This is a genomic window from Aeromonas sp. QDB14 (genome assembly GCF_027707845.1).
Lineage (GTDB): Bacteria > Pseudomonadota > Gammaproteobacteria > Enterobacterales > Aeromonadaceae > Aeromonas > Aeromonas caviae.
Genome location: NZ_JAPCJD010000027.1, coordinates 1 through 57,671, shown reverse-complemented (window position 1 = coordinate 57,671; position 57,671 = coordinate 1). Strand labels below are relative to the sequence as shown.

Annotated in this window: 46 protein-coding genes and 1 pseudogene; 23 read left to right on the top strand and 24 right to left on the bottom strand. The window is 63.2% G+C overall.

Annotation, left to right across the window (positions count from 1 at the left end; all coding sequences use genetic code 11):
- Positions 1-255 precede the first annotated feature (255 nt).
- The gene (locus tag PG887_RS11050; RefSeq protein ID WP_010673628.1) at positions 256-405 is read left to right on the top strand and encodes a hypothetical protein; all 150 of its coding nucleotides are present in this window, start codon (positions 256-258) and stop codon (positions 403-405) included.
- Here PG887_RS11050 and PG887_RS11045 read toward each other — a convergent pair.
- Positions 402-1,619 carry an alpha/beta hydrolase gene (locus PG887_RS11045; RefSeq protein WP_270821695.1) on the bottom strand — a complete coding sequence of 406 codons (1,218 nt, stop codon included), beginning with the start codon at positions 1,617-1,619 and terminating at the stop codon, positions 402-404. The two genes, PG887_RS11050 and PG887_RS11045, sit on opposite strands and share 4 nt — an antisense overlap.
- 410 nt (positions 1,620-2,029) lie before the next feature.
- Here PG887_RS11045 and icd point away from each other — a divergent pair, with 410 nt between their 5' ends.
- A complete protein-coding gene (gene icd, locus PG887_RS11040) occupies positions 2,030-3,283 on the top strand; it encodes an NADP-dependent isocitrate dehydrogenase (protein WP_010673630.1) in 1,254 nt (417 codons plus the stop codon).
- A gap of 66 nt (positions 3,284-3,349) precedes the next feature.
- On the opposite strand, the gene PG887_RS11035 is transcribed toward icd, so the two are convergent.
- Together PG887_RS11035 and dsdA are read right to left on the bottom strand one after the other, a co-directional pair.
- Positions 3,350-3,526: a hypothetical protein gene (locus PG887_RS11035; protein ID WP_270821693.1), complete on the bottom strand. Its 177-nt coding sequence runs from the start codon at positions 3,524-3,526 to the stop codon at positions 3,350-3,352.
- A gap of 339 nt (positions 3,527-3,865) precedes the next feature.
- Positions 3,866-5,197, bottom strand: a pseudogene (dsdA, locus tag PG887_RS11030) (D-serine ammonia-lyase).
- 215 nt (positions 5,198-5,412) lie between these two features.
- Between dsdA and dsdC the strand changes: the two are divergent.
- Positions 5,413-6,357 (top strand): DNA-binding transcriptional regulator DsdC, encoded by a 945-nt coding sequence (dsdC, locus tag PG887_RS11025; RefSeq protein WP_113736083.1) that lies wholly within the window; start codon positions 5,413-5,415, stop codon positions 6,355-6,357.
- 349 nt (positions 6,358-6,706) lie between these two features.
- The gene (locus tag PG887_RS11020) at positions 6,707-7,114 is read left to right on the top strand and encodes an H-NS family histone-like protein (RefSeq protein ID WP_010673634.1); all 408 of its coding nucleotides are present in this window, start codon (positions 6,707-6,709) and stop codon (positions 7,112-7,114) included.
- Between the two features lie 470 nt (positions 7,115-7,584).
- Here PG887_RS11020 and PG887_RS11015 read toward each other — a convergent pair whose 3' ends face one another.
- The 7 genes from PG887_RS11015 to recN form a co-directional block, all read right to left on the bottom strand.
- Positions 7,585-8,691, bottom strand: coding sequence for a 3-deoxy-7-phosphoheptulonate synthase (locus tag PG887_RS11015; RefSeq protein WP_045524002.1), 1,107 nt, complete (start codon positions 8,689-8,691; stop codon positions 7,585-7,587).
- Positions 8,692-8,942: 251 nt separating this feature from the next.
- Positions 8,943-9,749, bottom strand: coding sequence for a siderophore-interacting protein (locus tag PG887_RS11010; RefSeq protein ID WP_270821691.1), 807 nt, complete (start codon positions 9,747-9,749; stop codon positions 8,943-8,945).
- Positions 9,750-9,881: 132 nt separating this feature from the next.
- Positions 9,882-11,255 carry an efflux transporter outer membrane subunit gene (locus tag PG887_RS11005; RefSeq protein ID WP_201933486.1) on the bottom strand — a complete coding sequence of 458 codons (1,374 nt, stop codon included), beginning with the start codon at positions 11,253-11,255 and terminating at the stop codon, positions 9,882-9,884.
- On the bottom strand, positions 11,252-13,276 hold the full coding sequence (locus PG887_RS11000; protein WP_270821690.1) for a MacB family efflux pump subunit: 2,025 nt from the start codon (positions 13,274-13,276) through the stop codon (positions 11,252-11,254). The genes PG887_RS11005 and PG887_RS11000 overlap by 4 nt, the downstream gene beginning before the upstream one ends.
- A complete protein-coding gene (locus PG887_RS10995; protein WP_270821688.1) occupies positions 13,273-14,436 on the bottom strand; it encodes an efflux RND transporter periplasmic adaptor subunit in 1,164 nt (387 codons plus the stop codon). Before PG887_RS10995 ends, PG887_RS11000 begins: the two co-directional genes overlap by 4 nt.
- Positions 14,437-14,629: 193 nt before the next feature.
- Positions 14,630-15,070, bottom strand: coding sequence for a universal stress protein (locus PG887_RS10990; RefSeq protein ID WP_049636816.1), 441 nt, complete (start codon positions 15,068-15,070; stop codon positions 14,630-14,632).
- 467 nt (positions 15,071-15,537) lie between these two features.
- Complete coding sequence (gene recN / locus PG887_RS10985) at positions 15,538-17,202, bottom strand: DNA repair protein RecN (protein WP_041213253.1); 1,665 nt, start codon at positions 17,200-17,202, stop codon at positions 15,538-15,540.
- A gap of 306 nt (positions 17,203-17,508) precedes the next feature.
- On the opposite strand from recN, the gene PG887_RS10980 reads away from it, so the two are divergent.
- Both PG887_RS10980 and PG887_RS10975 read left to right on the top strand, forming a co-directional pair.
- Positions 17,509-18,081: a hypothetical protein gene (locus tag PG887_RS10980; RefSeq protein ID WP_270821686.1), complete on the top strand. Its 573-nt coding sequence runs from the start codon at positions 17,509-17,511 to the stop codon at positions 18,079-18,081.
- Positions 18,009-18,665 (top strand): GGDEF domain-containing protein, encoded by a 657-nt coding sequence (locus tag PG887_RS10975; RefSeq protein ID WP_270821685.1) that lies wholly within the window; start codon positions 18,009-18,011, stop codon positions 18,663-18,665. Before PG887_RS10980 ends, PG887_RS10975 begins: the two co-directional genes overlap by 73 nt.
- Before the next feature lie 24 nt (positions 18,666-18,689).
- On the opposite strand, the gene nadK is transcribed toward PG887_RS10975, so the two are convergent.
- On the bottom strand, positions 18,690-19,574 hold the full coding sequence (gene nadK / locus PG887_RS10970) for an NAD(+) kinase (protein ID WP_010673644.1): 885 nt from the start codon (positions 19,572-19,574) through the stop codon (positions 18,690-18,692).
- A 263-nt stretch (positions 19,575-19,837) separates the two neighbouring features.
- Here nadK and grpE point away from each other — a divergent pair, with 263 nt between their 5' ends.
- From grpE to PG887_RS10930, 8 genes are all read left to right on the top strand, one after another.
- Positions 19,838-20,413, top strand: coding sequence for a nucleotide exchange factor GrpE (gene grpE, locus PG887_RS10965; protein WP_029314044.1), 576 nt, complete (start codon positions 19,838-19,840; stop codon positions 20,411-20,413).
- A gap of 283 nt (positions 20,414-20,696) precedes the next feature.
- Positions 20,697-22,625: a molecular chaperone DnaK gene (gene dnaK, locus PG887_RS10960; RefSeq protein WP_010673646.1), complete on the top strand. Its 1,929-nt coding sequence runs from the start codon at positions 20,697-20,699 to the stop codon at positions 22,623-22,625.
- A gap of 254 nt (positions 22,626-22,879) precedes the next feature.
- Positions 22,880-24,016 (top strand): molecular chaperone DnaJ, encoded by a 1,137-nt coding sequence (gene dnaJ, locus PG887_RS10955; protein WP_039039235.1) that lies wholly within the window; start codon positions 22,880-22,882, stop codon positions 24,014-24,016.
- 266 nt (positions 24,017-24,282) lie between these two features.
- Positions 24,283-25,773, top strand: a complete 1,491-nt coding sequence (locus PG887_RS10950; protein WP_081999358.1) for a carbohydrate porin — start codon at positions 24,283-24,285, stop codon at positions 25,771-25,773.
- Positions 25,774-25,884: 111 nt separating this feature from the next.
- Entirely contained in the window at positions 25,885-26,844 is a 960-nt protein-coding gene (locus tag PG887_RS10945; protein WP_270821699.1) for an aminoimidazole riboside kinase, read from the top strand.
- An 83-nt stretch (positions 26,845-26,927) separates the two neighbouring features.
- Complete coding sequence (locus PG887_RS10940; protein WP_053288278.1) at positions 26,928-28,292, top strand: sucrose-specific PTS transporter subunit IIBC; 1,365 nt, start codon at positions 26,928-26,930, stop codon at positions 28,290-28,292.
- Positions 28,292-29,707, top strand: coding sequence for a glycoside hydrolase family 32 protein (locus PG887_RS10935; protein ID WP_270821681.1), 1,416 nt, complete (start codon positions 28,292-28,294; stop codon positions 29,705-29,707). The genes PG887_RS10940 and PG887_RS10935 overlap by 1 nt, the downstream gene beginning before the upstream one ends.
- Before the next feature lie 27 nt (positions 29,708-29,734).
- A complete protein-coding gene (locus PG887_RS10930) occupies positions 29,735-30,745 on the top strand; it encodes a substrate-binding domain-containing protein (RefSeq protein WP_041213247.1) in 1,011 nt (336 codons plus the stop codon).
- A 78-nt stretch (positions 30,746-30,823) separates the two neighbouring features.
- On the opposite strand, the gene PG887_RS10925 is transcribed toward PG887_RS10930, so the two are convergent.
- From PG887_RS10925 to PG887_RS10910, 4 genes are all read right to left on the bottom strand, one after another.
- Positions 30,824-31,552, bottom strand: coding sequence for an MgtC/SapB family protein (locus PG887_RS10925; protein ID WP_052814657.1), 729 nt, complete (start codon positions 31,550-31,552; stop codon positions 30,824-30,826).
- A 180-nt stretch (positions 31,553-31,732) separates the two neighbouring features.
- Positions 31,733-32,107, bottom strand: a complete 375-nt coding sequence (locus PG887_RS10920) for a hypothetical protein (RefSeq protein ID WP_270821680.1) — start codon at positions 32,105-32,107, stop codon at positions 31,733-31,735.
- 371 nt (positions 32,108-32,478) lie between these two features.
- Positions 32,479-33,747, bottom strand: a complete 1,269-nt coding sequence (locus PG887_RS10915) for an NAD(P)/FAD-dependent oxidoreductase (protein ID WP_143237825.1) — start codon at positions 33,745-33,747, stop codon at positions 32,479-32,481.
- 52 nt (positions 33,748-33,799) lie between these two features.
- Positions 33,800-33,985: a YgaP family membrane protein gene (locus tag PG887_RS10910; protein WP_052814676.1), complete on the bottom strand. Its 186-nt coding sequence runs from the start codon at positions 33,983-33,985 to the stop codon at positions 33,800-33,802.
- An 85-nt stretch (positions 33,986-34,070) separates the two neighbouring features.
- Here PG887_RS10910 and PG887_RS10905 point away from each other — a divergent pair, with 85 nt between their 5' ends.
- The 5 genes from PG887_RS10905 to PG887_RS10885 are packed head-to-tail and all read left to right on the top strand — an operon-like array spanning position 34,071 to position 39,489.
- Positions 34,071-34,385 carry an ArsR/SmtB family transcription factor gene (locus tag PG887_RS10905; protein WP_039039225.1) on the top strand — a complete coding sequence of 105 codons (315 nt, stop codon included), beginning with the start codon at positions 34,071-34,073 and terminating at the stop codon, positions 34,383-34,385.
- Entirely contained in the window at positions 34,382-34,795 is a 414-nt protein-coding gene (locus PG887_RS10900) for a YeeE/YedE family protein (protein WP_042881673.1), read from the top strand. Before PG887_RS10905 ends, PG887_RS10900 begins: the two co-directional genes overlap by 4 nt.
- Before the next feature lie 13 nt (positions 34,796-34,808).
- Positions 34,809-35,255 (top strand): YeeE/YedE family protein, encoded by a 447-nt coding sequence (locus tag PG887_RS10895; RefSeq protein WP_270821678.1) that lies wholly within the window; start codon positions 34,809-34,811, stop codon positions 35,253-35,255.
- Between the two features lie 39 nt (positions 35,256-35,294).
- A complete protein-coding gene (locus PG887_RS10890) occupies positions 35,295-36,314 on the top strand; it encodes an efflux RND transporter periplasmic adaptor subunit (protein WP_270821698.1) in 1,020 nt (339 codons plus the stop codon).
- Complete coding sequence (locus PG887_RS10885; RefSeq protein ID WP_270821677.1) at positions 36,307-39,489, top strand: efflux RND transporter permease subunit; 3,183 nt, start codon at positions 36,307-36,309, stop codon at positions 39,487-39,489. The genes PG887_RS10890 and PG887_RS10885 overlap by 8 nt, the downstream gene beginning before the upstream one ends.
- Positions 39,490-39,522: 33 nt before the next feature.
- Here the strand turns inward: PG887_RS10885 and PG887_RS10880 are convergent, their stop codons facing one another.
- Positions 39,523-41,910 (bottom strand): diguanylate cyclase domain-containing protein, encoded by a 2,388-nt coding sequence (locus tag PG887_RS10880; RefSeq protein WP_270821696.1) that lies wholly within the window; start codon positions 41,908-41,910, stop codon positions 39,523-39,525.
- A 468-nt stretch (positions 41,911-42,378) separates the two neighbouring features.
- Between PG887_RS10880 and PG887_RS10875 the strand changes: the two genes are divergently transcribed.
- Both PG887_RS10875 and PG887_RS10870 read left to right on the top strand, forming a co-directional pair.
- A complete protein-coding gene (locus PG887_RS10875; protein WP_201901342.1) occupies positions 42,379-43,392 on the top strand; it encodes a lipoate--protein ligase in 1,014 nt (337 codons plus the stop codon).
- 176 nt (positions 43,393-43,568) lie between these two features.
- Positions 43,569-45,263, top strand: coding sequence for a pyridoxal phosphate-dependent decarboxylase family protein (locus tag PG887_RS10870; RefSeq protein ID WP_216986823.1), 1,695 nt, complete (start codon positions 43,569-43,571; stop codon positions 45,261-45,263).
- Positions 45,264-45,337: 74 nt separating this feature from the next.
- Here PG887_RS10870 and PG887_RS10865 read toward each other — a convergent pair whose 3' ends face one another.
- The 7 genes from PG887_RS10865 to PG887_RS10835 all read right to left on the bottom strand — a co-directional run bounded on the left by PG887_RS10865 (position 45,338) and on the right by PG887_RS10835 (position 55,025).
- Positions 45,338-45,715: a copper-binding protein gene (locus PG887_RS10865; protein ID WP_214002654.1), complete on the bottom strand. Its 378-nt coding sequence runs from the start codon at positions 45,713-45,715 to the stop codon at positions 45,338-45,340.
- A gap of 46 nt (positions 45,716-45,761) precedes the next feature.
- Positions 45,762-48,884, bottom strand: coding sequence for an efflux RND transporter permease subunit (locus PG887_RS10860; protein ID WP_270821674.1), 3,123 nt, complete (start codon positions 48,882-48,884; stop codon positions 45,762-45,764).
- On the bottom strand, positions 48,881-50,398 hold the full coding sequence (locus PG887_RS10855; RefSeq protein WP_270821672.1) for an efflux RND transporter periplasmic adaptor subunit: 1,518 nt from the start codon (positions 50,396-50,398) through the stop codon (positions 48,881-48,883). The genes PG887_RS10860 and PG887_RS10855 overlap by 4 nt, the downstream gene beginning before the upstream one ends.
- A 283-nt stretch (positions 50,399-50,681) precedes the next feature.
- Positions 50,682-51,170, bottom strand: coding sequence for a hypothetical protein (locus PG887_RS10850; RefSeq protein WP_202041555.1), 489 nt, complete (start codon positions 51,168-51,170; stop codon positions 50,682-50,684).
- Between the two features lie 183 nt (positions 51,171-51,353).
- On the bottom strand, positions 51,354-52,160 hold the full coding sequence (gene xthA, locus PG887_RS10845; protein WP_010673667.1) for an exodeoxyribonuclease III: 807 nt from the start codon (positions 52,158-52,160) through the stop codon (positions 51,354-51,356).
- 197 nt (positions 52,161-52,357) lie between these two features.
- On the bottom strand, positions 52,358-53,320 hold the full coding sequence (locus PG887_RS10840) for an ion channel (protein WP_202041554.1): 963 nt from the start codon (positions 53,318-53,320) through the stop codon (positions 52,358-52,360).
- Positions 53,321-53,378: 58 nt separating this feature from the next.
- Positions 53,379-55,025: a response regulator gene (locus PG887_RS10835; RefSeq protein WP_010673669.1), complete on the bottom strand. Its 1,647-nt coding sequence runs from the start codon at positions 55,023-55,025 to the stop codon at positions 53,379-53,381.
- A 270-nt stretch (positions 55,026-55,295) separates the two neighbouring features.
- On the opposite strand from PG887_RS10835, the gene PG887_RS10830 reads away from it, so the two are divergent.
- Positions 55,296-55,721, top strand: coding sequence for an Hsp20/alpha crystallin family protein (locus tag PG887_RS10830; protein WP_113736095.1), 426 nt, complete (start codon positions 55,296-55,298; stop codon positions 55,719-55,721).
- Between the two features lie 43 nt (positions 55,722-55,764).
- Here the strand turns inward: PG887_RS10830 and PG887_RS10825 are convergent, their stop codons facing one another.
- The gene (locus PG887_RS10825) at positions 55,765-56,808 is read right to left on the bottom strand and encodes an FAD:protein FMN transferase (RefSeq protein WP_270821668.1); all 1,044 of its coding nucleotides are present in this window, start codon (positions 56,806-56,808) and stop codon (positions 55,765-55,767) included.
- Positions 56,809-57,107: 299 nt separating this feature from the next.
- Here PG887_RS10825 and azu point away from each other — a divergent pair, with 299 nt between their 5' ends.
- Positions 57,108-57,548 (top strand): azurin, encoded by a 441-nt coding sequence (azu, locus tag PG887_RS10820; RefSeq protein ID WP_043155526.1) that lies wholly within the window; start codon positions 57,108-57,110, stop codon positions 57,546-57,548.
- Positions 57,549-57,671: the final 123 nt, after the last annotated feature.

The following is a 57,671-nucleotide window of genomic DNA, read 5'->3' as shown; positions in this document are numbered from 1 at the left end:
AAGGGCGTCATTGAGCGAGTGATAAATATCAAGATATTGATATCAATGGTAAAAATAGTGTTTTTATCAGGCGTTTTCAGGGTGGATAATGGGGTTTCATAAGGAGCTTTAACCCATTTTCTAGATTGGTTTTTGCATAATCAATCGTTTATTTTGTTGGACAATTGGGGAAAACCTGGTGTCCAATCGGGTGAGCAGGTTGGCCAAACAGTGCCGTCAGCCAGTGTGTAACCCGAGATGTAAGGAGACATCCTGATGGAAAAACTTGACCAAAAAATCGATACCATGCGCCAGGAATTCGAGTCCCAGGGGCAAAAACAGGCCCAGGACAGATGGCAGGCCAGGGTCGATGAACTGCAACGGGAGCGCAGCGAAGCGCCCCAGCCGGAAGCGGCAGAACACTAGCCCCTGGCGGCCTTGTAGCCACCAAGTGAGCGCATAATGAAAAACCACCGCCCTGTTCGGGGCGGTGGTTTTTTTTGCGCAGTGGCTAGAGGCGATAGAGGTTCTGGGCCGCATCGAACAGCTCCGCGCTCTCGCCGGTGCCGCCGTTGAAGAAACAGCTCCGCGCTCTCGCCGGTGCCGCCGTTGAAGACGGTGTGGAAGAAGCGCAGCACCTTCTCGTTGGCGAGGGCATCCCCTTCAAAGTAGGCGTGAGAGTCCCCCACATGGGGCTGATTGGTCACGTCCACGTAGGTGGCCGTTCTGGCATCCAGCCGCCGGGTGTAGTGGCCGAGCCTCGCCTTTTGCTGCTCCCCCATCTTCATGCGCGATGCCATCAGGGCACCATCGCGCTCATTGATGGTGATGTAGAGGCGGTTGCGACACTGGATGCGATCGACCCACTGGGCGTGAAGCTCGTTGTTGGTGTCGGCGGCGGCCATGATGATGTTGTCGAACAGCAGCTGGTTGGCGTGGTAGGTGGTGCTGCCCAGCAGGTGCTTGAACAGGTAGTTGCCCATGCTGTGCAGCAGCAGGTTGATGGTGAAGGGGCAGCGCTTGTTCACCTCCTTGGCAAAGTAGCGATCCCAGGCCTCGCCGTTGTCGGCGAACTTCTTCTGGGCTTTCTCTTCCAGTTGCGTCACATACTGGCCGTTGAACTCGTCGAGCAGCCCCTTCATCTTCTCCAGCACCCGGTCAAGGGTCCCGAACGAGGCTAGGTCATCGCGCTTGTCGCTCTTGTAGCTCAGCACGCCCCGGGCGCCGCCGCCATTGGCGGGCCAGCTGAAGCAGAGCACCTCGACGCCGTACCGGGCCTCGAGCCCCGCGGCCCGTTCCAGCACATCGTCAAGATCGTTGTTGAAGCCGTGTACGAACAGCAGCAGGTGTTTGCCGGTCTTGAGCTTCTGCTTGGCCGTGCTGCCGGTCCCGGCGCAGCGCTCCAGCAGCTTGCGCGCCACATAGGCGCTGGCCGGGTGGGGGAGGTCGGGGTCAAGGCCGACGCTGGCGGCCATCTCGGCGGTGATCTGATCCGGCAGCAGGTCCAGCTGCCACTGCTTGCCCTGACGCCGGGCCTCGGCGAGGCGCAGTTCGTTGGGGCCCTCTGCGGGTTTTTCGCCAAAGATCTCGCTGGGGGTCTTGCCCTGCTCGTTGACCATCCGGTTGGTGACGATAAACATGGTGTTCTCCTTGTTGTCGTGCTCTCTTCATGATCGGCCACGCCCCGGGCGCCCCGAGCACTGGCAAAGAGCCTAGTCCGGATCCGGCAGCCTGTCCCCCGGCGCTCCTTGCCTCGCCAAAGGGGTTACGACGATGTAAAGGCGAACGGGATTTGGGGGAATGGCGCCTTTGGGGCGGCGAGGGCAGGGAGACGCTGTCATCACTAGAGGAAGAGGCCTGGATGGACGGGGCCTGCGCCTCGTCAGGACCAGAGGGCGGCGAGGGAGGAGGGGATCCTCAGGCGCACTGTGATCCACTCCCCGACTATGGTCTGACATGCACGCCCGCTATTTGATTATGCAAATGGATGGGCTTAAGATGGCCGCGCGCAACGATCAGATTGATAACAAACGGAAGTTAGGAGATGCCGATGGAAAGCAAAGTAGTTATCCCGACCCAGGGCCAGAAAATCACAGTCGATGCCAGCGGCAAGCTGCAGGTTCCCCACAACCCCATCATTCCGTTTATCGAAGGGGATGGTATCGGTGTGGACGTGACCCCGGCCATGTTGAATGTGGTGAATGCTGCGGTCGAGAAAGCCTACAAAGGCGAGCGCAAGATCGCCTGGATGGAGATCTATACCGGCGAGAAGTCGACTCATGTCTATGGCGAAGGTGCCTGGCTGCCGGCCGAAACCCTGGATTTCATTCGTGAATACTGCGTGGCCATCAAGGGCCCGCTGACCACCCCGGTCGGCGGCGGTATTCGCTCCCTCAACGTGGCCCTGCGCCAGGAGCTGGACCTCTACGTCTGCCTGCGCCCGGTCCGTTACTACGAAGGGACCCCGAGCCCGGTCAAGCACCCCGAGCTGACCGACATGGTGATCTTCCGCGAGAACGCCGAAGACATCTACGCCGGCATCGAGTGGAAGGCAGACAGCGATGAAGCCAAGAAGGTGATCGCTTTCCTGCAAAACGAGATGGGCGTGAAGAAAATTCGCTTCCCCGAGTCCTGCGGCATCGGCATCAAGCCCATGTCCAAGGCCGGTACCGAGCGTCTGGTCCGTGCCGCCATCGAGTACGCCATCGACAACGATCGCGACTCCGTGACCCTGGTGCACAAGGGCAACATCATGAAGTTCACCGAGGGTGCCTTCAAGGATTGGGGCTATGCCCTGGCCCAGAAAGAGTACGATGCCCAGCTCATCGACGGCGGCCCCTGGTGCTCCTTCAAGAACCCGAAAACCGGCAAGACCATCGTGGTCAAGGACGTCATCGCCGATGCCTTCCTGCAACAGATCCTGCTGCGTCCGGCCGAGTATGACGTCATTGCCTGTATGAACCTCAACGGCGACTACATCTCCGACGCGCTGGCGGCCCAGGTCGGCGGCATCGGCATCGCCCCGGGCGCCAACATCGGCGATGGCGTCGCCCTGTTCGAAGCCACCCACGGCACCGCGCCGAAATATGCCGGTCAGGACAAGGTCAACCCGGGCTCCCTCATCCTCTCTGCCGAGATGATGCTGCGCCACCTGGGCTGGACCGAGGCGGCTGACCTCATCGTCAAGGGGATGGAAGCGGCCATCGCCAACAAGACCGTCACCTATGACTTCGAGCGTCTGATGGAAGGGGCCACCCTGCGTTCCTGCTCCCAGTTCGCCCAGGACATGATCGACCAGATGTGATCCGGGTCGTTGAAATGCAAAACCGGCGCCATGAGCGCCGGTTTTTTTATGGAGGAGAGCAGGTCGTCAGGTGGTTTTTTCCACGTGCTGCTCGTAGATCTGCTGCCATTTGCTGGTCTCGGCCTCATTTCCACGGGCCTGCCAGAATTCGCAGATGGAGCTGGCGAGCTCGGATGCCATGGCGTGGTCTCCGTCACGGCGGCTCATCAGATATTGTCCCAACCAGCTTTGATATTGTTTCATCGCCCGATCTCCTTATCTAAGGTGCCCAGAGGGGAGTGCTCCTGGCGTCAAGGTCGCGCAGGAGCGATTCGAACTGGGCACATGTTGTGCTGCGCCCGGCAGGTGTTGGTCGCCGGATCCGGTGGTTATCTCACCGGAAAAAGGGGACAACGGGGCGCAGATGTCAAAAAACGGTCTCTATCGTATCACAAAATAACCAGTCAGTGGGGCTGGATGACAAATCAGGCTGTCCAGCAGTCTGGCCGTCTGTGTCATGGTGGCGAGGACTGAGGTGCCATCTTGCTGATCTCGCAGCAGAAAAACCCGCCAGGTCGGCGGGTCATGGGGGCGAAAAAAAGATCAGATCCGGGCGCAGGCCAGGTATTTTTCCATCTCCTCGGCGGGCACCATGCCGCCGCCGGTGGCCCACACCAGGTGGGTGGCCCCGGCCATCTTGGCAGCATCCAGTCCCTGCCCACTCTGCCACTCAAGGTTGGTGGCCACTCGCTAGGGGCCTGCCATGCCCGCCAGTGCCGAGGGCTCGAGCCGGATCTCTTCATCCCGGGCCAGGAGCCCCAGCAGGTCGTACATCTCCTGATCGCTCAGGGTGTAGAAGCCCGCAAGCAGGCGTTCCATGGCACGGCCGACAAAACCGGAGGCGCGTCCCACCGCGAGGCCGTCGGCGGCGGTGAGGTTGTCGATGCCAAGGTCTTGCACCGCAATGGCATCGTGCAACCCGGTGTGGACCCCGAGCAGCATGCAGGGGGAGTGGGTAGGTTCGGCGAAGAAGCAGTGCACGTTGTCCCCAAACGCCAGCTTGAGACCAAAGGCCACCCCGCCGGGGCCACCGCCGACGCCGCAGGGTAGGTAGACGAAGAGCGGATGGTCGGCGTCCACCCTGATGCCCATCTCGTCGAACTGCTTTTTCACCCGCTCGCCTGCCACCGCATAGCCGAGGAACAGGGTGCGGGAGTGCTCGTCATCGATGAAGAAGCAGGCGGGATCACGTTCGGCCTCCTTGCGTCCCTGCTCCACCGCCACCCCGTAATCCTCGGCGTATTCCACGACGATGGCGCCATGTTGGCGCAACTTTTTCTTCTTCCACTCCCGCGCATCGGCGGACATGTGGACGGTGACGCGAAAGCCGAGGCGGGCGCTCATGATGCCGATGGAGAGGCCGAGGTTGCCGGTCGACCCCACCGCGATGCTGTATTGGCTGAAGAAGTGGCGGAACTCGTCCGAGAACAACGTGCGATAGTCATCCGTCTCGCGCAGCAGCCCAGCCTGGATGGCCAGGTGTTCGGCATGGGCCAGCACCTCGTGGATGCCGCCGCGCGCCTTGATGGAGCCGGAGATGGGCAGATGGCTGTCTTCTTTGAGCAGCAACCTGCCGGTGAGTTCGACGCCGTAGCGCGCATTGAGGGTCCCCTGCAGGGTCGGGATGGCGGCGATCCCGGACTCGATGATGCCGTGGCTGGCGCGGGTTTCGGGGAAGGCCTCGCACAGGTAGGGGGCGAAGCGGGCGAGCCGGGCGGAGGCGGCGGCCACATCGTGCCGGGTGAGCCCCACATGGGGCAATCCTTCCGCGAGGGAGGTGGCCCCCGGATTGAACCAGGTCACAGGGGTGAGGGCGATCAGCGGTTCGAGCAGGGGAAAGCGGGCGATGAGCCCGGCAATGTCGGTGTGTGTCATGAAAGCCTCGCGGGGTGGTGACGGAATCATCCCATTGAACGGCGCCAGCGTTGCCGTGACAAATGATAAAACGCGTGACTTGGGTGAGCCCAGTTGATGCAAATGGCCATTTACCCTGCTGTGTCTTCGAATATGGGTGACTTGAGTCTTCCTGGTGAATGCAAACCTCGCCCTTCTGGTATCATCCGCCAGATAAAAGAGAGGGAGGCCCAACCATGCAACGCGATGAGCACCCGGGGGTGAGGAGCAAGCTGCTCAGCAGTCATCAGCTCGCCAGGCTCCACACCTTCGAGGCGGCGGCCCGCCACGGCTCCTTTGCGCTCGCCGCCGACGAGCTCTCCTTGAGCCCAAGCGCGGTGAGCCACCGCATCTCGGCCCTGGAAGAGGCGCTCGGGTTTTTGCTGTTCCAGCGCTTTCACCGCAAGGTAGCCTTGACCACGGAGGGGCAGCGCATCTTCTGGGCGCTCACCTCCTCCCTGGAGTTCATCAATCAGGAGGTGCTGGAGATCAGAGAGCAGGCGCTGTCGGGATCCCTGACGCTGCACTCGCGCCCCTCCATCGCCCAGTGCTGGCTGGTGCCAAGGCTCGCCGATTTTTCCCGCCTGCATCCTCACATCGAGCTCAACCTGCTGACGGGCAACGAGCATATAAACCTGCACGGCTACGGCATCGACTTGACCCTCAACTTCGATGCCAGAACCCCGACGGGCCTGGCCATTCACCCCCTGATGGATGAATTCATGGTGCCGGTGTGCAGCCCTCAATACGCCAGCGACCACGGTCTGATGGGGGAGGTGGGGAATCTGCAGCAGTGCCGCCTGCTCCATGACAGGCAGGCCTGGGGCCTGGACACCGACAGCGACGAGTGGCGCACCTGGGGGAGCCACTGGCATCTCTCCCTGGAGGCTTGCGCGTCGCACATGGGATTTGATCGGGCGGATCTGGCGATCCTTGCCGCCACCCACCACGCCGGTGTCGCCATGGGGCGCAGGCAACTGGCAAGCCAGGCGCTGGCGAGCGGAGCGCTGGTGATGCCCTTCCCGGATATGGCGGTGCGCTGCGAGCCGCGTTATTACCTGGCGACCCTCCCTCATCGCCAGTGTCCCAAGATCCAGGCATTCATCCGCTGGATACAGGATCAGGCGCAAGGGGCATCCTGACACGGGACTTGGTTTATTGTCTGCGAAGGTCATGGCCATGAGCGCACTATTTGTACAATAAGGGCCAGCACTGCTGCTAAATGACTTGGCGCAGAGCGACGCGGGTAAGAGATAACAGCGTGAGCAACGGATGAGGTGAGCCTGAGATTAACCGGGGAAAATAGGAAATAAAGTCTGTGAGAGTATTCCCAATAAGTATCAGGCAGGGAATTAACCACGGTGAATAATGTCCATATGGTGTCAGCGCTTTGCCGGATGGTATAAAAACATTATGTTGTTATCCAATGGGCATGCTATTCTCAAATCGTGTTATCCCTGTGACATACAAAAATAATTCTGTGAGGAAGTAATGAACGAGTTTCTGAAGGTTCTGCTGAACATTCGCAGCTTGCGCGCTGCCATTCGTGAACTGCCGTTTGAGCAACTGCAAGAAGCGAAAGAAAAGTTTGACCTGGTATATAACGAGCGTGCCGAGTCCGTTGAACAGGAACGTGCCGAACAGGAAGAGCGTCAGCGCAAACTGAATGAATTCACCGAAATGCTGCAACAGGCTGGTATCGATCCCCGTGAGCTGATCGGCAGCGTGGCGGCTCCGGCTGCGGCGGGCACCACCAAGAGCAAGCGTGCTCCCCGTCCTGCGAAATACAAGTACCAGGAAGACGGTCAGGAGAAGACCTGGACCGGTCAGGGTCGTATGCCCAAGGCCATCGCCGAGCAAGTTGCGCTGGGCAAGGATCTGAACGATTTCCTGATCTGATCGCCGGATCCGGATCTCGATAATGCCGCCTGCAGGGCGGCATTGTTATTTTCAGGGTTCAGAGGATGTCGCAGTAAAACCCAATTGCGCAGGTTACCCCGGTTAATTGGAGAGCCTCGTCTGGAATAGCCATAACCATCATGTGCCCAATAAAGTTGGCGCATCATCTTCCACGCCACCTCGCCACTTATACGCACTGAGGACTCATACAGCCCGTGTTTCTTCGTCCCTTGTGAGAAACGATCATGGATACCTGCTGTGACAGAATGAAATAGCGGCGGTGGATCCTCATCTGTATGCCTGAGCGGCCCGTCTCTTTTTCATGCTGATGCATGACGCCCACCGCCTATTAATTTATCCCCTCTATTTATGGTCTGTTTGACACCGCTCTTCTGCGATATATCCGCACGATGCCGGACAATGTGCGGATGAGGCAGACACGGATTGGTGGCAAACAAATAAACCGAATGCTAGATGACGGGTTGTCCGAGTTCAGACTGAACGGCGTGTGTGTATTTTCTCCGGGTGCGGCGACGGGCCTGGACCGCCTCTGCCAGCATGGCAAGCAGGTGTTCACTCTCTTCCCAGCAGAGGCAGGCATCGGTCACTGACAGACCGTATTGCAGTTCACCCAGAGGAGCCGGTTTCTGGTTTCCTCCCAGCAAGAAGCTCTCGACCATGACGGCGGCGACGGCTTGGCTCCCTTCGCTCAGCTGGCGACAGAGCTCTTTGGCGACCTTCAGCTGGTTCGTGTGCAGCTTCTGGCTGTTGCCATGGCTGCAATCCACCATCAGGCGAGGGGGGAGTCCCTGGCGGGTGAGGCGGTCTGCTGCCTCCGCCACATCGCTCTGGTGGTAGTTGGGCAGGGTGCCGCCACGCAGAATGATATGGCCGTCGGGATTGCCTTCGCTCTTGATCACTACCATGCCGCCCTGGCTGCCGGGGGCGGTGAAGAGATGGGAGGCGGTACTGGCCTGGATGGCATCGATGGCGACCCGGATATTGCCGTCCGTACCGTTCTTGAATCCCACGGGGCAGGGCAGTGCGGAGGCCAATTGCCGGTGGACCTGAGACTCCGTGGTGCGTGCCCCGATGGCGCCCCAGCTGACGAGATCGGCGAGATAGAGAAAGCTGGTGGTGTCGAGGAATTCGGTGGCGGTGGCGAGCCCCAGTCCATTGATGTCGAGCAGCACCTGGCGTGCCAGATGCAATCCCCGATTGATGTCGTTGCTGCCGTCCAGGTGCGGATCGAAGACCAGCCCCTTCCAGCCCACCGTGGTGCGCGGCTTTTCAAAATAGGCTCGCATGACTATCTGAAGGCTGTCTTCATAGGCGGTGGCGAGTCGTGCCAGCCGTCCGGCATAGTCCAGGGCCGCGACGGGATCATGGATGGAGCAGGGGCCAATCACGACCAGCAGGCGATCGTCTTCACCTGCCAGGATCCGGCGTGCCTGATGGCGCTGGTTGTCGATGTGCCGGGCCATGTCGGCCGGACAGGGGTGCTGCGCCAGCAGCTCGGCAGGGGTGGGTAGCGCCTCTATGGCGAAGGCGCGCATGACCGAATTCAAAACTGCCATCTGGAGTTACCTTGCTGTGCATGTGTGCGATGGGGAACCCGTATGCGGCATCCTGTTGGGAGCAGACAGATTCACGGCTCATCGCAGTTGTTGAGAATGATTGTCATTATCTTGGTGTTTGTCTCAAATGCAAGTGCAATGAAATCGCCAGGCGAAGATGGGGGGAGAAAGAACGATGGCGGGGGAACCGCAGCAAAAGCAGGCCGCTTCCCCGAGGGAAGAAGCCCGCCAGTCACAAGATAAAGAGGGGATCAGCTGTCCATCACGGCGTGCCTGTCCTGATGGTAGGCGTCTTCATCCTTGCCGCTGCGCCAGTAGGGGACTGCGTAGACCCGCTGGCGCTCGGCATCCAGGGCGCGTCTGACGTGGCGGCGCAGCGGCATGACCAGGCTCTCTTCCCCGCCAAACCAGAAATAGCTCCCCTCGGCGACCATGGGCTGGGCGGTGAAATGCGCCACCAAGGTCGCGGCCTGCTCCGGATTGCCCACGAACCAGCGCAGGTCGACGCCGGCCGGCAGCGACAGATCCTGCACGTCGTCCTGATGGGGGACCAGCAGGGCGATATGGCCGAGGGCATGGGCCGGCATCACCTCCACCATGGCGCTGATGGCGGGCAGGGCGGTGAGATCCCCCGCCATGTAATAGTGCTCGGCCATTTGCAGCATGGGGTCGGGACCGCCCGGGCCCGAGATGGCGAGCTTGTCACCCGGTTTGGCGTGCAGGGCGAAACGACTGGCGGGGCCGGCCTCGCCGTGCAGGGCGAAGTCGATGTCGAGCTCCAGCGCCTCCCGGCGAAATGCGCGTATGGTGAAGGTGCGAATGACGGGTTTCTGGGCGGGATCGAGCCAGCGAGGCCCCTTGTCGGTGGGGGTGGGCAACACTATCTCGCGCTGACCCGGTCGGGGCAGCATGATCTTGACATGAGCACCGCCACAGCTGAAGGGGTAGTCCACAAGCTCGGGGCTGGTCAGGCAGATTCGGCGCAGGTGCGGGCTCACATCCTGAACATGCTTGACGGTGAGCAGGCGGGGGCGATTGGCCGGGGCGGGTTGAGACATGGGCATACTCCTGGCTGATGATGGCGCCCATTCTTGATGAAATGAAAACTATTATCAATTGGTTTGTGGGAAGAATGGGTCGCGATTGACCTCCTCGGGATGTCCATCGCGATCCCACACTCTTTGCCTGGGTCAGGATCGATCGCTTCCCCCCAGCGCCCGATAAATGCCTGCCATGTTGTTGAGCTGGGCCTGCTGCTGTGCCAGCAGAGCGAGCTCGGCATCCCACAGGCGGTTCTGCTCATCCAGCCAGGGTTGCACCCCGGTGGCTCCGGCCAGGAAACGGGCGCTTGCGAGCCTTTCGGCCTCCCGGGCATAGGCCCTCTGCTGCTCCAGATAGCGCAGCCGCTGTTCCCCTTGCTGACGGGCGGCCAGGCCATCCTCCACTTCCAGCAGCGCGGTATAGAGCTGCTTGCGAAATTCGGTTTCGGCAATCTGGTAGTCGATGTCGGCGCTGGCGATGGAGAGCCGGGTCTTGTTGTACTCGAGGAAAGGGAGCGCCAGCGTGGCGCCCAGGGTGCCAACCGGATTTTGCAGCACCTGGGTCAGGGTATCCGAGGTGGTGCTGGCACCGCCGGTCAGGCTCAGGGTGGGATAAAAGCCGGTGCGGATCTCGTCTCCCCTCGCGAGAGTCTTGCGCAGCCTGAGTTCGGCGGCGCGCACATCGGGCCGCCGGGCCAGCACATCGGCGGGAATGCCGGCCGCCAGGGACGGGATCGGGCCCATTACCAGGGCGTCGGGAGCGTCAGCGAGCGGCCCGCTGCTGCGGCCCAGCAGCAGGCGAAGAGCATTGCCCGCCTGTGCCCGCTGCTGGGTGAGGGTGGTGAGCTCCGCCTGCTTGCCTGCCTTCTGCTGGCTGGCCTGTACCAGATCGAGTCGAGTCACGGCGCCCGCCTCGTATTTGGCGCGGGTCAGGCGTTCAATGCGCTCCAGATTGGCCAGTTGCTGGGTGCCCAGGGTAATGGCCGAGCCGAGGTAGGCCAGTTGCCAGTATTGCTCCAGGGTCTTGCCGATGAGCAGCAATCGGGTGGCGGCCAGATCCTGTTCGCTGGCTTGTGCCTCCCAGCTCGCCTGATCCCTTGCCGCGGCCAGTCTGCCCCAGAGATCCACTTCGTAGCTGAGGTTGAGGGAGGGGCCCAGGTTGCTGCTGGCGCTGCCATCTTTCATGTTCTTGGTGCCGCTGGCCCCGAGATTGGCGCTGACCGAGGGGGTGAGGTTGGTGTCAGCCAGATCGGCGCCGAGCAGGGCGTTCTTGAGCTTGAGCCCGGCCACCCGCATGTCCGGGTTGGCGGCCAGCACCGCCTCGACCAGGCGATCGAGCGCGGGATCCTGGAATCCCTGCCACCAGGGGCCAGCCTGCTGCACGGTGAGACCACGGCTCTCCTGCTGCCATGCTGGCGCCACGTCGAGATCGGGTCTGTGATAGGTGCTCTGCTGGCTGCAGGCACCGAGGCTGGCGGTGAGCATCAGGCTTAGCCCGAGCCTTGATAGGTTGTGCATCGTCATTCCCTCGCCAGTGCCTCCACCGGATCGAGCCTGGCCGCATTGCGGGCGGGCAGGTAACCAAACAGGATCCCGATGAGGGAGGAGCACCCGAAGGCCATCAGGATGGAGAAGAGCGAGAAGCGCATCTGGAAGCTTTCCACGAGCAGGGAGAAGAGAGCGCCGATGAGCAGGGCGAGGCCGATACCGAGCAGCCCCCCCAGCAGGCTGACCATCACCGCCTCGATGAGGAACTGCTGCAATATGTCGGACTGGCGGGCGCCGACGGCGATGCGGATCCCTATCTCCCGGGTACGCTCCACCACCGAGACCAGCATGATGTTCATCACGCCGACGCCGCCGACGATGAGGGAGATCACCGCGATGGCGGAGACCAGCAGTGTCAGGGTGGCGGTGGTCTTCTCCACCGATTTGACGATACTGTCGCTGCTGAAGATGAAGAAGTCCTTCACGCCGTGGCGCTGGGTGAGCAGGGCGACTGCCGCCTGCTCGGCCAGGGCGGGCTGGACGCCGTCCTTGACCCGGATGGTGATCTGGGTGAAGTGCTGCTGGGAGAGGAGACGGCTCATGACGGCGCTGTAGGGGAGCCAGACATTGACCGACTGGCTGCTGCGGCCAAAGCCGGTCTCCTGGGTGACCACCCCCACGATGCGCACCGGCAGGGTGCCGACCAGCACCACCTGGCCGACCGGGTCCACCTTGCCGAGCAGGCTCTCTATGGTCTTGCCATCCACCACGGCGACTGCCGTCCGGTTTCGAATGTCCCGCTCATCGAGCAGGCGCCCCTGGGTGAGCGTCATCCCCTTGACCCGGAAAAAGTCGTTGCCGACCCCGATCACGCTGCCGCTGCTGGTCTTGTTGCGATAGCGAAGCTGGCCCGACGTCGCTATCTGTGGGCTGGCCCCCTCCAGATAGGGCTGGCCGAGCAGCGCGTCGAGATCCCGCTCGTTCAAGGTCTGGATGCTGGCGGCCTTCTCGTCTCCCCAGTCCTTGCCGGGGAAGATGTCGATGGTGTTGGTGCCCATGGCGTTGATGTCGTCGATCACCTTGGCGCGCGCCCCCTGACCCAGCGCCACCACGCTGACCACGGCGGCGATGCCGATGATGATGCCGAGCATGGTGAGGAAGGTGCGCATGCGATGGGCCAGCATGGCGTGCAGGGCCATGCGCCCCGCCTCCCGGTAGCGATCCCAGCCCCGGCTTGCGGTGCGGACGGCGGCGCCTGTGCCCCGTGCATCTTGCCCGACAGGGGGAGGGGCCAGCTGGCTGCCGTCACCTGGCTGCGGGTGGGCTGGCGCCCCGGATGGGGAGGGGGAGGCTGCGTTGTCATCGGTCGCCCGATGGCCGCTGTCCTCCACTACCCGCCCGTCACGCAGGGTGATGATGCGATCCGCATGGCTTGCCACCGCCATGTCGTGGGTCACCAGAATGATGGTGTGGCCCTGGGCGTGCAGCTCCTTGAGGATGGTCATCACCTCCTTGCCGCTTTGGCTGTCGAGAGCGCCGGTGGGTTCGTCCGCCAGGATCACCTCGCCGCCGTTGGCGAGCGCCCGGGCAATACTGACCCGCTGCTGCTGACCGCCGGAGAGCTGGCCGGGTCTGTGGTGGCTGCGATCCTGCAGTCCCAGACGGGTCAGCAAGGTGCGGGCTCGGGCCTGGCGATCAAGGCGGGCAGTGCCGGCATAGATGGCGGGGATCTCCACGTTGGCGGCCGCATCCAGATGGGGCAGCAGGTGATAGCGCTGGAAGATGAAGCCGAAGTGGTGGCAGCGCAGCCGTGCCAGGGAGAGGGCATCCAGGGTCGCGGTGTCTTGGCCGCGAAACAGATACTGGCCGCCGCTCGGGCGATCTAGGCAGCCCAGCAGGTTCATCAGGGTCGATTTGCCGGAGCCGGAGGCGCCGACGATGGCCACCATCTCCCCGGCATCGATGGCGAGATCCAGCGGGTGCAGCACGGTCACTTCGTGCTCTCCGCTCTGGTAGCGCCGCTCGATGCACTTGAGACGGATCAGGGGCTCGCTCACGGCTCCATCTCCCCTTCATCGTGCAGGGCCGGCTTGCCCTGCTCCAGGATCACCTTCTCATGCTCGGTCAGGCCGCTCACCACCTCAATCTTGATGTCATCCTTCATGCCGGTCTTGATGCGGCGGCTCTCTCTCTGGTCCCCCGCCTTGAGCAGGCGGACCTCGTACTCGTTGTCGCCAGTCTTCTTGCCGAGGGCGGTCTGGGGAATGGCCAGTACCTGCTTGCGCTCGCCGAGCACGATGGTGACCTGGGTCGTCATGGCGACCCTCAACTGATGGCCGGGGTTGGGCACATCGAACAGGGCATAGTAGTAGATGGCCGCATTGTTGGTGGCCGTGGTGCTGGCCGTCTGCTCATTGATGTTGGTGGGGGCCAGCTCGACCGTGCGAAGGGTACCGTGGTAGCGAGTATCCGGATCCCCTATCAGGGTGAAATAGACCGGCATGCCCGCCTTGACACGGGTGACGTCCGCTTCGGAGATCTGGGCCTTGACCGTCATGGTGTCGAGATTGGCGAGCTTGAGCAGGGTCGGTACCGTCTGGCTGGCGGCCAGGGTCTGCCCCTGCCGGGTGACGATGGAGACGACGGTACCATCCATGGGGGCCTGAATGCGGTTGTAGCCGAGCTCCGTCTTGGCGCGCTCCATCTTGATGATGGCGTTGTCGATGTCGGCCTGGGCGCTTTGCAGCTCGGCCCGGGTGACGGCAAGCTGGGCTTCGGCGCTCTCCAGATCCGCACGAGAGCTCGCTTCCTGCCGAAACATCTGCTGCTGGCGGCGCCAGGCAAGCTCGTTCTGTTTGAGTTGTGCCTGCTTGATCTTGAGCTGGGCGCGGCGGCTGGCCAGCTCAGCTTCGGCGGTCTTGAGGTTGTTCTGGGCGATCAGGGGATCGATCTCCGCCAGCAACTCTCCTTGTTTGACCTGTTGACCCGCTTCCACCGCGAGATAGGTGACCTGACCCGAGACCTGGGCACCCACATCCACCTGCTCGATGGCCTGCAGTACGCCACTGGCGAGCACCGTCTGCTCCACATCCTGGCGGGTTACCGTTGCGGTCAGTACCGGGTCCGGTGTGTTGCCTGGCCAGGCCAGCCAGGTGACGAGAGGGATCAGCACAAGGGCGAGCAGGGCGAGCTTGCCGGGTTTTCGAAGAGCTTTCATTTATCACCTGAACGAAACGAGCGAAGGCGTGCAAGGGCCATATCGTGCAGCAAATGGCCCTCAAAAAGAAGCGAGCAATGTGTAAGAAATCGTGTGGTTCTGGCGTTGACGCAGTGGAGGAGGTCAAGCTGGGGGAGGATGACGGCGGGCGTCAGAAACAAGAAGACCCGCTCAGGGAGCGGGTCTTGTGGCATCAACCGACGGCTTTGAGCAAGGCGGCGTGAGGCTCGTGGCAGATCTGGATATCGAGGGGCAGTTTGTAGAGGAGCAGGCGGGCCAGCGAGCCCTCCATCCAGTGATGACGGCTGCCGACCAGCAAGAGATCGGCGGGGTGGGCGGTCAGCCAGCGCTGGAGATCCGGCACCACGTCATCCACCACCAGACACTGGTAATCCACCGGATGAGACAGCTGGGTGATGAGTTCACTGATGATCGCCTTGGCATCCAGGGTGCCCTGGGCGCTGCGCTCCTCTTGTGACAGGGACAGACTATTGCGACGGGTCTTGCTGCTGTGGGTCAGGTGCAACAAGGTCAGGTTGGCGCCCAGCCCTTGTGCCAGACGGCTCGCCTTGGCCAGTGTCTCCTGCTCGTAATCCTTGCCTTCCAGCAACAGCACAATATTGGTCGGGCTCATAAGCAGTTCTCCTTGGCAGGTGCGGGTCAGACAGCGGAAGCGCGCTCCCATCCTCCCTTCCCGCGAAATGTCAGCTCAAACGAACCCGGTGTGTTTGCATCAAGCGTCACCTTCTGTCGATGGCAACTGAAGGTACCGAGTCCGTTTACATCATCATAACAGACTGAGTTGAATGGAAAATGAAGGGATGTGTCCGTTCGAAATGTGAATGAGTGCAACGAAGATGAGTGGCGTCCTGACCATGGCGATGAAAACCCGACTGGGTGATGACCAGGCTGGCAGGTTCAGACTGAGCATCAAGACACGTGCCGCGGATTAGCCCGGGCTCCCCCTCTTTCTTGTGGCTCACGGCATGGGCCAACCAGGCCGGCGCCGTCGGCAAGAGGTTTCAGCTAGCCAGCGCGATGATGACTCGGTCAATCTGAAAGGGCCGACATGGACGGGAGGGCATCCCGTCCGCCCCGTGGTCAGCTTGCGAGCAACTCACGGGCATTGGCCAGGGTGTTGTCGGTGATCTGATCGCCCCCCAACAGGCGGGCCAGTTCGTTGAGCCGGGCACCCGGGGTAAGCGCCTGCATCTGGGTTTCCGTTGTCTTGCCGTCGGTGTGTTTGCTCACCACCATGTGCTGGTGACCCTTACCTGCCACCTGGGGCAGGTGGGTGACCACCATCACCTGGGTGGATTCGCCGAGCTGGCGCAACAGGCGGCCCACCACGGCGGCGGTCGGGCCGCTGATCCCCACATCCACTTCGTCGAAGATAAGGGTCGGGGTGGAGATCTTGCGTGCACTGATCACCACGATGGCGAGGCTGATACGCGACAGCTCGCCGCCGGAAGCCACCTTGCCAAGGGGTTGGATGGGCTGACCCGGGTTGGTGGTGACCATGAACTCCACCCGATCGATGCCAAGGGGCGAGAGGCTGCTCTGGGCATCGGGTCGCACCTCGATGGCGAAGCGGCCATCTGGCATCGCCAGTTCGTGCATGCTGGCGCTTACCTTCGCGCCCAGCTCCTCGGCATAGCGCTGGCGGCTCTGGCTCAGGGCCTCGGCGGCCTGCACGAAGGCCTGGCGGGCCGAGGCCAGCTCGTCCTCCATCCCCTCGAGGCGCTCCTCGTCGGAGTTGAGGCGGGCCAGATCGGCGGCCAGCTCCTGATGGTAGTGGGCCAGCTCCGCCGGTTTGACATGGTGCTTGCGTGCCAGGTTGATGGCCTTGGAGAGGCGGCTCTCCAGCTCGTTGAAGCGCTCTGGATCCAGTTCCAGCCGGTCGAGATAGCTGCGCAGCTCGCTGTGGCTCTCCTGTACGCCGATCAGGGCTTCGTTGAGCATGCCGAGCACGTTGCCAAGCCGGCTGTCCATGCCGACCAGGGTCTCGGCTCTGTCCACCGCCGTCTGCAGCAGACCGGCGATGGTGGTCTCTTCATTGTCATAGAGCAGATCGAGGCAATACCCGCACTCCTGCATCAGCTCGGTGCCATTGGCGAGCCGCTGATGCTCCTCTTCAATCTCTTCAAACTCCCCCGGCTGAAGGGCAAATTCGTCCAGCTCCTGCACCTGGTATTCGATGAGTTGACGGCGGGCTTCCCGCTGCTGCTGCTCGGCCTTGAGCCGGTTGAGCTCGTTTTGCAACTGGCGCCACTGCTGGTAGTGACGGCGAACATCGTCGAGGAGCAGATGATGACCGGCGTAGCCGTCCAGCAGGGCGAGCTGGTAATCGGGTTTGAGCAGCATCTGGTGAGCGTGCTGACCGTGGACATTGACCAGCAGTTGACCCAGGTTCCTGAGCTGGGCGAGGGGGACGGGAACCCCGTTGATATAGCTGCGAGAGCGCCCCTCGGCAGACAGTACTCGCCGGACGATGCACTCACCGTCATTTTCAAGCTCGTTGGTGGCGAGCCAGGCCCGGGCGGCAGGATTACCCTCCAGCAGGAAGCGGGCACTCACCTCGGTCTTGTCGCTGCCCGGGCGCACCATGCTGGCTTCGGCGCGCTCCCCCAGGCACAGCCCCAGAGCATCAATGGCGATGGATTTGCCCGCCCCGGTCTCCCCGGTGATGCAGGTCATCCCCGGTTGCAGATCGAGCTCGAGAAACTTGACGATGGCGAAGTTGTTGACGGTCAGCTGGGTCAGCATGGTCTCATCCTGTATGGGTCAACATTACTGTGTATGCATCCAGTATATACTGGTCTTATATACAGTAAAGTGGGCAGGGAGGATTTTTGCGAAACAGGGGGAGGGCAAGGGTGTCAAGGCCGCGGCATGGGTGTGACGCCGATCAGATGGTCTGCAAAATCAACCTGCGTACCTTGCATGGGCTGAGGCGATGCGAGAAGCCACCTTGAGGGGCTCTCTTGTGGTGAGTAGCTGGTTGAGACACACTCGAAACAGTCCTGGTTGAGCCTGGGCTGTGCACAGACCTCTTCGCAAGGATGCGTCACGATGATCCATACCCCGACCCTGCTGCTGATCTCCCTGGCAATCAACCTGATGTCGGGGCTGATCATGCTGTTCATCCACTCCCTGAAGCCGGGTCGAGGCAACTTTCTGTACTGGTCCCTCTCCGCTTTTCTCTTCTCCCTCTCCATCCTGCTGCTCAGTCTGGGGGTATTGGGAGGGTATCCGGCGCTGGGCATCCGGGTCGGCGGCCTGGTCTCGCTCATGAGCATCCTGCTGTTGCTCACCGGTTTTTGTGCGCTTTACGAGCGCGCATGGCATCCCCGTGCCGTGGGGGGAGGCGTGGCGGTGTTGCTGCTGCTCTATCTGGGATTGTCCAGCCTCGCCCCCGTGCGCATTGTGCTGGCTCTGATGGAGTCGATGTTGTACCTGTGGTGCGCCTGCCTCATCGTCTCTCTCGGCCGGCAACAGAAGCGGGTGCTCCATGCGGTGGCGCTCATTTACCTGCTGCATTTCACCATCCTGCTGAGCCAGGGGGGCTGCTCTTGCTGGGAGCCGAAGAGCGGATGGGGGACGGAGACTGGCTCGATCTCATCTTCTTCATGCACATGGTGCTGACCATCGGCTCGGTGTTGCTGCTGCCTCTGGTGGCCTATGTGGAGACGGAGGAGGCATTGCTGGCGCTCTCGGAGCGGGATCCCCTCACCGGGGTGCTCAATCGGCGCGGTCTCTTCAGGCACGGAGAGGGGGCTATGCCTGGGCAGGCGCGCTGCGTGGTGGTCCTGGACATCGATCACTTCAAGCGGGTCAACGACCAGTTTGGTCACGGCTGCGGGGATGAGGTCATTCGCTATGTGGCCGGGGTGCTGGTGGCCGAGGTACGCAAGGGTGATCTGGTGGGGCGCATCGGTGGCGAGGAGTTCGCCATCATCATGGGGGGCGTGAGCGGCCAGATGGCCCGCGACATCTGTGACCGGATCCGCCGCCAGATAGAGACGGGCTCCCGGCAGGGAGCCTGCCTGCCGTGCGAGGGGGTCACGGTGAGCATGGGAGTCGTGTGCGCCAGTGCCGAGGCTGACCTGGCACTGATGCTGACCAAAGCCGATGCTGCCATGTACCGGGTGAAGGAGGCGGGGAGAAACGGGGTGCATCTGGCATTCGAGCCGGCACCGCCTCGGCTGGTCGAAAGCAGCGAGGGGTAGACCCTCGCCATCGGTGTTGCCTGGCTAGAAGAGCTTGCTGCCCCAACCGAGCTTGTTGCGCAGCACGTGGAAGTAGCTGTAATCCAGCGGATGGACCAGATGCAGCTTGTGGCTGCTCTTCTTGATAAGGATCTCGTCCCCCGGGTGGACCGCCAGGGTGACCTGGCCGTCGCAGCTCACTTGCATGGCGTCGTCCTGGTTGTCCGGCGAGACCAGCAGCCGCACTTCGCTGTCCGCATCCAGCACGATGGGGCGGCTGCTCAGGGTGTGCGGGAACATGGGCACCAGCGTGATGGCGTTGAGTTTGGGGGTGAGAATGGCGCCCCCTGCCGACAGGGAGTAGGCGGTGGAGCCGGTGGGTGTCGCCACTATGATGCCGTCCGAGCGCTGGCTGTACATGAAGCTGCCGTCGATGTAGACCTCGAATTCGATCATGTGGGCGATCTTGCCCGGGTGAAGCACCGCCTCGTTGACCGCGAGGTTGCTCGACTTGCGCTCCCCGTGGCGATAGACGGCGGCCTCCAGCAGGAAGCGATGCTCGCTCTTGAAGTGACCCGAGAGCACCTGCTCCAGGGGCAGCAGATAATCCTGGGGCGAGAGATCGGTCAGGAAGCCGAGGTTGCCCCGGTTCACCCCGATCACCGCCACATCGAACCGTGACAGCACCCGGGCGGCCCCCAGCATGTTGCCGTCACCGCCGACGACGATGGCGAGATCCGCCTGCTCGCCGAGTTGCACCAGATCCATCACGTTCTCCCCGAGCAGCCCCAGGGTATGGGCCACCCGGCTCTCCAGCAGCACACGAAAGCCGCGGCTGGTCAGGTACTGATACAGGCCGGTCAGGGTCTGGTTGGCCCCCTCGTGATGGGGCTTGCCGATGAGGGCAACGGTTTTGAACGGAGAATCCATAGGTTATCGGGTCTGGGACAGTCTTGGGGGGAGTATACCGCGCTTTGCCGGGGATTTGTCTGCCTCCGTGACGGTTGGTGCAATCGGCCCCGAAAAGGGGCTGCCTGGCACGCGGATGGGCGCCATTGTGTCCGATCTGCCCTTTTCCCCTTGAAAGCCGGGGCTGTGTCCCCATAATAGCGCCAACACAGGGTCTGCTGGCGCGTGTCGCTTGTCTGAACGCCAGCCACCCTCACACGCAACCCCTGAATATTGGAGATGTCATGAGCCACGAAGAACAAAAGGTTGAAGCGATGGAGCAAGTGGAAGCCCAGCCAGTCGAGCCGACCGATGTAGACAGTGAAGTGACAGCCGAGCAGGCCCGCATCGCCGAGCTGGAGGCCCAGCTGGAGGCGGCCCAGCAGGCTTCCCTGGAAGAGCGCGAGCGCGCCATTCGCGCCGTCGCCGAGATGGAGAACCTGCGTCGCCGTGCCGCTCAGGACGTGGAGAAAGCCCACAAGTTTGCACTGGAGAAGTTCGCCGCAGAGCTCTTGCCGGTGCTGGACAACCTGGAGCGCGCCATCGAGCTGGCGGACAAGGAGAACGACACCCTCAAGCCGATGATTGAAGGGGTCGAGCTGACCCTGAAATCCATGCAGAGCGGCGTGGCCAAGTTCGGCCTGGTGGCGCTGGACCCGACCAACCAGCCGTTCGACCCCAATGCCCACCAGGCCATGAGCATGGTGCCCAGTGCCGACGTGGCGCCGAACACTGTGATCGCCGTGATGCAGAAGGGCTACGAGCTCAACGGCCGCGTCATCCGCCCGGCCATGGTGATGGTCTCCAAGTCCGCTGACTGATCACGCTGTTCTCACCAAGCCCGCCGCTTGGCGGGCTTTTTGTTGGATGTGGCGCCAGAAAACGTGTCTGGCGTCATTTGGCTGTCAGGTGGCCTGTATGCAGGTTTTTTCAGGGCCGGACTTGAAGCGCCGACTTGAGACCCCATATAGGTTGCAAGGCCACGGCGGCACAAAAAATTTGATGCCGGGAGCTTGAAAGCCACAGTGGCAGGCCCCACCTAGCCGTTAACGTATCAAGGCGAGCCCCTCGCCAGTTTATTCAAAGTATTTGGAGATTCGTCAAATGGGTAAAATCATCGGTATTGACCTGGGTACTACCAACTCCTGCGTCGCTATTCTGGATGGCGACCATGCTCGCGTGATCGAGAACGCGGAAGGCGACCGTACTACTCCGTCCATCATTGCCTATGCCGATGACGGCGAAATCCTGGTTGGTCAGCCGGCCAAGCGCCAAGCCATCACCAACCCGAAGAACACGCTGTTCGCCATCAAGCGTCTGATCGGCCGTCGTTTCGAAGATGACGAAGTACAACGTGACCTGAAAATCATGCCGTACGCCATCGCCAAGGCCGACAACGGTGACGCCTGGGTTGAAGTGAAAGGCAAGAAGATGGCACCGCCGCAGATCTCTGCCGAAGTGCTGAAAAAGATGAAGAAGACCGCCGAGGACTACCTGGGCGAGCCGGTGACCGAAGCCGTCATCACCGTACCGGCCTACTTCAACGACGCCCAGCGTCAGGCCACCAAGGATGCCGGTCGCATCGCCGGTCTGGACGTCAAGCGCATCATCAACGAACCGACTGCCGCGGCTTTCGCCTACGGCGTCAACAAGGTCAAGGGTGAGCGCAAGGTTGCCGTGTATGACTTAGGGGGCGGTACCTTCGATATCTCCATCATCGAGATCGACGAAGTCGAAGGGGAAACCACCTTCGAAGTGCTGGCAACCAACGGTAACACCCACCTGGGTGGTGAAGACTTCGACAACCGCGTCATCAACTACCTGGTTGACGAGTTCAAGCGCGAGCAGGGCATTGACCTGCGCAACGACCAGCTGGCTCTGCAGCGTCTGAAAGATGCCGCCGAAAAAGCCAAGATTGAGCTCTCTTCTGCCCAGCAGACCGACGTCAACCTGCCGTACATCACAGCAGATGCCACCGGTCCGAAGCACATGAACATCAAGGTGACCCGCGCCAAGCTGGAATCCCTGGTGGAAGACATGGTGAAAGACTCCCTGGAGCCGGTTCGTGTCGCCCTGAAAGACTCCGGTCTGGCGGTTGGCGAGATCGACGACGTCATCCTGGTGGGCGGTCAGACCCGTATGCCGCTGGTTCAGAAGACCGTGGCCGACTTCTTCGGCAAAGAGCCGCGCAAAGACGTCAACCCGGACGAAGCCGTGGCCATGGGTGCTGCCATCCAGGGTGCCGTACTGTCCGGTGACAAGACCGACGTACTGCTGCTGGACGTGACTCCGCTCTCCCTGGGGATCGAAACCATGGGCAGCGTGATGACCGCGCTCATCGAGAAGAACACCACCATTCCGACCAAGAAGTCCCAGGTTTTCTCCACCGCCGAAGACAACCAGTCTGCCGTGACCATTCACGTGCTGCAGGGTGAGCGCAAGCGCGCCAGCGACAACAAGTCCCTGGGCCAGTTCAACCTGGAAGGCATCCGCCCGGCACCGCGCGGTCTGCCGCAGATCGAAGTGACCTTCGACATCGACGCCAACGGCATCCTGCACGTCTCCGCCAAAGACAAGGAGACCAACAAGGAGCAGAAGATCACCATCCAGGCCTCTTCCGGTCTGTCTGATGACGAGATCGAACGCATGGTACGCGAAGCCGAAGCCAACGCGGCCGAGGACAAGAAGTTCGAAGAGCTGGTGCAGGCCCGCAACCAGGCTGACGGTCTGGTCCACTCCGTGCGCAAGCAGGTCACCGAAGCCGGTGAAGCTCTGCCTGCCGACGAGAAGACCAAGATCGAGACTGCCCTGAGCGAGCTGGAATCCGCCATCAAGGGTGACGACAAGGCTGCCATCGAAGCCAAACAGCAGGCTCTGCTGGAAGCGTCCCAGAAGCTGATGGAAATTGCCCAGCAGCAGGCTCAGGCGCAAGGCGCCGCCGGTGCTGACGCCGGTCAGTCCTCCTCTTCTGCCAAGGCTGACGACGACGTGGTCGACGCCGAGTTCGAAGAAGTGAAAGACGACAAGAAATAAGCCCGACCCGGATGGGCGAAGTCCGCTTCGCCCATCGGCTCAGAATCTGTTCACGGTCTGTCGCGAGAGGCCGTCAGCAAGGTAAAGAGCAGCGCAGGAACCGGAGCGTACAGATATACGTGAGGATTCCGAGCAGCACATGAGCCTTGATCACGGCTTCGTAGTAAGAGTGTGAGCAGATTCGTCAATGAATTTACGGGCGTTGGGTAACCAACGCCCGTCTGCGTAACTGCTGATATAGCAACAGGATGAGTATGTCGAAGCGCGATTTCTACGAAGTGCTCGGGGTGTCGAAAGGTGCCGACGAGCGCGAGATCAAGAAGGCGTACAAGCGTCTGGCCATGAAGTATCACCCGGATCGCAACCAGGGTGATGCCGGGGCTGAAGAGAAGTTCAAAGAGGTCAAGGAAGCCTACGAGGTCCTGACCGACGAGAACCTGCGTGCCCGTTATGACCAGTACGGTCATGCCGGGGTGGATCCGAGCCAGGGTGGCGGCCACGGCGGCTTTGGCGGTGGTGCCGATTTCGGCGATATCTTCGGCGATGTGTTTGGCGACATCTTCGGTGGTCGCGGGGGCGGTCGTCGCGGCCCGGCCCGTGGCTCCGACCTGCGCTACAACATGGAGCTGACGCTGGAAGAGGCGGTGCGCGGGGTCTCCAAGGAGATCAAGATCCCGACCCAGGTCCACTGCGAAGTGTGCAACGGCTCCGGTGCCCATACCGGAAGCCAGGCCCAGACCTGCCCCACCTGCCACGGCTCCGGCCAGGTGCAGATGCGCCAGGGCTTCTTCGCGGTGCAGCAGCCCTGCCCCCACTGTCACGGTCGCGGCAAGATCATCAAGGATCCGTGCCGCAAGTGCCATGGGGAAGGGCGCTACCAGAAGACCAAGACCCTGTCGGTCAAGATCCCGGCCGGGGTCGATACCGGGGATCGCATCCGTCTCTCCGGCGAAGGGGAAGCGGGGGAAACCGGCGCATCGGCGGGAGATCTCTACGTACAGGTCCATGTGCGCGAGCACGAGATCTTCGTCCGTGACGGCAACGACCTCTACTGCGAAGTGCCCATCAGCTTCACCACGGCGGCGCTCGGCGGGGAGATTGAAGTGCCGACCCTGGATGGCCGGGTCAAGCTCAAGGTGACCCCGGAGACCCAGACCGGCAAGCTGTTCCGCCTGCGGGGCAAGGGCGTCAAGTCCGTGCGCTCCGGCCAGGTGGGGGATCTGATGTGCAAGGTGGTGATCGAGACTCCGGTCAAGCTGACCGAGACCCAGAAAGATCTGCTGCGCCAGCTGGACGACTCCTTCAGCGGCGCCGCTGCCAAGACTCACAAGCCGAAATCCGAAGGCTTCTTCGAAGGGGTGAAACGCTTCTTCGACGACCTGACCAAATAAACGCGACCCGCGTTACCCAAGCCGGCACGAATGTGCCGGCTTTTTTTTTTGCCCGCCATCTGGCCTGGATCCCCCCTTATTGAGTGGATCCCGATGAGGGATCCTCCTCACAACTTCCACCAATTCCTCCTGTACAAATGTTATCCCGCTCACACTCCTGCTGAAACGGTTTAGCTGGCATATTGAGTCAGCTAAAGCGGTTTAGCTATGCTCGGCTCGTCAACAACAACAGAGCCCGGACGGGCGACAGAAGACAGGTGAGGACGATGACGATGTTCAAGAGCAAGTTGGCGCTGGCCGTGGCGCTGGGATTGGGAATGAGCAACCCGTTGTGGGCGGCGGATGGTGGTATCGAGGCTCGTCTGGCGGCGCTGGAGGCGCGGGTGCAGGCGGCCGAGGCGCGTGCCACCGCTGCCGAAGCGCGGGCCGATGAGGCCCAGAGCAAGGCAAACGAAGCCCGCGAGACGGCCGTGGTGGCCAAGGCTCAGAGCGAGAAGGTGGACAAGCAGACCGTCGGGGCCCAGGGCTTCGAGTTCCACGGCTATGCCCGCTCGGGCCTGCTGGTGAACGGCAATGGCAACGGTGGCCGCGGCGGCCCCTACATCACCCCGGCCGGCTCGGTGGGGGGCGCCGTGGGTCGCCTTGGCAACGAGGATGACACCTACATGGAGGCCAACCTGCTGAAGACCCAGACCTTCGACGATGGCAGCTGGGCCCGCTACAAGCTGATGCTGGCGGACGGGGTGGAGACCAGCAACGACTGGACCGCCAGCGATTCCAGCCTCAACACCCGCCAGGTGTTTGCCGAAATCGGCGATCTGGCGAGCTTCAGCGGTCCTTTCCAGCACTCGGTGCTCTGGGCGGGCAAGCGCTTTGACCGGGACAACTTCGACATCCACTGGCTCGACTCGGACGTGGTCTTCCTGGCCGGCACCGGCGGCGGCGTCTACGACGTGCAGCTGGCCGACAGCTGGAAGGCAAACTTCTCCCTCTACGGGCGCGACTACGGCGACATCAGCGCGAGCGGTCTCTCCGACATCGAAAGCTACATCCTCACCATGAACAACCGCGTTGGCAACTGGCAGTGGATGCTGAACGGCCTCTCCGCCAAGGACAACGAGGCGCGCATCAATGACGGCGGCGCGGGCAGCGAAGCGGCGAACAAGGGGGCCCACACCCTGGTGGCCTACCACGCCGACAGTTTCTTTGGCATCAACCCCGGTTTCTCCAAGGCGGCGGTGCTGTATGGCCACGGTCTGGGGGCCGAGCTCAAGGGGCTGGGCTCCGACAGCGAGCTGCTGCCGGATGCCGATGCGGTGCGGGTCGCCGTGTTTGGCGCCACCGATCTTGCGCCCCGCTGGCGTGTCGCCCCGGCCCTGCTGGCCGAGCACAGCCAGGATCGTTACGTGAAAGGGGACGAGTACCGCTGGGTGACCCTCAATGGCCGCCTGGCCCAGGTGCTGAGCCAGAACGTCGAGCTGGTCTACGAGGCGACCTGGCAGTACATGGACCTCGATCCCAAGGGCTACAAGGGTCGTCAGGCGGTGAGCGGCGATTTCACCAAGCTCACCTTCGCGCCGACCTTCAAGGCGCAGACCGCCGGCTTCTTCGAGCGGCCCGAGCTTCGGGTGTTCGCCACCTGGATGGACTGGTCCTCCGAGCTCGACAACTACGCCAGCTCCGATGCCATGGGCCAGAGCAACTTTACCGCCGGGGGCGAGTGGAACTTTGGCGTGCAGATGGAAACCTGGTTCTAGTTCGTTATCCCGATCACAAAAATGGCAGGCGACCCCGGGATCTGTTGGTTAGCTAAAACGGTTTAGCTGATAATGCGGACCCAGAACCCGGGGCTGACCCCGGCAAATCCTGTGCAGCAGTGGAGTAGCAACAAGGTGACGAATCGTGTGTGGGTAATGGGGGATGCGGTAGTGGACTTGATCCCGGAAGGGGAGCAGCACTACCTCAAGTGTCCGGGTGGCGCACCGGCCAACGTGGCGGTGGGCGTTGCCCGGCTCGGCGGGGAGTCGGCCTTCATTGGCCGGGTCGGCGCGGATCCCTTCGGCCGCTTCATGGGGGAGACCCTGGCCAGGGAGGGGGTCGACATTCGCCACCTGATCCAGGATCCGGCCCATCGCACCAGCACGGTGCTGGTGGATCTCGATGAGGCGGGGGAGCGCAGTTTCACCTTCATGGTGCGCCCGAGCGCCGATCAGTTCCTGAGCCCCGCCGATCTGCCGGTCTTCCAGGCCGGGCAGTGGCTGCTGACCTGCTCCATTGCGCTCGCCAACGAGCCGGTGCGCAGCAGTTGCCTGCAAGCCATGGCGACCATCCGGGCCGTCGGGGGGCGGGTCTGCTTCGACCCCAACCTGAGGCCAGAGGTGTGGGGCAACCCTGCCGAGATGCTGCCCGTGGTGCGCGAGGCCATGGCCCTTGCAGACGTGGTCAAGCTCTCGGTGGAGGAGCTGCAACTGCTGAGCGGTCTGGACGATATGGCGGCGGGGCTTGCCACTCTTTCAGGCCCGGCACTGGTGCTGGTGACCCGGGGGGCGGGGGGCGTGGTGGCCCGTCTGGGTGGCGAGTTGCTGGAGTGGGTGGGGCCCAAAGTGACGCCACTCGATACCACGGGGGCGGGGGATGCCTTCGTCGCCGGACTGCTGGCGGCCTTGGCCGAACGGACCTCGCTGCCGACGCTGGCCGAGCTGCCCGCCATCCTGGCCCAGGCCCACGGCTGCGGGGCGCTCGCCACCACCGCCAAGGGAGCGATGACGGCACTGCCCACCCGCACCCGGCTGGATGAATTTTTGCGATCAGGCGCAGACGGCTGTTGATCTGCGGCTAGAAGCCCGGCTCGACAGCCCCTACTCTCATGTGACAAGGGCCCGCCAGCGTGGCGGGTCATAAGAGGAAGAATATGAATATCAGTGCGATAGCCCAGGATCTGGTGCCCCTGCTCGGGGGCAGGGAGAACATCGTCAGCGCCGCCCACTGCGCCACCCGGCTGCGGCTGGTGCTGGCGGACGACAGCAAGGTGAACAAGGCCGCCATCGACAAGCTGGAGGGGGTCAAGGGGTGCTTCAGCAACGCCGGCCAGATCCAGGTCATTTTCGGCACCGGCCTGGTCAACAAGGTCTATGCGGAGTTCGTCACCCTGACCGGGACCGGCACCGCCAGCAAGGCGGAGCTGACCGACATGGCGACGGCCAAGCTCAACGTGGCCCAGCGTCTGGCGCGGACCCTCTCCAACATCTTCGTGCCCATCATTCCGGCCATCGTCGCCTCCGGCCTGCTGATGGGGCTGCTCGGCATGGTGCGCACCTACGGCTGGGTCAACGCCGATAGCGCCCTGTTCGTCATGCTCGACATGTTCAGCTCGGCAGCCTTCATCATCCTGCCGATCCTCATCGGCTTTACGGCGGCGCGCGAATTCGGCGGCAACCCCTATCTGGGGGCGACGCTCGGCGGCATTCTCACCCACCCGGCCCTGACCAACGCTTGGGGCGTGGCCGGGGGCTTCAAGACCATGGACTTCTTCGGCCTGGATGTCGCCATGATTGGCTACCAGGGCACCGTCTTCCCGGTGCTCCTGGCGGTCTGGTTCATGTCCCACCTGGAGAAGCAGCTGCGCAAGCGCATCCCTGACGCTCTGGATCTCATCCTCACCCCGTTTTTGACCGTCATCATCACCGGCTTCGTGGCGCTGCTCTTCATCGGCCCCGCCGGGCGGGTGCTGGGGGATGGCATCTCGTTCGGTCTGAGCGCCCTCTATGAGCAGGCAGGCTGGCTGGCGGGTCTGGTGTTTGGCGGCACCTATTCGCTCATCGTCATCACCGGCATCCACCACAGCTTCCACGCCATCGAGGCGGGGCTGCTGGCCAACCCTGCCATCGGCGTCAACTTCCTGCTGCCCATCTGGGCCATGGCCAACGTGGCCCAGGGCGGGGCTTGCCTCGCGGTCTACTTCAAGACCCGGGACATGAAGATCAAGGCCATCACGGTGCCGGCGGCCATGTCCTGCCTGCTCGGCATCACCGAGGCGGCGATCTTCGGGGTCAACCTGCGCTACATCAAGCCCTTCCTGGCCGGCCTGTTCGGCGGGGCCTGCGGCGGCGCCTACGTGGTGGCGGCCAAGGTCGGCATGACGGCGGTGGGCCTGACCGGCATCCCGGGCATGGCCATCGTCCAGCCCATGAGCCTCATCCACTACGTCATCGGTCTGGTGATCGCCTTTGGCGCCGCTTTCGCCGCCTCCTACCTGCTCAAGTACAAGGTGGAGTGATGAAGGAAAGCCATCTCCTGAACCAGGTTGTCCGGTCCCTGCTGGCCGGACAGCTCAAGGCGGCGGCCGATCCCCATCGGCCCCGCTGGCATCTGGCAGCCCCGGTGGGGCTGCTCAACGATCCCAACGGCTTCATCGAGCACGACGGGCGCTACCATCTTTTCTACCAGTGGAACCCGCTCGGTTGCGAGCACCGCAACAAGGGCTGGGGGCATGTCACCTCCACCGATCTGCTGCACTGGCAGCACGAGCCGGTGGCGCTGCTGCCTACCGAGGCCTATGAGAGCCACGGTTGCTATTCGGGCTCGGCGGTGAGCGATGAGCAGGGGCGTCTGACCCTTATCTACACCGGCAACGTCAAATACCCGGACGGCAGCCGCACCGCCTACCAGTGTCTGGCCCGCGCCGACGGTGCGGGGGGCTTCGAGAAGCTGGGCCCTGTGCTGGATCTACCCGAAGGCTACAGCGGCCATGTGCGCGACCCCAAGGTGTGGCACGACGCTCGGCAGTGGTTGATGGTGCTGGGGGCTCGTACCCTGGACGATCGGGGTGAGGTGCTGCTCTATCGCGGTGATACCCTGGATGCCTGGACGCTGGTGGGCCCCATCGCCGGCAGCGGGCGCGGCGGTCTCGGGGAGTTTGGCTACATGTGGGAGTGTCCGGACCTCTTCCCCCTGGGAGATCGCCATGTGCTGATCAGCTGCCCGCAGGGGATTGCCCCGCAGGGAGAGGATTATCGCAACCTCTACCAGTGCGGCTGGCTGGCGGGTGACTTCGACGGGACGCACTTCGCCCACGGGGCTTTCCACGAGCTGGACCGGGGATTCGAGTTCTATGCCCCCCAGACTACCCAGGACAGTCAGGGGCGGCGCCTGCTGTTCGGTTGGCTGGGCTTGCCGGAGGAGAACGAGATGAGCCAGCCCACTCTCGAGCACGGCTGGATCCACCAGATGAGCTGCCCGCGGGAGCTGTTCTGGCAGGATGAGTGGCTCTGCCAGCGGCCGGTGGCTGAGCTGGGCGCCCTGAAAGGGGAGCAGACCCGCTTCGAGGGGGCGCCGGATGAGCTGCCTGCACTGGCCATCGACTCGGCCTGGCTCGATCTGGCGTTGTGCGGTGAAGGGCGCCTCGGGTTCGGGGCCGTGGTCGAGCTGTGCTGGCAGCCGGGGCGTCTTGTGCTGCGTCGCCAGAACTGGCAGAGCGGGGAGTGGGAGGAGCGAAGCGCCCCCTGGCTTGGGGGCAAGATCACCGTCTTGTGTGACCGCTCCAGCCTGGAGTGCTTCGTCGATGGCGGGCGCCAGAGCTTGTCGACCCGTTACTTCCCCGGCGAAAACCCAGTACTTTCCGCACGTTGCGGTGGTGATGACAGCAAAATTTGCCTCGATCACTGGCCGCTGGCGACCTGCCTAGTACAATAGCCCGGTGTCAGTGTGCCGGGAGGTCAGGTGGAGAAGAAGAAACGGATCACGATTGCCCAGATAGCCACGCTTGCGGGGGTCTCCAAGGCCACCGCCAGCCTGGTGCTCAACGGCAAGAGTGCGGAATACCGCATCGCCGACGATACCCGCAAGCGGATCCAGGCGGTGGCGGACGAGTGCCACTATCAGCCGAGCATCCATGCCCGCTCCCTGCGGGAGGTGCGCAGCTACACCTGGGGGCTGGTGATCCCTGACCTCACCAACTTCGGCTTCGCCAGCATCGCCCGGGCCCTTGAGGCCCGCTGTCGGGAGGCGGGGATCCAGCTGCTCATCGCCTGCTCCGAGGATGACCCCACCCTGGAGCAGCGGGTGGTGGACAACCTCATCAGCCGTCAGGTGGATGGCCTCATCGTCGCCTCCAGCGGCCACAGTGACGACATCTATGCCCGCATCCACGACCGCTTGCCGGTGGTGCAGCTCGACCGCCACATCGGTGAGTCGCGCCTGCCCATGGTGATCTCGGACGCCTGCAAGGCTACCGCCGAGCTGGTGCAGGATATGGCCGAGGATTGCGGGGAGGAGATCTATTACTTCGGCGGTCTGCTGGATCTCTCCCCCAGCCGCCACCGGCTGGCGGGTTACGAGCTCGGATTGCACCGGGCCGGGCTGGAGGCCACTTCAGACCGGGTCCGCCACCGTGACTACCAGCCGAGCTCGGGCTATCAGCTGATGTCTGAGCTGGTGGACGAACTCGGGGCGCCGCCGAAGGGGCTTTTTACCGCCTCTTTCACCCTGCTGGAGGGGGTGCTGCGCTACCTCAACGAGGCGGAACTGATGGAGACCGGCATGCGCCTGTGTACGTTCGACGATCACGATCTGCTCGACTGCATCCCCATGCGCATCGATTCCGTGGCCCAGGATTGCCCGGCCCTGGCCCGTGCCGCCTTCGAGATGATGCAGCAACTCATCGCGGGCAATCCCCCAGCCCAGACCGCCCAGGTCATCAACCCCAGGGTGCGCTGGCGCAGCCGCCGTTAGGCACACGGCTTCCCTTTCCTGTGAAAAAGCCCCGCCGGATCCGGCGGGGCTTTTTGTGCTGCGTCTGGTATGAGGGCGTCAATCGGTAATGCTGGCCCGCCAGAAGATCTGCTTGATGTGAGGGTGCTCCCCGAGCGTGTTCATCAGGGCATCGAGCTTGGTGCCATCGATGGCGGTGGCGAGCAGCGCCGCCGAGATCTCGAGATCCTGATCGCCGAAGGGGGTGATGTCGAGCTCGCTCAGGGGGTAGTGGGCCTGCTCCAGCATCTGCTCGAGCCAGGGCAGTACCTCCTTCTGGTGAGCGCGGCCGATGAGAGCGGTCACGTGATAGGTCACTTCGGTGTCCATGTTGTTCACCGGGTCACGGTTTATCTGGTTGACCAGGGGACGCAGCAGGGTGTTGGCGGCCAGCACGAAGAGGGCGCCGAGGATGGCCTCCAGGGCGAACCCGGCGCCGCAGGCGGCCCCGACCGCGGCCACGCCCCACAGGGTGGCCGCTGTGTTGATGCCCCGGATGTTGCCGGATTCCCGCATGATGACGCCAGCGCCGAGAAAACCGATGCCGGAGACGATGTAGGCCACCACGTGGACGACCCCGTAACTGCCACCATGCAGGTCATAGATGCGCTGGGCCAGGTTGACGAACAGGGCCGCCCCCACGGCGACCAGCACGTTGGTGCGAAGGCCGGCGGTGCGCTGGCGGTACTGGCGCTCCAGGCCGACCAGGCTGCCCAGCACGAAGGCGAGCAGCAGGCTGGCCAGGGTGTCGAGCAGGGCGAGAAAATCGAGTTGTTGCCACATTCTCATGAAGGGTCTCCTCCTGGGATGCCGACCAGCCTGCTCCCCCGGGTTGTGTGAGAGACGGGGGGCAAGGTCGACATCGTGGTGAATGCAAGGGCGCGACCCGCCTCCTGACGGAGCGGGATGGCGCAGAACAGGGTACAGGCCCTTCACGGTTGCCCGGGAAGGACCCGCCTCATTCGAGGGTCAATGCCTGGTGGCGTCGTCCCCGGCGCGGGGGCGCAGTTCCCAGCGTACCGGGTGGAGAGCCCCGACCTGGTGGATGAACTGCACCAGATAGCGGCGCTGGGGCGGCGTGCAGTAGAGGCTCAGCACCAGCACGCGGCCTTCACCGCGCCCGGGCTTCATGGACTGCAGAGGACTGAGTCCGGCCGGTTGCAGGGTGTGGCTCACCGCCGCCAGCACCTGCTCCATGTCGGCTCTGTCTTCGCAGCGGATGTGCAGCCGATAGAGGTGCTGACGCCGTCTGCCACGTTGCCAGAGTGGTCGCAGGCCCCGTCCCAGTCTGCTCAGCAGGGAAGGGGATTTGTCAGCGACAGGGTTGTTTGAAATCAAGCGCATAGCAGCCTCCTTTTGGGAAGCAGAAACTATGCAGGCAAGGTGTCGGGGGATGAGTCCGCGTCACCTGACGTCAAGTGTGAAAAGCGGGGAAAAGAGGGATCTACTTCTCGCAGGGTGGCGAGTCGCGGCAGAGAATAACCTGCGGCTAGCTCGCGACCAGGGTGCCGACGACGAGGGCCGGCGTGCGTCTGTCACTTGATGAGTTGCCCACCGATGGTCTCCGCTAGTGATAAAGAGGCGACATGGTAGCCGATACGGCGGCCTGGGTAAACCCCGAGCCATTGATAGCAACATATTGAAACATAATAAAAAAGAGATGAAAGCACTGGTGAAGGGAGCCCTCTTCCCTTCACCGGCGGGCCCTTGGGGGGTTACCGGGTCTTGTCGATGCCCAGGTATTTGAGCATCAGTTTTTCATAGATGGGTTCGGTGTCGCCCACCTGCATCTTGTGCAGGAAATACTTCTCGAACGCTATCTTGGCCAGGTGGACCCACTTCCCTTTCTTGAACCAGGCGACGTTGCGCGGCGGGATCTGCGGCATGGCCACGAAGGCGGCCCCTGTGTCCCCCATGTCCGCCAGACAGATGGCATTCCACACCGCCCGGGTGACCGGGGGCTGGCCGTCCAGCTCCGCCTTGATGTTGTGGCTCAGGGTGCGCACCATGGCCTCAATCATGTAGCCGGTCTTGGGCACCCCGGTCGGTACCGGCGTCTTGTGCTGGGGCGGGATGGCGATGCAGACCCCGGCGGCGTAAATCTGCGGGAAGACAGGGTTGCGCTGGTGTTCGTCGACGATGACGAACCCGCGGGGATTGACCAGCCCCTCGAGACCCCGCAGGGGGCTGATGCCGGCGAAGGCGGGCAGCATCATGGCATGCTTGTAGGGGAGGCTGTGGGTGCGCTTGACGTTGCCATCTTCATCCAGCTCCTCCACCGTCATCACCCCATCCCTGGCCGCCACGGTGCGGGCATTGCAGATCCATTGCATGTCGCGCATGCGCAGCTCGCTCTCCAGCATGCCCTTGGAATCCCCCACGCCGTTGAGGCCGAGGTGACCGATGTAGGGTTCGCTGGTGACAAAGGTCATGGGCACGTCCTTTCTCACCTTCTTGTCGCGCAGGTGGCGATCGAGGATGAAGGCGTATTCGTAGGCCGGGCCGAAGCAGGAGGCGCCGGGCATGGCACCGACGATCACCGGACCCGGTTCGTCGAGCAGCCCGTTGACACTGTGCAGGCACTCCTCTGCGTGGGAGAGGGTGCAGACGCTGGCGGTGCCGCCCGCCGTCGGGCCCGCTCCCTGAACCTCTTCAAAGGCGAGTGCGGGGCCGGTGCAGAGCACCAGAAAGTCGTAGTGCAGGTGCTGGCCATCGGAGAGGCGGATCTGCTGTTCGAGGGGTTGCAACCCGGTCAGGGCGGCGTGGATGAAGCGGATCCCCTTCTTCTTCACATGAGGCTCTATGGGGAGGGAGATATCCTTGCGCTTTCGCCACCGGACCGCAATCCACGGGTTCGAAGGGTTGAATTCAAAGTCGGGTTTGTCGTTCACCAGGATGACGTCGTGCTGCTTGCCGAGTTCGGCCTTGAGCTCGTAGGCGGCCGACATGCCCCCCAACCCTGCCCCGATGATGATGGTTGCCATAATGAGCCTCCGCTCTATTACACGGCTCCTGTGAGCCAATATGTCCGCCTGCCTATTTGAGCCCCATTCGCCTGAGCACGGCGGCGGCGGGACAGACCCCGGTGAACGCGCTCTGGATCAGGTTGACCCCGACAAAGACGCTCAACCAGACAAAGCCCGGGTGGACCCAGGCCGTGAGCAGCAGCGACAGCAGCAACATGCCACCTGCGACCACTCTGACTCCGTTATCGACGGCCATTTCTCGTCTCCTTTTGTTTAGTGATTGCTAATTTAGGGTTGTTTTATACAATAGAACAAATATCAGCAATTGCTAATTTAATCTTATGAGCCACTTCGACGAGATGAACCGACATGCGACAGCCGCCGCCGGCCTGCTCAAGGCGCTGGCTCATCCTGAACGCCTGATGGTGCTCTGCCAGCTGGTGGAAGGGGAGAAGGGGGTCGGGGAGCTGCTGGCCCACAGTCAGCTCGGGCAGTCGGCCTTCTCCCAGCAACTGTCGGTATTGAAGCGCCAGGGCCTTATCCGCTCGCGCAAAGTCTCCCAGCAGATCTACTACTCCCTGGTGAGCGAGGCGGCGGCCGATGTGCTGGCGGCGCTGCAAACCCATTTTTGTCACTCAGATGAGGAAATTCGATGATGGAAAGCCAATGGCTGCTCTCGTTGGGGGGCGGCATGCTGGCGGGGCTCTCGGCCCTGATCCTGATGTTGTTCAACGGCCGGGTGGCCGGGATCAGCGGCATTCTGGCCGGTGCAATGCAGTACAAGACCCCCTGGCGGGTGCTGTTTCTGCTGGGATTGGGACTGGGGGCCTGGCTGGCGCTGACCCTGGGTTGGGCCACCATGCCCGCCTTTGATGCCTTGCCCGGCTGGCCCGTGGTGCTGCTGGCCGGCCTGCTGGTGGGCATCGGCACCCGTCTTGGCAATGGCTGCACCAGCGGTCACGGCATCTGCGGTATGGGGCGGCTGTCGACGCGCTCCGTGGTGGCGACGCTCACCTTTATGGGGATGGGCGTGGCGACCGTGTTCTTTACTCACCACATGTTTTGACGGGTTGATTGCCATGAAATTGCTGACAAGTCTGTTTGCGGGTCTGTTGTTCGGGCTGGGAATGACCCTCTCCGGGATGATGGATCCGGCGCGGGTCACCGGGTTTCTCGATCTGGCCGGTGCCTGGGATCCCAGCCTGGCCTTCGTGATGGGAGGGGCCCTGGCTGTCTTCATGCCGGGCTACTTCCTGCTGGTGAAACCCCGTCGTCTGAGCCTGCTGGGGGAGCCCATGGTCCGGGTTCCCGCTCCCGTGCTGGATCGCCGCCTGATTGGCGGGGCTGCGCTGTTTGGTATCGGCTGGGGATTGGTGGGCATCTGTCCTGGGCCTGCCTTGAGTCTCATTTCCAGCGGACAGCCCATGATAATGTTGTTCATCGGGGCCATGGCGGCCGGGATCCTGCTGGTGGACAAGGTCTGGAACAGGGTGCTGGAGAAGGCTCGCCAGCACCGTATTGCCTGAGTTTTCAAGGTGCCAATGAGCCAGGGAAGGAGAATCATGATGAACACAATCCGGTTGCTGGTGACCACCCTGCTGGTCATGACATCCACCCTGGTGGCGGCCGAGGAGGCCAAGGGGCCGCTGACGCTGACCCCGCAGCGCGTCACCGACTGGCTCACCCTGAGCGGTACCGTGAGCGCCATTCATCAGGGGACGGTCGCGGCCCAGACCAGTGGCCGTGTCTCCCGCATGCTGGTGGATGTGAACGACGAGGTACAGGCCGGGCAGCCCCTGCTCGAGATAAGCGGCAAGGAGCAGTCTGCCGCCGTGACCGGCGCCGAGGCACGGGTGGCCAGGGCCCAGGCCCAGCAGGTGGAGGCCGAGCGCCAGCTCACCCGTTATCAGGCCCTCATCGCCAAGGGGGTGATCACCCGGGCCCAGCTCGACAACGCCCAGGCAACGGATCGGGCCGCCCGCGCCGAGGTCAATGCCGCCGAGGCCGCCCTCATCCAGGCCCGGGAAGCCTACGGCTATACCCGTATCCTCGCCCCCTACGCCGGGGTGGTGACCAGGCGGCTGGTGGAGCTGGGGGAGACGGTGGCCCCCGGTACGCCGCTGCTATCTGGTTTCTCCCTGAGCGAGCTGAGGGTGGAGCTGGAGCTACCCCAGTCCGCGCTGGCTCTCGCCGGCCAGCCGTCGGATGTGCAGGTGCTGCTGCCCGGTGGCAAGGCAGTGACTCCCGTCAAGCTGACCCGCTTCAACTACGCCGACAGCCAGAGCCACAGTTTCCGGCTGCGCCTCGATCTGCCGCCGAACACGGCAGGGGTGCTGCCCGGCATGTGGCTCAAGGTGCAGCTCAAACAGGGTGAGCGTCAGGTGCTGCAAGTGCCGGAGCCCGCCCTGCTGCGGCAAGGGGAGTTCAACGGCGTCTACCTCAAAGAGGGGGAGGGATGGGCCCTGACCCCGGTGCGGATCGGCCACTGCGAGGCTGGGCTGTGCGAGGTCCTGGCGGGTCTCAAGGGCGGTGACACCCTGGCCCCCGATGCCTGGACCCGTCAACAGGAGGTGCCCCATGAGTAGCGAGCTGAACGGCAACCATGGCCACCTGGGGCCGGCGGGTCGGCTGGCGGCCCTGTTTCAGGGCTCGGCCATCACCCCGTTGCTGGCGCTGGTGGGGCTCTTGCTCGGCCTCTTTGCCGTGCTGGTGACCCCCAAGGAGGAGGAGCCCCAGATCGATGTCACCTTCGCCGACGTCTACATTCCCTTCCCGGGTGCCAGCCCGGCAGAGGTGGAATCCCTCGTCACCACCCCTGCCGAGCAGGTGGTCTCCCAGATAAAGGGGATAGATACCCTCTACTCCTTCTCCCAACCCGATGGTGCCCTGCTGGTGGTGGTGTTCAAGGTAGGCGTGAGCCGGGAGCAGGCCATCGTCGATCTCAACAACCAGCTCGACTCCAACCGCGACTGGTTGCCACAGGGGATCGGAGTCGGTCAGCCACTGGTAAAACCCCGGGGGATCGATGATGTTCCCATCGTCAGTCTGACCTTATGGAGCAAGGATTGGAGCAAAGAGGGGAGCAAGCAGCTGGGGGCCTTTGATCTGACCCGGGTTGCCCATGAGCTTGAGACCGAACTCAAGCGCATTCCCGGTACCCGCGATATCTACACGCTGGGCAGCCAGAGCGCCGTGCTGCGGGTGATGCCGGATCCGGCGGCCCTCAGCGCCCATGGCATCAGCTGGGGCGAGCTGAGCCAGCGACTTGCGGCCGCCAATCAGGTGGGCACGACACAGGCTATCGAGCAAGATAACCGGGAGATCAAGGTGCAGGTGGGGCAGTTCCTGCAAAGCGAGCAGGAGGCTCGAGAACTGGTGGTGGGCCTGCATAACGGCAAGCCGGTCTATCTGGGGGATGTGGCCAGGGTCTCGCTGGGTCAGGAGACCCCGGTGCAGCGCAGCTGGATGGGGCAGGGGGATCGCAGTTATCCGGCGGTGACCCTGGCCATCGGCAAGCAGCCGGGGCAGAACGCGGTGGAGGTGGCCAAGCGGGTGGAGGCACGGGTGGAGAGCCTCAGGAATCGGCTCATCCCGGCTGGCGTCGAGGTGACGGTGACCCGTGACTACGGCGTCACCGCCGAGACCAAATCCAACACCCTCATCGGCAAGCTCATCTTTGCCACCACGGCGGTGGTATTGCTGGTGCTGGTGAGCATGGGGTGGCGCGAGGCGCTGGTGGTGGGGGTCGCCATCGTCATCACCCTGGCACTGACCCTGTTTGCCAGCTGGGCGTGGGGCTTTACCCTCAACCGGGTGTCCCTCTTTGCGCTGATCTTCTCCATCGGCATCCTGGTGGATGACGCCATCGTCGTGGTGGAGAACATCCACCGTCATCGCGGTTTGGGCAAGGGGTCCCTCAAGGATCTCATTCCGGGCGCGGTGGACGAGGTGGGGGGGCCGACCATACTGGCGACCCTGACCGTCATCGCGGCCCTGCTGCCCATGGCCTTCGTCAGCGGCCTGATGGGCCCCTACATGAGCCCCATCCCCATCAATGCCAGCATGGGGATGCTTATCTCCCTGCTGGTGGCCTTCATCTTCTCCCCCTGGTTGGCCAATCACCTGCTCAAGCGCGAGGGGCATGTCGCCCACGGGGAGGCCAAGGCCGGGCTCTTTCACCGGCTGATGACCCCCTTTCTGATGGGGACGGGTGCCAAAAGAGCGAGACACAAGCTTTGGCTGGTCATTCTGCTGCTGGTGGCGGGGGCGGCCGCCATGCCCGTGGTGCAGTGGGTGGTGCTCAAGATGCTCCCCTTTGACAACAAGTCGGAATTCCAGCTGGTGCTCGACATGCCGGAGGGGGCGACCCTGGAGCAGACCGAGCGCACCCTGCTGGCGGTGGGTCGGGAGCTCGCCAGGGTGCCCGAGGTGAAGGATTACCAGATCTACGCCGGCACCGCCGCCCCCATCAACTTCAACGGGCTGGTGCGCCACTACTTCATCCGCAGCGGCGCCAACGTGGGGGACATCCAGGTCAATCTGGTGGACAAGCATGAACGGGATCGCAGCAGTCACGAGATTGCCCGGTCGGTGCGTGCGCCCTTGCAGGCCATCGCCAGTGCGGCAGGGGGCAACCTCAAGGTGGTGGAGGTGCCCCCGGGACCGCCTGTCTGGTCGCCCATTGTCGCGGAAGTGTATGGCCCGACGCAGGCCGCCCGTGAAGCCGCTGCCCGCGTCGTAGAGGCCCGCTTTGTGGCCACGGCGGATCTGGTGGACGTGGACATCTATCTGGCCGACCCCCAGCCCAAGTGGCGGCTGGTGGTGGATCGCGCCCAGGCGGCCCTGCTCGGGGTCGTTCTCGGGGATCTGGTGGCGACCCTCAACGGGGGCGTGGGTTATCAGGATGCCAGCTGGCTGCAAGGGCAAGGCGCCAAGTACCCGGTGCCGATCCGCATCGAGCTCGCCCCCGGTGACAAGCGGGATCTGACCGGCATCCTGGCTCTCAAGGTGCGCAGCCAGAGCGGCCAGCTGGTGCGGGTCTCCGAGCTGGTGAGCCGTCGTGACGAGGTCGCCCCCAGCTACCTCATGCACAAGAACATGCAGCCCATGGTGATGGTGGTGGCTGACATGGGCGGCCATGCCGACAGCCCGCTCTACGGCATGTTTGCCGCCGGTGCCGACATCTCGCTGCCACAGTATTACGTGCATCAGCCCGACAAGCTGGGGGAGGTGGCGCTGTTGTGGGACGGGGAGTGGAAGATAACCTACGAGACCTTCCGCGACATGGGGCTGGCCTACGGGGTGGGGATGATCCTCATCTACCTGCTGGTGGTGGCCCAGTTCCGCTCCTATCTGGTGCCGCTCATCATCATGGCCCCCATTCCGCTCACCCTCATCGGGGTGATGCCGGGTCACGCCCTGCTGGGGGCCCAGTTCACCGCCACCTCGATGATCGGGATGATCGCCCTGGCCGGGATCATCGTGCGCAACAGCATCCTGCTGGTGGATTTCATCGAGCAGCAGCGGGCGAGTGGCATGGCGTTCGAGCAGGCGGTGATCGAGGCGGCGCAGGTGCGAGCCAAACCCATCATGCTGACGGCGCTGGCGGCCATGATAGGGGCGCTTTTCATCCTGGATGACCCCATCTTCAACGGGCTGGCCATCAGCCTGATTTTCGGGATCCTGGTCTCCACCTTGCTCACCCTGATGGTGATCCCGCTGCTCTACTACAGCCTGCTCGTTCGCCGAAGTCAGAGGTAAACACAGGGGGCACGTGCCCCCTGTTTTCTGGCATCACACCGCCTCGCGGGCATCGCAGGTTTTCATCAGGGGGAAATAACGGCGATCCGCCTGGCTCATGTGACCCACGACCAGCTCCTGGATGATGAAGTTGAGCAGGGCGTCGTTGCCAAGGGTGCCCGCCTGTGCGGCCGCCATCAGCTGACCGGCTTTTTTCAGCAGATGCTGGTGCTCCTGGCGATGGGCCGCCAGCTCCTCATAGCCATATTGCGCGAGGACTTGCTCTTCGAGGAGGAAGTGCTGGCGCGCCATCTCGAATATCTGCGCCATGTCTGCCAGCAAGGCATCCGGATGGATGCCGGGATCCTGCATGTGCTCGAGCAAGCGGTTGGCCAGCAGGTAGAGCTGGCGGTGGTCCGCATCGATGCGGGGGTGGCCGCATGCGTGGGCGGGCTGCCATTGCAGGGTGCCGGGGAGGGGATCCTGCCCGGTGGAAAACAGGCAGACCCTGCCCCGGCCATGGTGCTTGGCTTGATACATGGCCTGATCGGCGTGGTGCATCAGGGTCTTGGGGTCGGTGCCGTGATCCGGATAGAGGGCGACCCCTATGCTGCCGGAGATGCGCAGCGCCTGCTGCTCAAGCTGGAAGGGGTGATGCAGGCAGTGGTGCAGCTTGTCGGCGACCGCGAGGGCCGAGGCATCCGTATCGGGCAGCATGATGACGAATTCGTCCCCCCCAAGGCGTGCCACCAGATCTTCTTCCCTGACGCACTCCCCCATGCGCTCGGCCACCAGCTTGAGCAGCAGGTCGCCGGTTTCGTGGCCGAAGGTGTCATTGATGGGCTTGAAGTGGTCGAGATCGATGAAGACCAGGGCCAGGGGCTGCTGGGGAGCCTGCTCCAGGGTCTCCTTGAGCCGCTGTTGCAGCAGGCGGCGGTTGGCCAGGCCGGTGAGGGGGTCATAGAAGGCGAGGCGGCGCATCATCTCCTCCCGGGCCGAACGTTCGGTGACATCCCGGGTCACCCCCAAAATGGCATCGGGTCTTGTGCTGGCGCTGCCATGCAAGGTAGTGACCGTCTTGATGGCCACCAGATGACCCTGCTTGTGGCGCAGCTGGGAGTGGATGACGCACCGGGTCTGCCCATGATCCCCCCGTTGCCAGGCCTCGAGGGAGGCGGTGATGCCGTCGCGAAGCTGTTTCCAGGACTCATCGGGGAGCAGCTGGCGCAGGGAGAGGGCAAAGAGTTCGGCGGGCTCATAGCCGCTCAGGGACGCGATGGCGGGGCTGATGTAACGAAAACGCAGGCTGTCGGTGTCCATGGTCCAGATCACGTCGCCGCTGTTCTCCGCCACGAAACGGTAGTGCTGCTCGCGCTGGGCCAGTTTCCGGGTGAGCCGCTGTCGGTCACTGGCCTCTTCCCGCAGACGCAGATAGAGGTGCAGGAAGACGCCGAGCAGGGCCAGCAGGGAGAAGGAGATCAGCATGGCGATGGCCACGCTCCTGTCGAGCAGTTGGCGCTGCTGGCGAAGGCTCGCCTGGGTACTGTTGTAGAGGAAGGGGGTGAGATTGGGCACCGCCTTGATCATCCCGGCCTCCTGGTAGGTGCGGGCGATCTGCTGCCAGCGATCCTGCTGCATGTAACCGGGCTCGATGATGTCGGGCTGCATCAGGGCCCGGGTTTCACGGGCCTCGAAGGCGAGCGCCTCGCGCCCGGCCCCGCTGGGGTAGTGCTCCAGGATCAGGTTGATCATCTCCTCGGGATGATCCATGGCATAGCGCCACCCCTTGAGGCTGGCCTGCAAGAAGCGCTGGACCCGCTCCTGCTGGTTGATGACCTCACTCTCCGAGGTGAAGAGGTTGTCACCGTAGAAGTCGTACCCGATGTCGCGGGGACTGAACACCCGGAAGGGAATGCCCTGTTGCTGCAGGGTGAAGGGCTCGGTTGTGCTGTAGGCGCTGATGGCGTCCGCCTGGCCCCTCAGCAGTGCCTGTATCCCCCGCTCGTAGGGCAGGGTATCCCACTGCCGGCTGCGGGTGTAGCGATGCAGGTAGGTGAGCAGCTCGTTGGAGCCGGGTTCGAGCATCAGCCGCTTGTTGGCCAGATCGCCCGGGGTCTGGATATCCGGCCGCTCCAGGGTGATGAGCATCAGGGGGGAGTGCTGCAACATGGCGGCGAGCACCACCACTGGGCGGCCTGCTGCCCGGGCCAGCAGCAGATCGCTGCCGCGGATGCCGAACTGGGCACGACCCGTGGTGACTTCATTGATGACGTCGGTGCCCGGCCCCGCCTCCCGCAGGGTGACCTGCAGGCCGACCTCCTGGTAGAACCCCTTGGCGATGGCGGCGTAGTAACCGGCAAACTGGAACTGGTGCTGCCAGGGAAGTTGCAGGATGACGCGCTCATCCGCCCTGAGGGGAGCCGTGGTCAGGGTGGCAATCATCACCCAGAAAGGCAGAAGCCAGCGTACAGGCTGGCGAGATGCATCGGACTCCGTCATACCGCTGTTCTCTCGGGAGGTGCTCTTCTGGCTAGAGTCAAACAATTTCCTGCCATTCGCAAGGGGAGCAGGCCCCAATAAGATGGGGCGCGGGAGGCAGTAAAAGTCATTTTTGTGTCATTCATCACGTCAATGGGCGTCACGGCTCGTTTTGAAACCTTGTCAACCCGTCACCGGCCCGGTGACAAGGGCATAAGGTGTCATTCCAGGAGGGGTGGCTGCCGCCTCTCTTCTCGCCTGTTAATGATAAACTTCGTGTTTTCGGCGACTCCCTCTTGTCTTCTCCTGTCGTATCAGAAGTTGATGCTCTTGCCCCGATCGGATGTCGACCTGTGGCGGTCGGGGGACGCCTTCCTTCGTTCAGGGTGGTATGGTAGTCATCCGTTTCCTGTTTTCCGAGAAGGTCCTGTCATGTCTTCCTTGCGCCTGCTGCTCTCCGACTCCCACGATCCCCTGTTCAACCTCGCGGTGGAGGAGTGCATTTTTCGCCAGATGGACCCGGCCCAGCGGGTGCTGTTCCTGTGGCGCAACGACAATACGGTGGTGATAGGCCGGGCCCAGAACCCCTGGAAGGAGTGCAACACCCGCCGCATGGAAGAGGACGGGGTGACCCTGGCCCGGCGCAGCAGCGGGGGTGGCGCCGTGTTCCACGACCTTGGCAACAGCTGTTTCACCTTCATGGCGGGCAAGCCCGGTTATGACAAGAGCGTCTCCACCACCATCGTCATCGATGCCCTCGCCAGACTCGGCGTGAGCGCTTTTGCCTCCGGGCGCAACGACCTGCTGGTGGCGACCCCGGACGGGGATCGCAAGGTGTCGGGTTCGGCCTACCGGGAGACCCATGATCGCGGCTTTCACCACGGTACCCTGCTGCTGGATGCCGATCTCGGCCGCCTTGCCCACTACCTCAATCCCGACCCCAAGAAGCTGGCGGCCAAGGGCATCAGTTCGGTGAGAAGCCGGGTGGCGAACCTTGGCGAGCTGCTGCCTGGTCTGGATCATGAGCAGGTGGTACAGGCCCTGTGCGACGCCTTCTTTGCCCATCACGGTGAGGTGGTGCAGCCCGAGCATATCTCCCCCGAGCGGATGCCCGACCTGCCCGGCTTTGCCGAGACTTTTGCCCGCCAACGCAGCTGGGAGTGGAACTTCGGCCATGCTCCCGCCTTCAGCCACCTGCTGGAGGAGCGCTTCCCCTGGGGCGGGGTCGAGCTTCATTTCGACGTGGAGAAGGGGGTGATAGGACGGGCACAGATCTTCAGTGACACCCTGGACCCTGCGCCCCTGGATGACCTGGCCGCACGCCTGCCCGGGGTGGCCTATCGTCCCGACGCCATCGACGAGTTGCTGCGTCAGTGGCGGGCGACGTTTTCGGCCAACTCCGAGCTGGAAGGGTTTTCGGCATGGCTGCTGACCGCCCTGCGCTGACCTTGCCCATGACCAGGATCACAAGATGAACAGGGGAAAAGAGGGGAGAGGGGGCGCGGCGCCCATCAGGGCGCCAACATGACAAAAAGTAGGGCAGACCATTAGTTATTGTCTCTGTTGATAGAGGTGTCACTGGAGTATAAAAATCGCACCTCAGCAGTATCAATGGTATAAAAATGAATCACTTGGTCTATCTGAAAGATGAGGGCGTCAACGCCGTCTCCCCCGAATTCGCCCGCCGTTTTGCCACCGTCAAAGCCCACTTTTTCTCACGCAACCCCGACCTCTGGCCGGTGTTTCGCGAGCCCGGCTTTGCCACCCTCAACGAGTTTCGCGCCCGCGGACTGGCGCCGGACGCGCGCCTCAATGCCTGGCCAGATGGCCGCGCCCGCCTGGCGGATCTCTGCGAGACCATGCCGGTGCCCGCGCAGATGCGTACCCCGGGGGAGCCCATGACGGAGCTGCTGTTTGCCGGCGCCCTGTCAAAGGATTGGGAGAACCCCTCCAGCGTCGAGAACGTCATCACCATGTCGGCGGATCCCGCCATCTATGGCGCCCAGATGGGCATTCTGGCCAATCCCAACCTGGTCTACTCCGAGTACGCCGGGGTGGCCGAGGAGCTCGAGAAGAAGGTGGTGCGCCAGATAGCCCTGCTGGCGGGTTACGATCCGGTCCGTGCCACCGGCATCTTCACCCAGGGGGGGACCTTCTGTAACCTCTACGGCTACCTGCTCGGCATTCGCAAGAGCCTGCCAGAGGCCAAGCACAAGGGGCTCGGTCACTATCAGGATTACCGCATCATCAACTCCCAGGGCGGTCACTACTCCAACATCACCAACCTCTCCCTGCTCGGGGTGGACATCGAGAACAAGACCATCCGCATCCAGGTGGGCGAGAACAACGACATCGATCTGGCGGATCTCGAGCGCACCCTGACCGCCTGCTTTGCCCTCAAACACGTGGTGCCCACCATCATGCTCACCATGGGCACCACCGACACCTTCGGGGTGGATAGGGTCAAACCCGTGGTCGAGCTGCGGGACAGGCTGTGCGAGCGCTTCGAGGTGGCGGTCAGGCCCCACATCCACGTCGACGCCGCCATCGGCTGGTCGATGATCTTCTTCCTGGATTACGACTTTGCCGCCAACCCGCTCGCCATCAACAGCGCCACCCTGGCGGGGATCGAGCGCAACGTGAGCCGCTTCGCCGAGCTCAGATATGCCGATTCGTTCACCGTGGACTTCCAGAAGTGGGGTTATGTGCCCTACACCTCCAGCCTGGTGATGATCAAGGAGCAGGACGATCTCAAGGCGATGGAGAATGACCCGGAGAACTTCTCCTACTTCGAGCGGGACATCCAGGGTCAGACCCACCTGCAATCCACCATAGAGTGCTCCCGCGGGGCGAGCGGCCTGTTCGGTGCCTATGCGGCCCTCAACTACCTGGGGGTGGAGGGGTATCGCACCGTGCTGGCCCACTGCCTGCAAAACGCCAACTACTTCCGCTTCCGGTTAAGCCAGCTCGGCAACGTCAAGCTGGTGGCCCAGGAGAACCAGGGGCCCAGTGTCGGCTTCAAGATCTACAACCCCGAGTGGGTGCAGGACCCCGAGGCGGAGTTCGCCTTCGAGCTGGCCCGCTCCAGCGACCCCGCCTACAAGGCGCGCCTGCAGCGCAACACCGACTACCACCGCAGCCTGTTCAAGGGACGCGGCAAGGTAGGGCTCTACACCAACTGGGTGGAGGCGGTGGCGCACTCGGAATACGACGAGCGCGGCAAGTACTCCTATATCGCCGGGGAGAAGGCGGTCTTCATGAACCCGGCCTGCGGTCGTGAGCAGATCGACGCCTTTATCGCGCATATTCGTGGCTGAAAGAGCCACATCTTGTGATGTCATAAATAAAAACGGCGGGATAATCCCGCCGTTTTTATGGCTCAAGGCAGTGGTTACCGTTTCTGGATAGCGGTCACGGTGAGCTTGCCGGCCGGGTTCTCGGCGTGAAAGCGCACCGCATCCCCCACCTTCAGATCCTTGAGCAGGGCTGGATCAGCCACCCGAAAGACCATGGTCATGGGGGGCATCTTGAGGTTGGTGATCGCCTCGTGCTTGATCCCCACCTTGCCCTTGGGTGCGTCGATGCGGCTGATGACCCCCTTAGTCAGGGTCTGTTCGGTTTGCATGGCGGCCATGTCGTGGCCCTCATGGTTCATCCCCTCCATGTGCGCCATGTCGTGCCCCTGGTGGTTCATCATCTCCTCTGCCTGCAGGCTGGTGTGGGTGGCAAGGCCCAGCAGCAATGTCAGGGTCAGCGTCTTGTAGTTCATGGTGTTTTCCTTCAATCGTTCAGTCGAAAAGGGTTGGGAAATCGGGTCATTCGGATTGTTGATAAGCAGGCAGGTTGCGGCTGCGCCACAGGTAATAGGCGGCGGGCAGCACCAAGAGGGTCAGCACCAGCGCCGTCACCATGCCGCCGATCATGGGGGCGGCGATGCGCTGCATCACCTCGGAGCCGGTGCCGTGGCTCCACATGATGGGCAGCAGGCCGGCGATGATGGTCACTACCGTCATCATCTTGGGGCGCAGGCGCAGGGCGGCGCCGTGGATCACCGCCCGGTGCAGGCCCGCCTGGTCCGGCTTGCCGCAGGCGACGAGGTCATCCCAGGCGTGGTTGAGGTAGACCAGCATCAGGACGCCGGTCTCCACCGCCACCCCGGCCAGGGCGATAAAGCCCACCCCGACCGCCACCGAGAGGTTGAAGTCCAGCAGCCAGAGGGTCCAGATCCCGCCCACTACCGCCAGCGGCAAGGTGGTGAGAATGAGCAACACCTCCTGAACGCGGCGAAACGCCAGATAGAGCAGCAGCACGATAATAGAGACGGTGAGTGGCACCACGTAGGCGAGGCGGGCCTTGGCCCGCTCCATGTATTCGTATTGGCCAGACCAGGTGAGGGCGTAGCCCGCCGGCAGCACCAGCTGCTTGTCCACCTCGGCCTTGGCTTCATCGACGAAGGAGCCGATATCGCGGCCGCGAATATCGACGTAGACCCAGCCGTTGAGGCGCGCGTTTTCACTGCGCAGCATGGGGGCCTCGTCGCTGATGTAAACCCGGGCCATGTCCGCTAACGCGATGCGGGCACCGCTCGGGGTGACCACCGGTAACAGCTCGAGGCTCGCCACCGAGTCGCGATAGCTCTGGGGGTAACGCAGGTTGATGGGGTAGCGCTCGCGACCCTCGATGGTCTGGCCCACCTCCATGCCGCCCACCGCGGTGGCGAGCACCGCCTGCACGTCGGCGATATTGAGGCCGTAGCGGGCCGCTTTCAGCCGGTCGATGTCCACCTTCACATAGCGGCCACCGGCCACCCGCTCGGCGTAGACCGATGAGGCGCCCTCCACCTTGCCGACGATCTGCTCCAGCTGCTGGCCGAGCTGCTGGATCACCTTGAGGTCCGGCCCCGCTATCTTGATGCCGACCGGGGTCTTGATGCCGGTGGCCAGCATATCGATGCGGGTCTTGATGGGGGGGACCCAGGCGTTGGTGAGGCCGGGGAAGCGGATGAGGGAATCCAGCTCCTCTTTCAGCTTCTCCGGGGTCATGCCGGGACGCCACTGATCTCGGGGCTTGAGCTGGATGCTGGTCTCCATCATCACCAGGTCGGCGGGGTCGGTGGCCGATTCGGCGCGCCCCGCCTTGCCGAACACGTTCTGCACCTCGGGCACGGTGCGAATGAGCTTGTCGGTCTGCTGTAAAATCTCCCGCGCCTTGCCCACCGAGATATTGGCCGCGGTGGTGGGCATATACATGATGTCCCCCTCATCGAGCGGCGGTATGAACTCGGAGCCCAGGTACTTGAGCGGCCAGAAGCCCGCCACCGTCACCACGGCGGCGATGGCCAGAGTGGTTTTCGGACGGGCCAAGACGGCTTTCAGCAGCGGCACATAGCCCTGGCTTAGCCAGCGGTTGAGCGGGTTGGCCTGCTCCGCCAGCACCTTGCCACGGATAAAGTAACCCATGATCACCGGCACCAGCGTGATGGCGAGCCCGGCCGCTGCGGCCATGGCGTAGGTCTTGGTGTAGGCGAGGGGGTGGAACATCCGCCCCTCCTGCGCCTCCAGCGCGAACACCGGCAGGAAGCTGATGGTGATGATCAGCAGGGAGAAGAAGATGGCGGGCCCCACCTCAATGCTCGCCTCGGTGATGATGCGCCAGCGGTTCTTGTCGGTGAGCGCCTCCCGCTCCATGTGTTTGTGGACGTTCTCGATCATCACGATGGCGCCATCCACCATGGCGCCGATGGCGATGGCGATGCCCCCCAGCGACATGATGTTGGCGTTGATCCCCTGCAGGTGCATGACGATAAAGGCGGTCAGGATGGCGATGGGCAAGGAGATGACCACCACCAGGGACGAGCGCAGGTGGAACAGGAAGGCGAGGCAGACCAGCACCACCACCGCGAACTCCTCCACCAGCTTGCCGGAGAGGTTGTCGATGGCGCGCTGGATAAGGTCGGAGCGATCGTAGACGGTGACGACCTCCACTCCCTCTGGCAGGCTGCTTTTCAGCTGGGCGAGCCGCGCCTTGACCCCGTCGATGGTGTGCTGGGCATTCTCGCCATAGCGCATGACGATGATGCCGCCCACCACTTCTCCCTCGCCGTTGAGCTCGGCCAGGCCGCGCCGGCTCTGGGGCCCGGTGACGACATCCGCCACGTCGCCCAGCAGCAGGGGCGCACCGCGCACATTGGTACCGAGGGGTATCTGCTTGAGATCTTCCACGCTCTTCAGATAGCCGTTGGAGCGCACCATGTACTCCGCTTCCGCCATCTCGATGACGGAGGCGCCGGTCTCCTGATTGCCCTGCTTGATGGCGGTCTCGATAAGGGAGAGCGGGATGCCGTAGGCGCGCAGCTTGTCCGGATCGACCCGCACCTGATACTGGCGCACCATGCCGCCGACGGTGGCGACCTCGGAGACCCCCTCCACCGTCTGTAACTCGTACTTGAGGAACCAGTTTTGCAGCGAGGTGAGCTGGCTGAGGTCATGCTTGCCGGTTTTGTCTACCAACGCGTACTGATAGACCCAGCCCACCCCGGTGGCATCGGGGCCGAGCTGGGGGCGGGCGGAGGCGGGCAGGTTGGGGGCGACCTGACTCAAATACTCCAGCACCCGGGCACGGGCCCAGTAGAGGTCGGTGTTGTCGTCAAACAGCACATAGACGAAGGAGTCGCCGAAGAAGGAGTAGCCGCGCACCGTGGTGGCCCCCGGCACCGCCAGCATGGCGGTGGTGAGGGGGTAGGTCACCTGATCCTCTACCACTTGGGGCGCCTGGCCCGGGTAGGCCGTCTTGATGATCACCTGCACGTCGGAGAGATCCGGCAGGGCGTCTACCGGGGTCTGTTTGACCGACCAGAGCCCCCAGGCGGTGAGCATGAGGGTCAACAGCAGCACCAGAAAGCGGTTGCCCACGGACCAGCGAATGATGGAAGGGATCATGACTTGGCTCCCATATCGTGTTGGCTATGGTCCATGTCTTCCATCTTCTCCATCTCATCTGTTGCTGGCTTGGCGTCGCCGTCAGTAGCGGGTGCCTTCTCCTGATGGATGGTGGTGATGCGGTACTCATCCCCCTCCTGCATCACTTGCAGGTGCAGGGTCTGTCCCTCGGCCAGCTTGCTGATATCGACCTCATCGGCGACGGCGAACTCCATCTCCATGGCGGGCCACTGCCACTCGGGGATGGGCTGGTGGGAGACCATCAGGGTACGGTTGGCCAGATCGATGCTTTCAACCTCCCCCTGGGTCCACACCTGGGCGGGGCGCACCGCCGTCATGCGCTGGAAGTCAGAATCGATGGCCGATTCCGAGTCGAGCAGGAACTGGGCCGAGCTGACGATGTTATCCCCAGCCTCTACCCCTGCCTTGATGGCGACCTTGTCGCCAAACTGGGGGCCCAGGGTGACTGCCACCGACTTGAAGCTGCCATCCCCCAGCGCCAGCACCAGCCGGTCCTGGCTGCCGGTGCGGATCACCGCTTCGCTCGGCACCACCAATTGCGGCTCTCCCTTACCCGCCTGAATCGTCACCTTGGCGAACATATTGGGTTTCAAAAACTCGTCCGGGTTGGCGAAGCGCAGCCGCACCTTGAGGGTGCGGGTGGTGGCATCCAGTGTCGGGTAGAGGTAATCGACCCGGCCCTGCCAGTGGCGGCCGGGGGCATAGTCGAGGGTCATGGTGACCGGATCGCCCACCTTCAGCTGGGCCGCCTGGCGCTCGAACACCTCGGCGCTTACCCACACCTGCTTGAGGGTACTGATGTTAAAGAGCGCCGCGGCGGGCTCCACATACTGGCCTTCCCGCACCTTCAGCTCCGAGACATAACCGCTGCTGGGGGCATAGATACGCACCGTCTCCTGCACCTGACGGCTGTCCTTGAGGGCCGCAATCTGATCCGCCGGCACCTGCAGGGACTTGAGCTTGCCCTCGGCGGCGCGCAGCAGCAGCGGGTTGGCGGTGTTGAGGGCGAGCAGATACTCGTGCTGGGCGTTGACCAGATCCGGGGCGTAGAGCTCGTAAATAAGGCTCCCCTTGTTCACCTGCTGCCCCTCGCTCTTGATGGCGAGGGTGCGGATCCAGCCAGCCGTGCGGGCGTTGACCGCCTCCAGCTTGTCCTCGTCATAGCCGACATAGCCCACCGTCTCGATCTGCTGGTGGATGGGGAGCTTCTCCACCTTGGCGAGCCGCACCCCCAGGTTCTGCTGGATCTCGGGGCTGATGGTGACTGTGCCCGGTGAACCGCCCTGTTTTTCCTCATAGACGGGGATGAAGTCCATCCCCATGTTGTCCTTGGCGGGGGCATCGCGCTTGTCGCGCGGATCCATGGGGTTGACCCAGTAAAGGGGCGTCTTCTCCTTGGCTGCAGTGCCAGCGGAGGTCTGTTTGGCGGCCCAGTAGCCGCCACCGGCGCCGAGGGCGAGCAGCAGGGCGGACATCAACAGCGTCTTGTTCATGACAAGCCTCCGAAGCACGGGAGGCGAAGGGGCGGCGGACACGGTCGCGCGCAGGCAGACCGGGTAACGGGGGTGGATGACATGATATCTCTTCTCTTCTGTCAGGCCGCCAGTGTGGTGGTGTGCGCGGACAGGGCATCACCACGAGGCGGCAAACGGGGCGCTGCTGTGTCAGCGCGCACGGCTCCCTGCGAGCGGGTCTGTTTGGCCTGGGCGCAGGGTCAGGCAAGGCGGCAGAAAACGGGCAAGCCGAGGCTTGCTGTTGCCGCGAGAGAAGCGCTTTCTAGTGGCGCAGCACCGACAACATCAGGTGTCGGCGCGGCCAGGAGGGAGGGTGGGTGCCGCGGGAGCGGAGGAAGGGATCCCGCAACCAGTTGTCCAGCAGGGGGGCGAGGCGCCACGAAGGGAGCAACAGCAGGGGAAGCAGCAGTGACAGCAGCAGGCCGAGCAGGGGCGGCGCACTGGTGGCGCCGAAGACGCCGCTCTGCATCTGGCACTCCTCCCCGGGCGGGGCCGCCTCACTCTGGGGGCCGCCGTGGCAGGAGAGGGAAGCTGTGTCGGCCTGGTGCATGGCGGTGTGCTGCATCGGCTCGCTCTGGTGCAGTCCATGAGACAGGGGGGACTGCGCCGGAGCCAGGATGGATGCGGATGCGTCACTTGGCAGGGCGGTGGCCGCCCCATGCCAGCCGATGCACAGGGTGAGATTGCAGACGAGCATCAGCCCCAGCAACAGCCGGGCGATGAACGTGGTGGGCAATCTCGATGAGAGCATGGGTGGTTTCCCGGTGACGGATGGGCCGAATCTAAACCTTGCCGAAAGGAGAAGGTCAAGGCCTGGCAAGCGCTGTCTGCCTGGGAATTGACATGGATTAAGAAAGGGCAGGGCAGTGAACAGAAAAAGCCCCCGCATGGGCGGGGGCAGGTTCTTTTGGCGAGGGCTAGCCTGGCGTGGGGATCAGGCGAAGCAGGTCCAGATGGGGGCGTGATCCGAGGGCTTGTCGATGCCGCGCAGCTCGTAGTCGATGCCGGTCTCGGTCACTTTGTCCTTGAGGGCGTCGGAGGCCATGATGAGGTCGATGCGCAGGCCCCGGTTCTCGTCAAAGCCCCTGGAGCGGTAGTCGAACCAGGAGAAGCGCTCGCACTCGGTGGGGTTGGCGGCGCGGAAGGTGTCGGTCAACCCGAAGCCTTTCAGGCGCTCCATCCATTCACGCTCGATGGGCAGGAAGGAGCACTTGCCATCCCGCAGCCAGCGCTTGCGGTTCGCCTCGCCGATGCCGATGTCGAGATCCGTGGGGGAGATGTTCATATCCCCGATCAGCGCTATCTGGTCGTCCGGGGTGTGGTGGGTCTCGAGGTAGTGCTGCAGGTCTTCATAGAACTTCTGCTTGGCCGGGAACTTGGTCTCGTGATCCTGGCTCTCCCCCTGGGGGAAGTAGCCGTTCATCACCTTGATGACGGAGCCGTCTTCCCGCTTGAAGCTGGCCATGATCATGCGGCGCTGGGCATCTTCCGGATCGGTGGGGAAACCCTTTTGCACCTCGATGGGAGCCTGCTTGCTCATGATGGCGACCCCGTAATGCCCCTTCTGGCCGTGGAAGACCACGTGGTAGCCCATGGCCTCCACATCCGCGACCGGGAAGGCTTCGTCGTGCACCTTGATCTCCTGCAGGCCGATCACGTCCGGCTGGTGCTTGTCGATAAGGGCTTGCAACTGATGAAGACGGGCGCGCAGGCCATTGATATTGAAAGAGATGATCTTCATGTTCGGGGTGCTCATGTCGTTTTTGTTCGTCGCTTATTGGACTAGGAATCCGCGATGGATGCAAGTTCGGGGGCTGTGACTGGCGCAGCGGCTCGGGAACCTGAGTGCATATGTATACATGGGTGCGCCTGGCGACACACAAGCGAGCAGCACATGAGCCTTGGAAGCGGCTTTCCAGCAAGATCGTGGACAGGTTTCTAGCGGGTCATCTTCTTGACAAACACCACCACGAACAGCGCCAGCGTGAAGCTGCCGGTAAAGGCTTCGAAGGCGGCGAAGATCCGCGACAACCCCACCGGGGTGAAGTCCCCATACCCCAGCGTGGTGAAGGTCACCACGCTGTAGTAGAGGCACTCCATCAGGAAGATGGCGTTCTGCTCCAGAGGGGCGTCCGGGCGATAGATGAGGTGGGTGCCCGCGAAGTTGAGGCCGCAGAAGAAGTAAAAAATGCTGCAGATGACGATGAGCAGCAGGGAAAAAAGCACCACCCGCATGGGGGCCTCGCCGTAGCCGCAGAAGAGATCCACTATCCAGGAGGCGAAGCGGCGGTAGGACCAGAACGGCATCTGCAGGCGGCGCATGGTGAGCTCCTGCTGGATGTAGCGACCGGACATGGTGAAGATGCCCTGGGCCTCGGAGGCCTTGCGCAGATCCCGGTAGGTCTCCTCCGCCTCCTTGAACCAGACGCGGGCCTGCGCCGGGTCCCGCTCGCGGCGCCCCTTTCTGTCCTGCATCAGTCGCTTGCCCGTCTCCAGGTTGTCGAGGCGGGTGTTCTTCCAGCGGATGCCGAGCAGGTTGACGTCGTCGAGGGTGGCGCAGTGGAGGTTCGCTTCGCTCAGATCGGCCTTCATCAGGCTGCCGCCCTTGATGCGAATGCCGTAGAGATGGGCACCTCGCAGGTTGGCGCGATAGAGGTTGCACTGCTCCAGCAAGAATCCCTCCGGACCCTGCCTGTTCACCAGGTTGAGATCCGCCAGCTCGGCGCGGGCCAGTTGCAGGCCGTGGCACAGGCCTCCCTGGCGCACATAGCGCTCCAGCGCCTCGGCGGTATCAGGGGTGTTGTGGACCGCAGCGGGGTCGTGCCAGCGGCAGAGATCATGATCCCCTGCCTCTTCGGTGCAGTGGCGGCCATCGGCCACCAGGTATCGGCACATTACCATGGTGTTGCCCCTCCCTTCCCTGAGTCAGTATCAGCATAGGTGAGGGGAGGAGGGGGATTCAGCTGTGCTGATGATATTCCTGGCGCAGCTTGCGAAAACGTTCCTGCTGGGCGGGGTTGAGGGGGATACCCTCCAGCACCTCCAGGGTCTCCTTGCACTCGGCGCCAAACTCCGGGCTCTTGCGGTTCTTCTGCATGAGTTGCAGCAGCACCTGGATCTTGTTGAGGGCGGCGCCGGTATTGGCGGGCGCCCGGCGCAGGGCCTCGCGAAAGTGGCCGAGGGCCTGCTCCAGCTCTCCGGCCTGATAGGCCTTGATGCCCAGATCGTTGAGCTGCTGATAGCGCTGGCGCCGCTCCTGCACCGTCTTGTCATCCCGGGTCACCTGGATGCAGGTGGTGAGCAGCCGATCCTCATCCTCCGCCAGCAGGGGTTGCAGGCTCTCGGCGTACTCGAACTCCCCGAGCTGATAGAGGGCGAGTATGGTCTCGCCAAGGAGAGCCGGAGGCATGGTGGCGGGCTCGTCCAGCCAGTTCTGGTTGGCGCGATAGAGCATCTTCTTGCCCTTGAGCAGCTCCCCCAGGGCGATGCGCACCCGGGCCTGGCAGATCTGCTCGAACACCGGGTAGTTGAACTCCGACATCATCAGGGAGTCGCGGATGCGCGACAGGGCGGAGTTCACCTGCTTTTGCAGGTTGGCGATGTGGTAGCCGTCGTTGCTGTTGAGGGCGTACAAGGTGAGGGTCTGGATATAGGCCCCGAGATAATGCGGCGTGCGGTGGATCGAGTTGCGCGACAAGTCGATGAGGGCGAGCAGCACGTCCTTGGCCTGGGCGTAGTCGTGCCGTTGCAGGCACACCTCCGCCAGACGGCGGGAGAGCTGGACCGACTGGGGAGAGATGTCCACCGCCCGGCGCAGCTCCTGCTGGGCCTGCTCGTCATTGCCCAGCGCCAGCAGGGACTCCGCGAGCCAGAGGTAAGCCTCCACCATCAGGGGGGTGTGTTTCAGGGTGGCTTGAAGGTGGCTCACCGCCTCCTCGTGCAGACCCAGGGTATGGCACGCCTTGCCCAGGGTGAGGCGAGCCCAGCTATTCTCCTGCCCCGCCAGCAGCTGGCGCATCAGGCTGCGAGCCTCCTTGGCCTGGCCCAGCTTGAGCTGGGTGTCGGCCTGCAGGCAGCGGCAGAAGTTGGCAAAGCGGGGCACCGCGTCCGCCTGTTTGGCACAGGCCTCCACCAGGGCGGGCAGATCGTCCCGGGTGAGGGCGCTGAAGACGCTCTCCAGCGCCTGGCGCCGGGCGAGGGCGCGTTTGAGACGAAACGAGAACTGCTCCTGGGAGAAGGGCTTCATCAGGTATTCGTCGGGCTCGGCTTCCAGCGCGCTCAGCACCATGGCGCGGGAGCCGTCGCTGCTGACCATGATCACCACGCTCTGGGGCGGAATGAGTTGCTGATCCCGCAGGCTTTCCAGCAACTGGCGGCCGTTCTCGCCCGCCCCCAGCTCATAGTCGAGCAGATAGATGTCGAAGCTCTCTTTCTGGCAGCGGCGGCGCGCCTCGTCGGCGGAGTTGGTGTAGGTGATGCGGTTGATGCCGATGTTGATTAGCATCGCCTTCATCATCATCTGGAAGGAACGCTGTTCGTTGACCAGCAGGATGCGCTTGGGCTTGGGCTGGGGTTTCTTCTCGGGTACGGAGTCCGGTGTCTGCATCTGTCTGGCATCAAGGCGCTACGGGCTGGTGGGAGAAGTGTGCCACCAAAGTCCGCAGGCAGGCAATTGCACTTGGGGAGGCCCCCCGGTTTTTCCCGCAGACCTTGGGTGAAAAAAAGGGTGTCTTGCCTTTGATCCCGGTCAAGGGAAGGCGAGTTGGCACTGGCAGGCGCCGTCCCGGTTTTTAGACTTGAAGAGCGTCAGCATGCGGGAGGCGGCAGAGGGCAGGGTGCCCGTCTGCTCCCTTGCCCGCTCACAAGGAGGGATCAGATGAGTTTGCTACCGAGTCGCACCAGCCTGTTTGATGACCTGTTCCACGACATGGCCTCCGGCTTTTACATCCGCCCCCTGCACGGGGACCCGTTGCCCGGCCAGATCAAGCTGGATCTGCGGGAGAGCGGGGATGACTACCTGCTGCAGGCGGAATTGCCCGGGGTGGCGAAGGAGGACATCCACGTGGACGTGCATGGCAAGCTGGTGACCCTGAAGGCGGAGATCCGCCAGTTTGACAGCCAGAACAAGGATGAACGGGCCCTGCGCAGCGAGCGCTATTATGGTAGCGTGTCGCGCAGCGTCGAGCTGCCGGTGGAGGTGTCGCCAGAGCAGGTGAGCGCCCGCTTTGACAACGGCATCCTCACCCTGCGCCTGCCCAAGCAGGCGGCCAGCCCCGCGCCCCACCGCATCCCCATCGAATAGGCGGTCAGTGAACGAGGCCCCGCACTGTGCGGGGCCTCGTCATTCAGGGCTGCTTGCGCACCAGATAGGGAGCAAACTCGGGGGTGTGGTTGGCGGCAAAGCCCGTGGCGGTCTTCTCGATGAGATAGACCGCCAGCTTGTGCTCCCTGGCAAAGGCCATCGCCCGCTCGGGGCCCATCACCATGAGGGCGGTGTCGAGGGCATCGGCCTCCAGGGCCGTGGGGGTGATGACGGTGGCGGAGACCAGCTTGTGGGTCACGGGCTCGCCGGTGGCAGGATCGATGATGTGGGAGTAGCGCTTGCCGTCGAGCTCGTAATAGTTGCGATAGCTGCCGGCGGTGCTCACCGCCATGCCGTTCGGGGTCACCACATCCTCGATGGCGCCCGGTCTGTCCGAGGGCTCGACGATGGCCACCCGCCAGGGATTGCCCTTGTCGTTGTGCCCCTTGCTGCGCACCGCCCCCGCCACCTCGATGAGGTAGTTGTGGACCCCTTTCTGTTCCAGCAGCCCGGCTATCTCGTCGGAGGCCGCCCCCTCGCCCAGGGTGGAGAGATCCAGATAGAGATCTGGGATGGCTTTGCCGAGCAGGAAGTGATCCCCCTCGGGGGTCAGGGTGAGCTTGTCGATGCCGACCCGCTCCCGCGCCTTGGCGATCTGCTCTGCGCTGGGCCGCCTGACCGGGCGCTTGTCCGGCCCGAATCCCCACAGATTGACCAGGGGGCCCACGGTGACATCGAGAACCCCCCGGGTGAGGTGCACGGCGTCAATGCCCTGTTGCACAATCTTCGCCATGGTGGCCGGGATGACCTGGGGGGGCAGCCCCGTTCCCTGATTGAAACGGGAGATGAGGGAGCCCGGATCATAGGTGGAGATCTCCTTGTTCAGGCGTGCCAGCAGCGCCTCCACCTCCTGTTGCAGTGCCTCCTGTCCGCCGGGGAAGGGGTCGCTCAGGGTCACCGCATAATAGGTGCCCATGGTGTTGCCCTGGATGCGGGTCTGGGTCGGGGCCGGCTGGCAGGCGCCAAGCAGCAGGATCAGGGAGAGCAGCAGGGTGCGCGCCAGCGCAGGCGCAAAGGGGAACTTCATCTCTCATTCTCGCGGGAGTCATCGACGGGGGAGCAGCTTAGCCAACGGCTGCGGTGTTGGCGAGTGGCCGTGGGCGGGAAGGCCGCAAATAATTAAGCGGGACGGGGATGTGAGCAACCCGCTTTGGGCCCGGGGTCGGGAGAAAAGAAGTGACCGGGCCCTCAGGCTGGCCCAAAAGCGGTCGTCCTTCGGTGACATTTGAATATAATGAAGATCGATCCTGACAGCATCTTTGCGGGTCGCGCCCACGGGGGCGAGATGCCTGTGCTGTCATCCTTCGTCAATCAAAGGAGAACGTGATGAAAAAGGTGTTAACCCTGCTGCTTCTTGGCTCCCTCGCCACCCCGGTCCTGGCCGACGAGTGCGCACTGGTGATCGAAGGCAATGACGCCATGCAGTTCAACCAGACGGCGATGAGCGTGCCGGCCACCTGCAAGGAGGTGACGGTGACCCTCAATCACACGGGCAAACTGCCGGTGGCTAACATGGGCCACAACTGGGTGCTGGCCAACACCGCCGACTATCAGGCCATCGCCACCGCCGGCATGAGCGCCGGGGTCGATCACGACTACCTGCCCAAGGATGACCCCAGGATCCTGGCCCACACCAAGCTGGTGGGGGGCGGCGAGAGCACCAGCGTTACCTTCAAGACCGACGGCCTGGCGGGCAAGGATCTCACCTTCTTCTGCTCCTTCCCGGGCCACTTCGCCCTGATGAAGGGCAGCTTCAAGGTGGGGTAGTGCCAAGGACCGTGTCGCCGCCAGTACAAGCAAAAGCCGGGAAGGTCCCCAATGCTGTTCACTTAAGCGGAGCCGCATTGCGATTTACCGGAAAACGGGTCTTTGATATCTTCACCGCCCTGG

Coding starts and splice junctions, on each gene's coding strand:
- PG887_RS10875 (WP_201901342.1), top strand. CDS start 42,379: ATGTCTTCCTTGCGCCTGCTGCTCTCCGACTCCCACGATCCCCTGTTC.
- grpE (WP_029314044.1), top strand. CDS start 19,838: ATGAGCCACGAAGAACAAAAGGTTGAAGCGATGGAGCAAGTGGAAGCC.
- PG887_RS10980 (WP_270821686.1), top strand. CDS start 17,509: ATGATCCATACCCCGACCCTGCTGCTGATCTCCCTGGCAATCAACCTG.
- PG887_RS11010 (WP_270821691.1), bottom strand. CDS start 9,749: ATGTCTCAACCCGCCCCGGCCAATCGCCCCCGCCTGCTCACCGTCAAG.
- PG887_RS10865 (WP_214002654.1), bottom strand. CDS start 45,715: ATGAACTACAAGACGCTGACCCTGACATTGCTGCTGGGCCTTGCCACC.
- xthA (WP_010673667.1), bottom strand. CDS start 52,160: ATGAAGATCATCTCTTTCAATATCAATGGCCTGCGCGCCCGTCTTCAT.
- PG887_RS10885 (WP_270821677.1), top strand. CDS start 36,307: ATGAGTAGCGAGCTGAACGGCAACCATGGCCACCTGGGGCCGGCGGGT.
- PG887_RS11020 (WP_010673634.1), top strand. CDS start 6,707: ATGAACGAGTTTCTGAAGGTTCTGCTGAACATTCGCAGCTTGCGCGCT.
- dnaJ (WP_039039235.1), top strand. CDS start 22,880: ATGTCGAAGCGCGATTTCTACGAAGTGCTCGGGGTGTCGAAAGGTGCC.
- dsdC (WP_113736083.1), top strand. CDS start 5,413: ATGCAACGCGATGAGCACCCGGGGGTGAGGAGCAAGCTGCTCAGCAGT.
- PG887_RS10900 (WP_042881673.1), top strand. CDS start 34,382: ATGATGGAAAGCCAATGGCTGCTCTCGTTGGGGGGCGGCATGCTGGCG.
- PG887_RS10840 (WP_202041554.1), bottom strand. CDS start 53,320: ATGGTAATGTGCCGATACCTGGTGGCCGATGGCCGCCACTGCACCGAA.
- PG887_RS10825 (WP_270821668.1), bottom strand. CDS start 56,808: ATGAAGTTCCCCTTTGCGCCTGCGCTGGCGCGCACCCTGCTGCTCTCC.
- PG887_RS10890 (WP_270821698.1), top strand. CDS start 35,295: ATGAACACAATCCGGTTGCTGGTGACCACCCTGCTGGTCATGACATCC.
- azu (WP_043155526.1), top strand. CDS start 57,108: ATGAAAAAGGTGTTAACCCTGCTGCTTCTTGGCTCCCTCGCCACCCCG.
- icd (WP_010673630.1), top strand. CDS start 2,030: ATGGAAAGCAAAGTAGTTATCCCGACCCAGGGCCAGAAAATCACAGTC.
- PG887_RS11005 (WP_201933486.1), bottom strand. CDS start 11,255: ATGACGATGCACAACCTATCAAGGCTCGGGCTAAGCCTGATGCTCACC.
- PG887_RS10950 (WP_081999358.1), top strand. CDS start 24,283: ATGACGATGTTCAAGAGCAAGTTGGCGCTGGCCGTGGCGCTGGGATTG.
- PG887_RS10905 (WP_039039225.1), top strand. CDS start 34,071: ATGAGCCACTTCGACGAGATGAACCGACATGCGACAGCCGCCGCCGGC.
- PG887_RS10860 (WP_270821674.1), bottom strand. CDS start 48,884: ATGATCCCTTCCATCATTCGCTGGTCCGTGGGCAACCGCTTTCTGGTG.
- PG887_RS10920 (WP_270821680.1), bottom strand. CDS start 32,107: ATGCGCTTGATTTCAAACAACCCTGTCGCTGACAAATCCCCTTCCCTG.
- PG887_RS10855 (WP_270821672.1), bottom strand. CDS start 50,398: ATGAACAAGACGCTGTTGATGTCCGCCCTGCTGCTCGCCCTCGGCGCC.
- PG887_RS10835 (WP_010673669.1), bottom strand. CDS start 55,025: ATGCAGACACCGGACTCCGTACCCGAGAAGAAACCCCAGCCCAAGCCC.
- PG887_RS10940 (WP_053288278.1), top strand. CDS start 26,928: ATGAATATCAGTGCGATAGCCCAGGATCTGGTGCCCCTGCTCGGGGGC.
- PG887_RS11050 (WP_010673628.1), top strand. CDS start 256: ATGGAAAAACTTGACCAAAAAATCGATACCATGCGCCAGGAATTCGAG.
- PG887_RS10915 (WP_143237825.1), bottom strand. CDS start 33,747: ATGGCAACCATCATCATCGGGGCAGGGTTGGGGGGCATGTCGGCCGCC.
- PG887_RS10850 (WP_202041555.1), bottom strand. CDS start 51,170: ATGCTCTCATCGAGATTGCCCACCACGTTCATCGCCCGGCTGTTGCTG.
- PG887_RS10830 (WP_113736095.1), top strand. CDS start 55,296: ATGAGTTTGCTACCGAGTCGCACCAGCCTGTTTGATGACCTGTTCCAC.
- PG887_RS11045 (WP_270821695.1), bottom strand. CDS start 1,619: ATGTTTATCGTCACCAACCGGATGGTCAACGAGCAGGGCAAGACCCCC.
- PG887_RS11015 (WP_045524002.1), bottom strand. CDS start 8,691: ATGGCAGTTTTGAATTCGGTCATGCGCGCCTTCGCCATAGAGGCGCTA.
- nadK (WP_010673644.1), bottom strand. CDS start 19,574: ATGGATTCTCCGTTCAAAACCGTTGCCCTCATCGGCAAGCCCCATCAC.
- PG887_RS10990 (WP_049636816.1), bottom strand. CDS start 15,070: ATGAGCCCGACCAATATTGTGCTGTTGCTGGAAGGCAAGGATTACGAG.
- PG887_RS10895 (WP_270821678.1), top strand. CDS start 34,809: ATGAAATTGCTGACAAGTCTGTTTGCGGGTCTGTTGTTCGGGCTGGGA.
- PG887_RS10910 (WP_052814676.1), bottom strand. CDS start 33,985: ATGGCCGTCGATAACGGAGTCAGAGTGGTCGCAGGTGGCATGTTGCTG.
- PG887_RS10870 (WP_216986823.1), top strand. CDS start 43,569: ATGAATCACTTGGTCTATCTGAAAGATGAGGGCGTCAACGCCGTCTCC.
- PG887_RS10935 (WP_270821681.1), top strand. CDS start 28,292: ATGAAGGAAAGCCATCTCCTGAACCAGGTTGTCCGGTCCCTGCTGGCC.
- PG887_RS11035 (WP_270821693.1), bottom strand. CDS start 3,526: ATGAAACAATATCAAAGCTGGTTGGGACAATATCTGATGAGCCGCCGT.
- PG887_RS10880 (WP_270821696.1), bottom strand. CDS start 41,910: ATGATTGCCACCCTGACCACGGCTCCCCTCAGGGCGGATGAGCGCGTC.
- PG887_RS10995 (WP_270821688.1), bottom strand. CDS start 14,436: ATGAAAGCTCTTCGAAAACCCGGCAAGCTCGCCCTGCTCGCCCTTGTG.
- dnaK (WP_010673646.1), top strand. CDS start 20,697: ATGGGTAAAATCATCGGTATTGACCTGGGTACTACCAACTCCTGCGTC.
- PG887_RS10925 (WP_052814657.1), bottom strand. CDS start 31,552: ATGAGAATGTGGCAACAACTCGATTTTCTCGCCCTGCTCGACACCCTG.
- recN (WP_041213253.1), bottom strand. CDS start 17,202: ATGCTGACCCAGCTGACCGTCAACAACTTCGCCATCGTCAAGTTTCTC.